This is a genomic window from Capnocytophaga leadbetteri (genome assembly GCF_003054025.1).
Classification (GTDB): Bacteria; Bacteroidota; Bacteroidia; order Flavobacteriales; family Flavobacteriaceae; genus Capnocytophaga; species Capnocytophaga leadbetteri.
This window is the reverse complement of the sequence record NZ_QBKG01000004.1, coordinates 57,672-115,061: the sequence shown is the minus strand read 5'-3', so window position 1 is coordinate 115,061 and position 57,390 is coordinate 57,672. Positions and strand designations below refer to the sequence as shown.

General features: G+C 37.8%; 60 protein-coding genes and 1 other RNA gene (2 of these 61 running past the window's edge). 15 read left to right on the top strand and 46 right to left on the bottom strand.

Annotation, left to right across the window (positions count from 1 at the left end):
- The 9 genes from thrS to C8P65_RS05405 all read right to left on the bottom strand — a co-directional run.
- Positions 1-786: the 5' end (the start) of a threonine--tRNA ligase gene (thrS, locus tag C8P65_RS05445; RefSeq protein ID WP_107781932.1), read on the bottom strand. 1,158 nt of this gene lie to the left of the window's left edge; only the first 786 of its 1,944 coding nucleotides appear in the window; the start codon lies at positions 784-786; its stop codon lies off the left edge, out of view.
- Positions 787-1,096: 310 nt separating this feature from the next.
- A complete protein-coding gene (locus tag C8P65_RS05440) occupies positions 1,097-1,342 on the bottom strand; it encodes a hypothetical protein (protein ID WP_107781931.1) in 246 nt (81 codons plus the stop codon).
- Between the two features lie 79 nt (positions 1,343-1,421).
- A complete protein-coding gene (locus tag C8P65_RS05435; protein ID WP_107781930.1) occupies positions 1,422-2,021 on the bottom strand; it encodes a hypothetical protein in 600 nt (199 codons plus the stop codon).
- 36 nt (positions 2,022-2,057) lie between these two features.
- Positions 2,058-2,933 carry a hypothetical protein gene (locus C8P65_RS05430; protein ID WP_107781929.1) on the bottom strand — a complete coding sequence of 292 codons (876 nt, stop codon included), beginning with the start codon at positions 2,931-2,933 and terminating at the stop codon, positions 2,058-2,060.
- Between the two features lie 263 nt (positions 2,934-3,196).
- On the bottom strand, positions 3,197-3,541 hold the full coding sequence (locus C8P65_RS05425) for a hypothetical protein (RefSeq protein ID WP_107781928.1): 345 nt from the start codon (positions 3,539-3,541) through the stop codon (positions 3,197-3,199).
- Between the two features lie 110 nt (positions 3,542-3,651).
- Positions 3,652-4,308 carry a hypothetical protein gene (locus tag C8P65_RS05420; RefSeq protein WP_107781927.1) on the bottom strand — a complete coding sequence of 219 codons (657 nt, stop codon included), beginning with the start codon at positions 4,306-4,308 and terminating at the stop codon, positions 3,652-3,654.
- Positions 4,309-4,424: 116 nt separating this feature from the next.
- Entirely contained in the window at positions 4,425-4,961 is a 537-nt protein-coding gene (locus C8P65_RS05415; RefSeq protein WP_107781926.1) for an imm11 family protein, read from the bottom strand.
- 37 nt (positions 4,962-4,998) lie between these two features.
- A complete protein-coding gene (locus C8P65_RS05410; RefSeq protein ID WP_107781925.1) occupies positions 4,999-5,544 on the bottom strand; it encodes a DUF4303 domain-containing protein in 546 nt (181 codons plus the stop codon).
- Positions 5,545-5,699: 155 nt separating this feature from the next.
- Positions 5,700-6,758, bottom strand: coding sequence for a PDDEXK nuclease domain-containing protein (locus tag C8P65_RS05405; RefSeq protein WP_245887333.1), 1,059 nt, complete (start codon positions 6,756-6,758; stop codon positions 5,700-5,702).
- Positions 6,759-7,132: 374 nt separating this feature from the next.
- Between C8P65_RS05405 and C8P65_RS05400 the strand changes: the two genes are divergently transcribed.
- Positions 7,133-8,062 carry a PfkB family carbohydrate kinase gene (locus C8P65_RS05400; protein ID WP_107781924.1) on the top strand — a complete coding sequence of 310 codons (930 nt, stop codon included), beginning with the start codon at positions 7,133-7,135 and terminating at the stop codon, positions 8,060-8,062.
- Positions 8,063-8,294: 232 nt separating this feature from the next.
- Positions 8,295-9,581, top strand: coding sequence for a glutamate-1-semialdehyde 2,1-aminomutase (hemL, locus tag C8P65_RS05395; RefSeq protein ID WP_107781923.1), 1,287 nt, complete (start codon positions 8,295-8,297; stop codon positions 9,579-9,581).
- Positions 9,582-9,647: 66 nt separating this feature from the next.
- Here the strand turns inward: hemL and ilvA are convergent, their stop codons facing one another.
- From ilvA to dinD, 5 genes are all read right to left on the bottom strand, one after another.
- Positions 9,648-10,844, bottom strand: a complete 1,197-nt coding sequence (gene ilvA / locus C8P65_RS05390) for a threonine ammonia-lyase (protein ID WP_107781922.1) — start codon at positions 10,842-10,844, stop codon at positions 9,648-9,650.
- 41 nt (positions 10,845-10,885) lie between these two features.
- Complete coding sequence (locus C8P65_RS05385) at positions 10,886-11,707, bottom strand: mechanosensitive ion channel family protein (protein ID WP_107781921.1); 822 nt, start codon at positions 11,705-11,707, stop codon at positions 10,886-10,888.
- Between the two features lie 13 nt (positions 11,708-11,720).
- The gene (locus C8P65_RS05380) at positions 11,721-13,895 is read right to left on the bottom strand and encodes a glutamine synthetase III family protein (protein WP_107781985.1); all 2,175 of its coding nucleotides are present in this window, start codon (positions 13,893-13,895) and stop codon (positions 11,721-11,723) included.
- A 177-nt stretch (positions 13,896-14,072) separates the two neighbouring features.
- Entirely contained in the window at positions 14,073-14,837 is a 765-nt protein-coding gene (locus tag C8P65_RS05375) for a hypothetical protein (protein WP_211305883.1), read from the bottom strand.
- Between the two features lie 49 nt (positions 14,838-14,886).
- Complete coding sequence (dinD, locus tag C8P65_RS05370; RefSeq protein ID WP_107781919.1) at positions 14,887-15,750, bottom strand: DNA damage-inducible protein D; 864 nt, start codon at positions 15,748-15,750, stop codon at positions 14,887-14,889.
- A gap of 322 nt (positions 15,751-16,072) precedes the next feature.
- On the opposite strand from dinD, the gene C8P65_RS05365 reads away from it, so the two are divergent.
- On the top strand, positions 16,073-16,699 hold the full coding sequence (locus C8P65_RS05365) for a hypothetical protein (protein ID WP_107781918.1): 627 nt from the start codon (positions 16,073-16,075) through the stop codon (positions 16,697-16,699).
- A gap of 60 nt (positions 16,700-16,759) precedes the next feature.
- On the opposite strand, the gene C8P65_RS05360 is transcribed toward C8P65_RS05365, so the two are convergent.
- Positions 16,760-17,548 (bottom strand): lipocalin family protein, encoded by a 789-nt coding sequence (locus C8P65_RS05360; RefSeq protein ID WP_107781917.1) that lies wholly within the window; start codon positions 17,546-17,548, stop codon positions 16,760-16,762.
- A gap of 134 nt (positions 17,549-17,682) precedes the next feature.
- On the opposite strand from C8P65_RS05360, the gene C8P65_RS05355 reads away from it, so the two are divergent.
- From C8P65_RS05355 to C8P65_RS12230, 7 genes are all read left to right on the top strand, one after another.
- On the top strand, positions 17,683-18,843 hold the full coding sequence (locus C8P65_RS05355; RefSeq protein WP_107781916.1) for an AraC family transcriptional regulator: 1,161 nt from the start codon (positions 17,683-17,685) through the stop codon (positions 18,841-18,843).
- Positions 18,844-18,936: 93 nt separating this feature from the next.
- Positions 18,937-19,137 carry a helix-turn-helix transcriptional regulator gene (locus tag C8P65_RS05350; protein ID WP_208058390.1) on the top strand — a complete coding sequence of 67 codons (201 nt, stop codon included), beginning with the start codon at positions 18,937-18,939 and terminating at the stop codon, positions 19,135-19,137.
- Positions 19,134-19,463 carry a HipA N-terminal domain-containing protein gene (locus tag C8P65_RS05345; protein ID WP_107781914.1) on the top strand — a complete coding sequence of 110 codons (330 nt, stop codon included), beginning with the start codon at positions 19,134-19,136 and terminating at the stop codon, positions 19,461-19,463. The genes C8P65_RS05350 and C8P65_RS05345 overlap by 4 nt, the downstream gene beginning before the upstream one ends.
- On the top strand, positions 19,456-20,385 hold the full coding sequence (locus C8P65_RS05340) for a type II toxin-antitoxin system HipA family toxin (RefSeq protein ID WP_107781913.1): 930 nt from the start codon (positions 19,456-19,458) through the stop codon (positions 20,383-20,385). The genes C8P65_RS05345 and C8P65_RS05340 overlap by 8 nt, the downstream gene beginning before the upstream one ends.
- A 90-nt stretch (positions 20,386-20,475) precedes the next feature.
- A complete protein-coding gene (locus C8P65_RS05335; protein ID WP_107781912.1) occupies positions 20,476-22,815 on the top strand; it encodes a TonB-dependent receptor in 2,340 nt (779 codons plus the stop codon).
- A gap of 25 nt (positions 22,816-22,840) precedes the next feature.
- Complete coding sequence (locus tag C8P65_RS05330; protein ID WP_107781911.1) at positions 22,841-23,665, top strand: CPBP family intramembrane glutamic endopeptidase; 825 nt, start codon at positions 22,841-22,843, stop codon at positions 23,663-23,665.
- A gap of 331 nt (positions 23,666-23,996) precedes the next feature.
- Entirely contained in the window at positions 23,997-24,215 is a 219-nt protein-coding gene (locus C8P65_RS12230; protein WP_245887332.1) for a hypothetical protein, read from the top strand.
- A gap of 109 nt (positions 24,216-24,324) precedes the next feature.
- On the opposite strand, the gene C8P65_RS05320 is transcribed toward C8P65_RS12230, so the two are convergent.
- The 13 genes from C8P65_RS05320 to C8P65_RS05260 all read right to left on the bottom strand — a co-directional run bounded on the left by C8P65_RS05320 (position 24,325) and on the right by C8P65_RS05260 (position 37,953).
- Positions 24,325-25,035 (bottom strand): hypothetical protein, encoded by a 711-nt coding sequence (locus C8P65_RS05320; protein ID WP_245887331.1) that lies wholly within the window; start codon positions 25,033-25,035, stop codon positions 24,325-24,327.
- 18 nt (positions 25,036-25,053) lie between these two features.
- Positions 25,054-25,557 (bottom strand): STM3941 family protein, encoded by a 504-nt coding sequence (locus C8P65_RS05315; protein ID WP_107781909.1) that lies wholly within the window; start codon positions 25,555-25,557, stop codon positions 25,054-25,056.
- Between the two features lie 15 nt (positions 25,558-25,572).
- Positions 25,573-26,259, bottom strand: coding sequence for a hypothetical protein (locus C8P65_RS05310; RefSeq protein WP_107781908.1), 687 nt, complete (start codon positions 26,257-26,259; stop codon positions 25,573-25,575).
- Positions 26,260-26,261: 2 nt separating this feature from the next.
- Positions 26,262-26,966 (bottom strand): hypothetical protein, encoded by a 705-nt coding sequence (locus C8P65_RS05305; RefSeq protein WP_107781907.1) that lies wholly within the window; start codon positions 26,964-26,966, stop codon positions 26,262-26,264.
- Positions 26,967-27,029: 63 nt separating this feature from the next.
- Complete coding sequence (locus tag C8P65_RS12395; protein ID WP_342747627.1) at positions 27,030-27,422, bottom strand: hypothetical protein; 393 nt, start codon at positions 27,420-27,422, stop codon at positions 27,030-27,032.
- Positions 27,423-27,736: 314 nt separating this feature from the next.
- On the bottom strand, positions 27,737-28,402 hold the full coding sequence (locus C8P65_RS05295; RefSeq protein WP_107781905.1) for a hypothetical protein: 666 nt from the start codon (positions 28,400-28,402) through the stop codon (positions 27,737-27,739).
- A 79-nt stretch (positions 28,403-28,481) separates the two neighbouring features.
- Positions 28,482-31,820: a leucine--tRNA ligase gene (locus C8P65_RS05290; protein ID WP_107781984.1), complete on the bottom strand. Its 3,339-nt coding sequence runs from the start codon at positions 31,818-31,820 to the stop codon at positions 28,482-28,484.
- Positions 31,821-31,983: 163 nt separating this feature from the next.
- Positions 31,984-32,937, bottom strand: a complete 954-nt coding sequence (locus C8P65_RS05285; protein ID WP_107781904.1) for a hypothetical protein — start codon at positions 32,935-32,937, stop codon at positions 31,984-31,986.
- A 12-nt stretch (positions 32,938-32,949) separates the two neighbouring features.
- Entirely contained in the window at positions 32,950-33,558 is a 609-nt protein-coding gene (locus C8P65_RS05280; protein WP_009413053.1) for a hypothetical protein, read from the bottom strand.
- A 175-nt stretch (positions 33,559-33,733) separates the two neighbouring features.
- Positions 33,734-35,272 carry a hypothetical protein gene (locus tag C8P65_RS05275; RefSeq protein WP_107781903.1) on the bottom strand — a complete coding sequence of 513 codons (1,539 nt, stop codon included), beginning with the start codon at positions 35,270-35,272 and terminating at the stop codon, positions 33,734-33,736.
- Between the two features lie 678 nt (positions 35,273-35,950).
- Positions 35,951-36,751 (bottom strand): hypothetical protein, encoded by an 801-nt coding sequence (locus tag C8P65_RS05270; RefSeq protein ID WP_107781902.1) that lies wholly within the window; start codon positions 36,749-36,751, stop codon positions 35,951-35,953.
- A gap of 36 nt (positions 36,752-36,787) precedes the next feature.
- Positions 36,788-37,105, bottom strand: a complete 318-nt coding sequence (locus tag C8P65_RS05265; RefSeq protein WP_107781901.1) for a hypothetical protein — start codon at positions 37,103-37,105, stop codon at positions 36,788-36,790.
- Positions 37,106-37,131: 26 nt separating this feature from the next.
- Complete coding sequence (locus C8P65_RS05260; protein WP_107781983.1) at positions 37,132-37,953, bottom strand: class I SAM-dependent methyltransferase; 822 nt, start codon at positions 37,951-37,953, stop codon at positions 37,132-37,134.
- A 410-nt stretch (positions 37,954-38,363) separates the two neighbouring features.
- Here C8P65_RS05260 and C8P65_RS05255 point away from each other — a divergent pair, with 410 nt between their 5' ends.
- Positions 38,364-38,879 carry an OmpH/Skp family outer membrane protein gene (locus C8P65_RS05255; RefSeq protein ID WP_107781900.1) on the top strand — a complete coding sequence of 172 codons (516 nt, stop codon included), beginning with the start codon at positions 38,364-38,366 and terminating at the stop codon, positions 38,877-38,879.
- A 61-nt stretch (positions 38,880-38,940) separates the two neighbouring features.
- Here C8P65_RS05255 and C8P65_RS05250 read toward each other — a convergent pair whose 3' ends face one another.
- The 5 genes from C8P65_RS05250 to C8P65_RS05230 form a co-directional block, all read right to left on the bottom strand.
- The gene (locus tag C8P65_RS05250; RefSeq protein ID WP_095913975.1) at positions 38,941-39,606 is read right to left on the bottom strand and encodes a LysE family translocator; all 666 of its coding nucleotides are present in this window, start codon (positions 39,604-39,606) and stop codon (positions 38,941-38,943) included.
- A 121-nt stretch (positions 39,607-39,727) separates the two neighbouring features.
- Complete coding sequence (gene rnr, locus C8P65_RS05245) at positions 39,728-41,806, bottom strand: ribonuclease R (RefSeq protein WP_107781899.1); 2,079 nt, start codon at positions 41,804-41,806, stop codon at positions 39,728-39,730.
- 504 nt (positions 41,807-42,310) lie between these two features.
- Positions 42,311-43,852: a leucine-rich repeat protein gene (locus C8P65_RS05240; RefSeq protein WP_146162918.1), complete on the bottom strand. Its 1,542-nt coding sequence runs from the start codon at positions 43,850-43,852 to the stop codon at positions 42,311-42,313.
- A gap of 207 nt (positions 43,853-44,059) precedes the next feature.
- Positions 44,060-44,254 (bottom strand): 30S ribosomal protein S21, encoded by a 195-nt coding sequence (gene rpsU / locus C8P65_RS05235; RefSeq protein ID WP_009389899.1) that lies wholly within the window; start codon positions 44,252-44,254, stop codon positions 44,060-44,062.
- A 101-nt stretch (positions 44,255-44,355) separates the two neighbouring features.
- Positions 44,356-44,988, bottom strand: a complete 633-nt coding sequence (locus C8P65_RS05230; RefSeq protein ID WP_107781982.1) for a TatD family hydrolase — start codon at positions 44,986-44,988, stop codon at positions 44,356-44,358.
- Between the two features lie 47 nt (positions 44,989-45,035).
- Between C8P65_RS05230 and ffs the strand changes: the two genes are divergently transcribed.
- An RNA gene (ffs, locus tag C8P65_RS05225) (signal recognition particle sRNA small type) lies at positions 45,036-45,134 on the top strand.
- A 24-nt stretch (positions 45,135-45,158) separates the two neighbouring features.
- Here the strand turns inward: ffs and C8P65_RS05220 are convergent.
- The 6 genes from C8P65_RS05220 to C8P65_RS05195 all read right to left on the bottom strand — a co-directional run bounded on the left by C8P65_RS05220 (position 45,159) and on the right by C8P65_RS05195 (position 50,650).
- Positions 45,159-45,845, bottom strand: a complete 687-nt coding sequence (locus C8P65_RS05220) for a molecular chaperone DjiA (RefSeq protein WP_245887338.1) — start codon at positions 45,843-45,845, stop codon at positions 45,159-45,161.
- A gap of 164 nt (positions 45,846-46,009) precedes the next feature.
- Entirely contained in the window at positions 46,010-46,480 is a 471-nt protein-coding gene (gene nrdG, locus C8P65_RS05215) for an anaerobic ribonucleoside-triphosphate reductase activating protein (protein WP_107781896.1), read from the bottom strand.
- Positions 46,461-48,251 carry an anaerobic ribonucleoside-triphosphate reductase gene (nrdD, locus tag C8P65_RS05210; RefSeq protein ID WP_107781895.1) on the bottom strand — a complete coding sequence of 597 codons (1,791 nt, stop codon included), beginning with the start codon at positions 48,249-48,251 and terminating at the stop codon, positions 46,461-46,463. Before nrdD ends, nrdG begins: the two co-directional genes overlap by 20 nt.
- Positions 48,252-48,528: 277 nt before the next feature.
- A complete protein-coding gene (locus C8P65_RS05205) occupies positions 48,529-49,062 on the bottom strand; it encodes a hypothetical protein (RefSeq protein ID WP_232748727.1) in 534 nt (177 codons plus the stop codon).
- Positions 49,062-49,730, bottom strand: coding sequence for a DUF3800 domain-containing protein (locus C8P65_RS05200; protein WP_107781894.1), 669 nt, complete (start codon positions 49,728-49,730; stop codon positions 49,062-49,064). The genes C8P65_RS05205 and C8P65_RS05200 overlap by 1 nt, the downstream gene beginning before the upstream one ends.
- A gap of 107 nt (positions 49,731-49,837) precedes the next feature.
- Complete coding sequence (locus C8P65_RS05195; RefSeq protein ID WP_107781893.1) at positions 49,838-50,650, bottom strand: type IV secretion protein Rhs; 813 nt, start codon at positions 50,648-50,650, stop codon at positions 49,838-49,840.
- A gap of 333 nt (positions 50,651-50,983) precedes the next feature.
- Here C8P65_RS05195 and C8P65_RS05190 point away from each other — a divergent pair, with 333 nt between their 5' ends.
- On the top strand, positions 50,984-51,589 hold the full coding sequence (locus tag C8P65_RS05190) for a nitroreductase family protein (RefSeq protein WP_107781892.1): 606 nt from the start codon (positions 50,984-50,986) through the stop codon (positions 51,587-51,589).
- A 67-nt stretch (positions 51,590-51,656) separates the two neighbouring features.
- Here C8P65_RS05190 and C8P65_RS05185 read toward each other — a convergent pair whose 3' ends face one another.
- The 7 genes from C8P65_RS05185 to C8P65_RS05155 all read right to left on the bottom strand — a co-directional run bounded on the left by C8P65_RS05185 (position 51,657) and on the right by C8P65_RS05155 (position 56,023).
- Entirely contained in the window at positions 51,657-51,914 is a 258-nt protein-coding gene (locus tag C8P65_RS05185) for a DUF6952 family protein (protein WP_095913989.1), read from the bottom strand.
- On the bottom strand, positions 51,895-52,206 hold the full coding sequence (locus C8P65_RS05180; RefSeq protein WP_107781891.1) for a thioredoxin family protein: 312 nt from the start codon (positions 52,204-52,206) through the stop codon (positions 51,895-51,897). Before C8P65_RS05180 ends, C8P65_RS05185 begins: the two co-directional genes overlap by 20 nt.
- A gap of 82 nt (positions 52,207-52,288) precedes the next feature.
- Entirely contained in the window at positions 52,289-52,924 is a 636-nt protein-coding gene (locus C8P65_RS05175) for a peroxiredoxin (RefSeq protein ID WP_107781890.1), read from the bottom strand.
- A gap of 385 nt (positions 52,925-53,309) precedes the next feature.
- Complete coding sequence (locus tag C8P65_RS05170) at positions 53,310-53,747, bottom strand: hypothetical protein (RefSeq protein ID WP_107781889.1); 438 nt, start codon at positions 53,745-53,747, stop codon at positions 53,310-53,312.
- A gap of 46 nt (positions 53,748-53,793) precedes the next feature.
- Entirely contained in the window at positions 53,794-54,549 is a 756-nt protein-coding gene (locus C8P65_RS05165; RefSeq protein ID WP_146162917.1) for a bacteriocin fulvocin C-related protein, read from the bottom strand.
- A 113-nt stretch (positions 54,550-54,662) separates the two neighbouring features.
- Complete coding sequence (locus tag C8P65_RS05160; protein ID WP_107781887.1) at positions 54,663-55,076, bottom strand: hypothetical protein; 414 nt, start codon at positions 55,074-55,076, stop codon at positions 54,663-54,665.
- A 281-nt stretch (positions 55,077-55,357) separates the two neighbouring features.
- Positions 55,358-56,023 carry a hypothetical protein gene (locus C8P65_RS05155; RefSeq protein ID WP_107781886.1) on the bottom strand — a complete coding sequence of 222 codons (666 nt, stop codon included), beginning with the start codon at positions 56,021-56,023 and terminating at the stop codon, positions 55,358-55,360.
- Between the two features lie 587 nt (positions 56,024-56,610).
- Between C8P65_RS05155 and rpiB the strand changes: the two genes are divergently transcribed.
- Together rpiB and C8P65_RS05145 are read left to right on the top strand one after the other, a co-directional pair.
- Complete coding sequence (gene rpiB / locus C8P65_RS05150) at positions 56,611-57,033, top strand: ribose 5-phosphate isomerase B (protein WP_107781885.1); 423 nt, start codon at positions 56,611-56,613, stop codon at positions 57,031-57,033.
- A 19-nt stretch (positions 57,034-57,052) separates the two neighbouring features.
- A protein-coding gene (locus tag C8P65_RS05145; RefSeq protein WP_107781981.1) for a tRNA threonylcarbamoyladenosine dehydratase crosses the window boundary here: on the top strand, positions 57,053-57,390 show its beginning. It continues 376 nt past the right edge of the window; only the first 338 of its 714 coding nucleotides appear in the window; it begins with the start codon at positions 57,053-57,055; its stop codon lies beyond the right edge, outside the window.

The following is a 57,390-nucleotide window of genomic DNA, read 5'->3' as shown; positions in this document are numbered from 1 at the left end:
CAACCCTTGACCTACTTTGTTAGAGAAAGTAAAGAGTTCGAGTTCTTTGCCCAGCTTACGGTGGTCGCGTTTTTTGGCCTCTTCTAAGAGGGTTAGATATTCGGTAAGGTCTTTCTGTTTCGGGAAAGAAATACCATACACGCGTGTTAGCTGAGGGTTGTGCTCATCACCACGCCAGTAAGCCCCTGCGGCGCTGAGTACTTTCACTGCCTTTACAAAACCTGTGTTAGGGATATGCCCCCCGCGACAAAGGTCGGTAAAGGTGCTATGGTCGCAGAAAGTGATAGTACCGTCTTCGAGCGCCTCAATAAGTTCAGTTTTATATTCGTTTTTGCCTGCGTAGTATGATAGCGCTTCAGCTTTGCTAACGGCGCGCATCTTGAAGAGGTGCTTACCGCGGGCTATCTCTAAGAATTTAGCTTCGATAGCAGGGAAATCTTTTTCGGAAATAGGTTTGCCATTGAAATCTACGTCGTAATAGAACCCATTGGCAATCGCAGGGCCTATGGTGAGCTTAATACCTGGGTATAGCTCTTCGAGGGCTTGTGCCAGAATGTGGGCAGATGAGTGCCAGAAAGCTTTTTTGCCTTCGGGGCTATCCCACGTATATAATACCAAGCTACCGTCAGTGGTCAGAGGGGTTACCGTTTCTATAGTTTTGCCGTTGAAAGCGGCAGATAACACATTGCGCGCCAAACCTTCACTAATGCTTAGCGCTACTTCAGCAGGGGTAATCCCACTGTTAAACTCTTTTACAGAGCCATCAGGTAGAGTAATTTTAATCATTTTTGCTATTTGATTTTTAGTGTAGTTGTAATTTGAAAGTGCAAAAGTACAAAATAATTAGTAAATGAGCAAATTTGAAAATTTATTAACACAAAAAAGTTTCTTGTAATTCATTGATTATTAATATTCCTCCTGCCAACTTCAAAGGGAGAGATGTAACGGTCAGTATACACGAAAAACTTTTTGCACAGCCTCTGTAATACTATTTTAGTACAATAGAACCCTCTTGCTTTACTTTTAGTTACATACACTTGTCCAGCTTTTCTTCTATTCTTCTGTCAGCTCATTAAAATTGATGTCATCATGAAGACTAAGTATACAATTTGTCTACCAGTTCCTCTGCCAATTTTCCTGATTCTGTCAGTTTATAATCTTTATCAAAGCCATATATATCAAGATAATCTAATGCTAAATCTCTTATTTTATCCATATCATCTTCAGATAACTCAATAATGACTATATGATTATCCTTATAAAAAACGTTAGTAATTATAGATTGTTTTATTAAATCTTGCAAAAAATAATATTGTTTTATCGTTAATTTCACTCTTTGCATAATCTTTTTGCTTTTTTAGTTGAAGTTGGATTAACAGATATATCCATTTTTATTTAGATAAATTGGTGTTTGTTGATTGTTACTTATTTCTAAAAATATTCCTATCTTCTAAGGAAAAAAGACGGGGTGTTTGTAGCGTTTTTACTAATTTCATTTGTGCATTAACTTCATCTCTGACAATACTCTTATCCATATTATCAAAAAGATACCCCCATTTATACGAGGCGATGATATACGAAATAACTTCCATAGGCGCATTGATAGCACGCTCTCCATACCTTTCTACCTTTTGTTTTATCCCTTTGTAAATTGCATCAAAGCGACCTATCAAGAGAAGAATACACAGTTCAGGCAATATTTCATCATCATAACTTTCGTATTTTTGCTGTAGAACATTCTTAGGATTTATAATTTCCCCTTGTTCATCTATTACAAAAGGATAGGTTTGTTCAAAAATAGACACTAACACTTCTCTTTTTTCATCTACTTGATATAACATTTCTGAACAAGAAAAATACATTTCACTAAATAGGGCGTATTCCTCTGGATACGCCTCTTTATAAGTGGCTAACACATCAAACGGATAGGATATATTCCACAAATTCCAAAACAGTATATTATCCTTAGTAATATACTGAAATTCACGTTGTATATATTCCTTATATTCTTTATATTCCATAAATTAACATTCCACTCATTTTTAGTTGACCCTATTTTATACCTCACATTGTGGAATATGTTCTTTTAAAGATGCTTTTAGCTCCTTTGATATACCTTTAGCATCTTCAATGTTTAAACTTTTTAGTACAGGCATTTCTAAAAAGGTCTCTACATTTTTCAGTTTTTTACAATTATACAACAAAAGTTCCTTTAGATAAGGAAAATCTAAAAACATAGCGCAATCTATTTCCTCTTTTATAGAAAACAATCTGACTATTTCTAAGGCTTTAAAGTAGGAAATTTTAGTATAATCAAAGCCCTTTTTAGGAGATTTGGCGCTGACTATTTTCAAGTTTAAATGTTTAAGATGTTCAAAAATATCTACATTCCCTACTTCATCAAGCACGACAGCCTCCAAGTCCTTAAATTCTTTAATAGTATGAATGGTATTAGGATTAAAGAGTTCTACCTCTATCCATTTTAAGTTAGAGACTACCTCTCGAGAAATACCCAACAAATCTCCGTTATCATCTCCTAGTATTCTAAGGCACTCCAAATTCTCCATTTTTACAAGGGGATTCCAAGAATAATGTTTGCCTGCCTGCTCTTCCTCTCTTGACAAGTTATCAAGGGTTAATGATATAAGATGGTTAGGTAGCTGTTCCTCCGATAAAGGCAGAAACTGAACGGGAATTTGTAAGGCTTTAAGAGATGAAAGCCTTGCTATCTCATTAGGAAAATGAGCTAATGACGGCTTCTCTAATATAAAAGATAGAAAAGCAACCTCATCTTCCTCAAAAGGAAAATCCCCCCAAGATTTTCTTATATTAAACAAATCTCCTCTGTTAGTACTGTCGTCTGTATTTAGCCAAGACCTTCCTATATCAAATAGATATTTATCTCGTTCTCTAATAATTAATTTTTTATACATAGAGTGTTTTTAAACTTTGTGTTTGCTAATACACTATGAGAAACGCAACTGTGTGCTTATTACCTATTATGGCAAAGTAGTATGCTCTAAAATAGTTATAAACTCGCTGAATGTATCGCATATAAAGTAAGTATTACAATCGCTATTGGAAGCCTAAAAACTCCTGAAAAGCAAGGGCTTTTGCTTCACTATCTTTATTTATTGCTTCTATTTTCATACTTGTAAAATACTTGTTTTATCAATCGGTAAAGCGTTGAAAACTTTTAGTCCTGAAAATCATCATACTCAAAGTAATGCTCAATAGCTCCTAAAAGGACGTCTGTATCCTCGGTAGTTAGCAATTCATTATGATCAAACTTATTGTCAATAATGTCTTGAAAAATTCCTACTCCTGAAAAGTAAGCTACTTCAAATTGGGCTAATGATTCGGGAACTTCTCCATACTTAGTTTCAACAGAATTTTGTTCTTTATCCTCATTACTTGATAAAACCCAAAATGCTGCCTCTTGATAATTGTCCTTTTTTTCTCCTTCGATATAAATTATACCAGGGTAAGGCAATTGCTTATAATCTTTGATAAGCTCTTTTATTGTTTTGTAATGTTGCATATTGATATATAAATTATTTCGCTAATTATTAAATTTAGAAATGATTTTTAATTTTTGAATTGAATCTGCCTGGCATAGAATATTTTTCTATCATTTTTTATAGTATAACTTTAATCTAAACAAGGAAAATTTTCAATTTTTCTAAAAACATTATTAACAGATTCTTTTTGCTTATTGGTGATTTTAAAATTTTTATATAGATATTTTAGTATAGAGTTTAAGAAATCTACTGAATAACCCTTTTTAATAGCTTTTTTAATCCAAAAAGAATATGAATAACACTTATGCAAATTATTTAACTTAAAAATTTCTGGAGCAGCATTCTCTATATTTAAAATATGTTTAACTTCATCATTCGTCAAGTCTTTTTTATCAAGAAAAACTGTATAATAATCTTTTAGAGGTTTATATGAAACTCCTTCAAATTCTTTTATAAGTTTATTTTCTCTAAGCTCAATGTATTCTATTGCCTTTTTCTTATTATCATCATCCCTACAAATATTTTGATGATTTCTAAGATGATTTCTTTCTTGATTCTCACTTTCTTCATCTTTCAAATTTTCTCTAATGTATCTTGTAAAATCAGGTATTGATTTTAAATCTACATTTACATTCTTTTCAGCACAATAATATCCAGAAGAAAATACTTCTCCTGTATTAGTATTTTTAACTACATACACTTTTTGTGAAGTTAGTTTCTTATTACAAAAATGGCATCGCTCAATTTCTATTGTAAAATCTTTCCTTAATAATTCATAATTAGTCATCTTCTGTTATTTTAGCTATTTTTTTCTTACTAAATACGAAAGTTAAATTATCTTACTGATTATAAACATACTCTTACTGGCATTCTCCAAAGGGAAAATGCGACATAAAAGCAACTTTAATCTCTATAAAAACCTACTTTTAAGTTTTCTTTCTCTATTAATTTCTTTAAAGTATTACTTACAACGAAATTAGACATATATTTGGCATCTCTAACTATTAAAAGATTAGGGTCGATATCTTCTTTTATAATGATAGGATCATCTATGATTGTGCCACCTCTTGCTAATTCTCTATGACCTGATTTTTCATAGTCTATTATAGGCATTATAGTATTAATTCTCACGGCGTAGAATAGATAGGAATCATTCTTTACCAGTACTTTACAAGGTACAAAATCCATTTCTCCATTCAAATGAGGTTGAATTACTTCTTTGAATCTTGCACTAAAAACAGGAATACCTCCCATTATTACATCTTCCAAATAATCTACTTCGAGAAGGATTTCTTTAGTCAGTCCTTCTTGAGCTATTGCTATTAGTTCTAAATTTTCAATAGGTTCTCGTTGATTAGAGAAAAATATATTCCTAACCCTATCATAAGAACCTTGTATCTCAATATATGAGTCACTATTTGAAATTAAAAAATACCACATAATTTATTCTAATCTTTGTGTTTTATAATAACTAGAATTATTCCTCTACTTTAGGATTATCTTTTAACCATTCTTGAATGTTCTTTGCTTCATTGAGTAAAAGGGCTCTATCTACATCGGAATTATCGTTAGGAATACACTCAACGTTGATATAGACTTGCTCTCTCGGCTGATTGATTGAGAAAATACCCTCTTGATCCATTTTTTGCATCGCTTGTACCATTGCCGAGACTCTTAGTTCAAACTCTCGCACTATTTCATCTTCATCTTCCATATCAAAAATACTAGGATATGTATTTAATAAACTTTGAACAGGCTTGAAATACTCTTCACCAAAAGCGTAATAAGGCGAATCGGCAAAGTTCCATTTGTATAACCAAATTTCTTCTTTAGGGTGTTTAGGTATCTCTCTGTCCAAGGCTTCATAAGACCAAGCCGATAGAATAGGTGCATACCCCTCGGCAGGAGCAAGTAATACACAATTGTAATAATGTTCCTTGTTCTTAAACAATTCCAAGAATGCTTCTTTAGCACACTTATAGATAAGCTGACTTAATGCTTCTGTTCGCGCTTCTTCTGTCATTTTAATTTGATTCTATTTGTTGAAAATATTTCTGAGGGTTTATTACCTATTATGGCAAAGTAGTATGTTTTAGTCCTGAAAAGTAAGCTGCGTCAATGATAAAACCCAAAATGCTGCCTCTTGATAATTGTCCTATTTTTCTCCTTCAATATAAATTATTTTGCTAATACTTTGCGTAACTCTTCTATATCGGGTAATACACGCCGAAGCTGTTCTGGCATTTCAGCAGTGGTGGTATAGCGTGCTACTCCCATTGGTTTATGATAATCTTGAATAACGTATTCTACAAAATCTTTATTAAAATCTTTGCAAAGAATAATGCCAATAGTAGGATTTTCATGTGGTTTCTTTACTGTATCGTCTAAAATTCGCAAATAGGTAGTTAGCTGTCCGAGATAAGAGGGTTTAAAATCCCCTTTTTTGAGTTCTACACATACTAAACAGTTAAGTTCGCGGTTGAAGAAAAGCAAATCAGGATATTGTTCTACCTCAAATACTTCTAAATGATATTGATTTCCTACAAAAGTAAAGTCTTTACCAAAAGTCATAATAAAGTTTTTAACATTATGGATAATTTGCTGTTCTACTACCCGTTCGTCTATATCAGCAAGGTCTCGCTCTCCTATTTCTTCTACATTGATAAAATCAAGTAAATACTCATCTTTGAACATCTCTACTGCTTTACGCGCTAAATACTTAGAGGGAAGCGTTTGAGCAAAGTTATTTGGGAGAGGTTGTGTGCTATAAATATTTGCAGAAAGCGCTCGTTTTAAAGAAATAACGGATGCTTTATTTTCAATCGCCCAATGAATATAATACAGACGTTGTTTGATATCTTTTACTTCTTTTAGAATTTCAAGATGATGAGTAAAAGGCAGTGATAAAAAAGAAGAGGCTGAAAAAGTATCAAAATGTGGCGTTAATACATTCTGCAATTTAGAAATTGTAATTTCCAAATCACCAATCTCTTTTTTTTCAACAACTTGCAATTCGGCAGTTACAACTGCCGAATTAGTATCCAGCTCCTTCCAAGCCTCATAAAAGGCACGCATATTTTTAATATTGCGTTCACTAAAGCCACGAAGCCCTGGTAGTTCTTTATGGAGCTGTTCGGAAATAGCTTTTATGGCTCCTGTGCCCCATACCCCTTTACGGGTATTCTGAGAGACATAGCGTCCTACACCGTAATACAAGGAGAGTTGTGCAGCATTCACTTGTTTAGCCGCAGTATACTGACTGCTAAGAATGGCTTCTTTTATCTACTGAGCAGCAGAGGTATAAGAGTTTTGTGGAGTGTTCATTTTCATAGGGGTAAGATTTTGATACCGCAAAGCTACAGAATAATTAGCAAATTAGCAAATCGTCAAATCAGAAAAATATTCCCCCATACCTCCCCTTTACTTCAGATATAGGAAGGATATAAGAACACTGGAGGAACACTATAGCATCACCAAAAGGACAACCATCTACCAACCCTCCCAAAACCAGAAAAATATTCTACTGCCACCCAAAATTTGCTAATTTGCTAATTTTCTCATTTGCTAATTTGCAAATTATACCCTACCTTTGCCCCGAAATTATAACACCAATGAGTAAATTACTAATCGTAGGGAGTATGGCTTTTGACCAGATTGAAACTCCTTTCGGAAAAAGCCATAAAACTATGGGCGGCTCGGCTAACTATATCAGTTTATCAGCCGCTATGTTTCACGCTCCCTCTGCCGTAGTATCGGTGGTAGGCGATGATTATCCTTCCGCTTTTATCGATGCGCTCTCTCAGAGGCATATCGATACCTCGGGCATAGAGGTAGTAGCTGGCGGTAAAACTTTCTTCTGGAGCGGTAAGTATCACAACGATATGAACTTACGCGATACACTCGATACCCAGCTTAATGTTTTGGCGGACTTCTGTCCTGTTGTGCCTACCCAATTCACCGATGCCGAAGTAGTGATGCTCGGCAACCTACACCCTTGCGTGCAAATGAAAGTACTCGACCAGATGAGTACCCCTCCGAAATTGGTGATAATGGACACGATGAACTACTGGATGACCCATACCCACAAAGAACTTTTGGAGGTTATTGCCCGCATAGATGTGCTGACTATCAACGATGAGGAAGCTCGCCAACTAACGGGTGAGTACGCTTTAGTAAAGGCTGCCGAACGCATTATGGCAATGGGTGTGAAGTACGTTATCATTAAGAAAGGCGAACACGGGGCGTTGCTTTTCCACGCCGATAAGGTGTTCTTTGCCCCTGCCCTACCTTTGGCTGAAGTGTTCGACCCTACAGGGGCTGGCGATGTGTTTGCCGGTGGTATAGCGGGGTATTTGGCCAAAACAGCCGATTATAGTTTCGAAAATCTTAAGAATGCCCTTATACACGGGTCTAATTTAGCCTCGTTTTGCATCGAAAAGTTCGGTACTGAGCGTATGCTAAGTCTTACGGAAGAAGAAATGCAGGAACGATTGCAGCAGTTTAAAGACTTAACACAGTTTGATATAGTTGTTAGTCGCTAGATGCTAGTCGCTAGATGCTAGTCGTTAGTGGTTAGTCGTTAGTCGCTAGAAAGAGACGCTGAAGCTAGTCGTTAGTGGTTAGTCGCTAGTCGCTAGAAAGAGACGCTTTTTTGATGCTAAAGACTAAAGACTAAGGACTAACGACTAAAACATACTAACGACTAAAACATACTAGCGACTAAAGACTAAGGACTAACAACTAAAACATACTAACAACTAAAGACTAAACGATATGATTTACAAAAGAAGTAGCGAGTTATTCGCAGCCGCACAACAAGTACTCCCTGGGGGGGTTAATTCGCCTGTACGCGCTTTTAACGCTGTAGGGGGCAATCCTATTTTCATCAAAGAAGCCAGCGGGGCTTATCTGACCGATGAAGATAACCGCAAATATATTGATTATATCGCCTCTTGGGGCCCTCTTATCTTAGGACACGCTTATCCGCCTGTGATTGAGGCTGTAACCGAGCGTGCTAAAAAAGGTACTTCATTTGGTATTCCTACCGAAGTAGAAGTACAAATAGCCGAGCTGGCTGTCTCTATGGTGCCTAATATCGACAAAATTCGCTTTGTAAATAGCGGTACTGAGGCTTGTATGAGTGCTATACGCTTAGCGCGTGGTTATACTGGTAGAGAGAAGATTATCAAGTTCGTAGGTTGTTATCACGGGCATTCTGATGCTTTTCTGATAGAAGCTGGTAGTGGTGGTGCTACTTTTGGTACGCCTAACAGCCCTGGGGTAACGCAAGGCACTGCCAAAGATACACTTTTGGCAAATTATAACGATTTGAGTTCAGTAAAAGCCCTTTTTGAAGCCAATCCGCAGCAGATAGCCTGCGTGATTATCGAGCCTGTAGCGGGTAATATGGGTTGCGTACCTCCTGCTGAAGGTTTTCTAGAAGGATTAAGACAGCTATGTACTGACAATGGGGCTTTATTGATATTCGATGAAGTGATGACGGGCTTCCGCTTAGCTAAAGGGGGAGCGCAAGAAGTGTTTGGTATTAAGGCTGATATTGTTACCTTTGGGAAGGTAATTGGTGGCGGACTACCGGTAGGGGCTTTTGCAGGTAGCAAAGAGGTGATGAGCTATTTAGCACCTGAAGGACCTGTATATCAGGCGGGTACTCTAAGCGGTAACCCTCTGGCAATGAGCGCCGGACTGGCAATGCTCACTGCTCTTAATGAGCAACCAGAGGTATTTGAAAGTCTTGCTAAGAAGACTGCCTACCTGCACGAAGGCTTCCATACGGTACTTGAGAAGTCGGGCATACCGCACCAAATCAACAGTTTTGGCTCGATGTTTACTCTCTTCTTTACTGAAGAGCCTGTAACCGATTTTGCTTCATCATCAAAGAGCGATACAGCGCGTTTTAGGAAGTATTTCCACGGAATGCTACGCGAGGGTATCTACCTACCGCCGAGCGCTTTCGAGAGCTATTTCCTTAATGATGCTATCACTTATGAAGATTTAGATAAGACCATCAAAGCACTCACAAGAGTAACAATGGAATTATAAGCACCTATAAAGCAAAAAAATAACGGCTATTTGCCGTTATTTTTTTGCTTTTATTTTATCTTATTTCTACTTGGCGGTTACTTCATAGCCTTTAGCTGCAAAGGCTTCGACAAGCGCTTGTATGTGGTCAGTGCCATTAGTCTCTACCGTGATGAGTACCTCTTTGTCGCGGAAGCGCGATAGGTTCTTAAATTGGTTGTGTGCCAACTTCACTATATTAGCCCCTACATCGGCAATGATATGGGTAATCTTAGCCAATTCACCAGGGCGGTCAGGTATGCTTACTGCAAAGTTAAAGATACGATCACGGCTTATTAAGCCCTTGCCTATCATCGATGATATCATCAGTACATCTATATTACCGCCACTCACTACAGGTACTACTTTCTTGCCGCGTTCAGTGAGCTTCTTAAGGGCTGCTAAAGGCAATATACCTGAGTTCTCGGCTATAATCTTGTGCTTTTCGGCCAAGAGTAGAAAGGCTTCAGTCAGTTCATAGTCATCTACGGTTACCACCTCATCTACGTACTGCTTGATACAGTTAAAAGTAAGGTCGCCAATGCGTTTTACGGCAGTACCATCGGCTATAGTATTAGCTTCGGGTAGGGTAACGACCTTGTTCTTCTTAAGGGCTTCAGTAGCTGATGCCGCTCCGCTAGGCTCTACCCCTATTATCTTAATATCAGGTTTAATCATCTTAGCCGCTGCGGCAATACCCGATATAAGTCCGCCGCCGCCTATAGGCACTACTATCACCTCAGTATCGGGCATTTCTTCAAGTATTTCGAGGGCGATAGTACCTTGTCCTTCTAATACATCAATATCGTCAAAAGGGTGAACAAATACATATCCTTCTTGCGCTTCAAGCTCTTTAGCTTTCTGGTAAGCATCGTCATACACATCGCCGTAAAGCACTACCTCAGCCCCATACTTCTTAGTCGATTGTACTTTTATCAAGGGTGTAGTTTTAGGCATTACTATCACTGCTTTGATGCCTAGCTCTCGGGCAGCATAGGCTACCCCTTGCGCATGATTGCCTGCTGACGAAGCTATCACTCCGCGCTTCTTCTCTTCTTCTGTAAGTTTATTAATCTTGTTATAAGCCCCACGTATCTTAAAGGCGCCTGTCTTCTGTAGGTTTTCAGGCTTTATATAAATCTGATTTCCTGATTCTTCACTAAAAATCGGACTGTAAATAAGATGCGTAGGTAAGAGCACTTTTTGCAAATGCTCGCGTGCGGTAGTAAAATCTTGCAATTTCATATTATTATAAAGTTAATGTGTCAATTTATTAATATATCGGCTTATTGATGCACTTGTACTTGTGGGAAAGGTATTTCTACCCCAGCAGCATCAAAACGCTCTTTAATGGTCTCTAACGTACGAAAATAGCACTCGTTATAGTTAGCGTTCATACACCAATAGCGCAATGATAGGTTTACCGAGCTATCAGCAAGGGCTTCTACATACACTACAGGCTCAGGGTCTTTAAGGGCTAAAGGCTCTTGGCTGGCTATCTCTAGTAGTATCTCGCGTGCTTTCTGTATGCTAGAGCTATAGCCTATACCTACTAACACATACACCCTTCTTTTCTCTTCTCGACTGTAGTTGATAATACTATTACCAAATAGCTGTGTATTAGGTATGATAGCCTCTTCGTTATCAGGTTTATTGAGCGTTGTAGCAAATAGCCCTATATTTTTAACCGTTCCTTTTTGTCCGTTAGCTTCTATGGTATCGCTCACGCGGAAAGGCTTGAATATCAATATCATTATACCGCTAGCAAAGTTAGAAAGAGAACCTTGCAATGCTAAGCCAATTGCTACGAAACCACTGGTAATGATAGCAATAAACTGGGTAGCGGGCAGTCCTATCACCTGTACTATGGTCAGGAAGAGCGCAATGTGTAGTACCCAGCGCACTACCTGCAATAAGAAGTTTTGTAGGGCAAGGTCTACCTGACGACGCTCCATTATGCGCTTTATCAATTTAGTTATAAAGCGAATGATATACTTACCAGCGTAATAAAGCGCAATAGTACCGAGCAAGGTAGGCACGTATTTAATAAGGTCTGTAGTCCAAGTCTTCAAAAGTATTTGAAGGTCTGAAGTAGTAATTTCTGTCATACTTAGTTAGCTATTAGTTAAATAAAAGTTCGCGATATTTAGTCAGAGTCCACAGCTCATCATCAATCATTAGTTCTAGTTTATCGCAGTGGTAACGTATATCGGCAAAGAATGGTTTTACCTCATTGCAATAAGCATCGGCTCTTTCTACGAAGGTAGCCAGATGGTTAGCGCGTTTTCTCGCTTCAATCATTGCCTCCACAGTGCTGTGTATTACCTTAATGTGCTCAGAAATATGCCTAATAAGCTCTATTTGCTCCGAAGCCACTTCCTGATAAGCATCACCGAAAATCTCTTTAAGCCCGCGCACGTTTTCTATCAGCGTATTTTGGTAGCGCACTGCCGTAGGTACCACGTGGTTACGCGCAATATCGCCCAATACACGCGACTCTATCTGCACTGTCTTTACGTACTCTTCAAGGGCAATTTCATAACGGGCAATAAGTTCTACTTTGCTCAGTACCCCCATTTCTTCAAAGAGAGCAATCGCTTTATCAGTGATGTTTTCTCTAAGCGCTTCAGGGGTAGTCTTATGATTAGAAAGCCCTCTACGCGCAGCCTCTTCTTCCCACGCCTTGCTGTAGCCATCGCCTTCAAAACGGATAGCCTTAGAGCTCTTCACATAAGCGCGCAATACCCTAAAGATAGCATCTTCTTTCTTCATTCCGCCCTCAATTAGGCCATCTACTTCTTTTTTGAAATCGATAAGCTGTTTGGCCACTATAGTGTTAAGCACCATCATAGGCTTGCCGCAATTGGCTTTAGAACCTACCGCGCGAAACTCAAATTTATTACCGGTGAAAGCAAAAGGCGACGTGCGATTGCGGTCAGTAGTATCAAGGAAAAGGTCTGGTATCTTGCCTACTACATTCAGCTTCAGTTCGGTCTTATCTTTACCCGAAACCTCCTCACCCGACATATTCTCCAGCGCATCGAGTACCTTGTTCAGCTGTTCGCCTATAAATACCGATACGATAGCAGGCGGAGCTTCATTTGCTCCCAGACGATAATCATTAGTTGCCGAGGCTACCGAAGCACGCAACAAAGGCTCATACTCGTGTACTGCCTTAATTGTGCATATAAAGAAAGTGAGGAATTGTAAGTTTTTCTGAGGAGTCTTGCTCGGGGCAAAGAGATTCACCCCAGTATCTGTCACCAGCGACCAGTTATTGTGCTTACCCGAACCGTTTACGCCTGCAAAAGGTTTTTCGTGAAATAGCACCACAAAGTCGTGACGTTCAGCCACCTTGCGCATCACGTCCATCAGTAGCGAATTTTGGTCTACTGCCAAGTTAGCTTCCCCAAAGATAGGCGCCAACTCAAACTGATTAGGCGCTACCTCATTATGACGCGTTTTTACCGGAATACCAAGCAACAAACACTCTTGTTCCAAATCGCGCATATAGGCAAGCACCCTGCTCGGGATAGCCCCCAAATAATGGTCGTCAAGCTGTTGCCCTTTAGCCGCTTCGTGTCCTAAGAGCGTTCTGCCGGTAATCATCAAATCCGGACGTGTAGTAGCAAGCGTTCTGTCAATCAGAAAATACTCTTGTTCACACCCTAACGTACAAGTCACCTTGCTAACGTTCTTATCAAAATAACGAGCCACCTCAGTAGCAGCTTGGTCTATGGCACTCAACGCTTTAAGTAGGGGCGTTTTGTTATCCAAGGCCTCACCCGTATAAGCGATGAAAATAGTAGGAATACAAAGCACCGTACCATATACGAAAGGTGGCGACGAAGGGTCCCAAGCCGTATAGCCTCGTGCTTCAAAAGTATTGCGAATACCCCCGTTAGGAAAGCTAGACGCATCGGACTCTTGTTGCACCAGCTGATTACCCGAAAAACGTTCTATAGCACTATCACGCGTTACGGGCTCAAAGAAAGCATCGTGTTTTTCGGCAGTACCACCCGTCAGAGGCTGGAACCAGTGCGTATAATGGGTAGCCCCTTTAGAGATAGCCCAGTCGCGCATAGCTGCGGCCACTTGGTCAGCCACACGCCGGTCTATTTTGGTGCCGTATTGAATAGCGTTCATCACCGCATCAAAAGCTTCACGTGTCATCAACTGACGCATTGCCACCTCGTTAAACACATTAATGGCAAACAATTCAGAGCGTTTGCCATTTTCAGCCACTTGTAAGGGCTTCTTATTTTGTACACTATTAAGGGCGTTAAATCGTAACATAAAGGTCAAGTGTTAAAAGGTTAATACTAACACACGGCAAAAGTAGAAAATAATCTCAAATTTTCTATCAATATATTAAAACTTTTTTTGCACTCTATTCTTATCCATAATGTTTTAGCTACAATCCCAAATAAAAAAATCCCCTCCTCAAACCTACAATTTCTCAAATCTCTAGTGTTACTCTCTGAACTTTTCCATTTCGGCTTCGGTACAATCAAAAAAGCCAACGACTTCTTTACCCTTTGCATCAATATAATTTTCTTGTGTTACATAGGTTATAGCCCCTGTGGTGAGATCTTTTACAGCGAATACCCAAACCGCTGCCCCTCTTAATTGGTTATAAACAAGTATTTTGAATTTTTTCAAGTGAAGTATATTGGTAGCATATTCCTCTATTTGTGCAGGTAATGGTGCTATACCCTTAGTCTTGACTTTCATTTTGTAATTTCGGTTATACACTAGATTGTCCTTTATACCGGTTACCAACAGATAGTTTTTAGCCTTTTCTACGTCTTCTTTTTCATTTCTTGAAGTGCTTTTTACCAAGAAGATTTTCTTATCTGAGACTTTGTATATGTAATAAACGGCGGTATCGTTATGCAACGTTTCGTTTTTCTTTTCGCAATCGCCATATTGCTCAAAAGTTAGGGCATTGAGGCGTACATACGAGGGGGCAATAAGCTCAAATGTTCCTGTTATAGAGGGGAAACAGTCGTTGCCACAAGGGGCAAAGTAAGATGATTTATATTGATTTTTGTTGTTCTTTTCAAATACCGTTGCAATACCTGATACTTCATCTTCGTCTTTTGTAAGTTCAAATAAGTTGCAGTCTTCTTCTTTGAAGTTACCCAACAGAGTGTTGGTTATCCATTCGCCTTTTAAGGGATTTTGTGCATACATTGAAGACGCACATAGTAACAAAGTTATTAAAATATGTTTCATAGCTATTTTTTTTAGGTGTTAGGTGCAATCCCAGTTATATGAATTTATATCATATTTTAGGTAATTTTTGAGAGTTTTCAGCAATTGTTTTCTCATCGTGTGCGACTTTGCGTTCTAATTTCTTAATATCTTCAGCGGGAGGCAATTCTTCTGGCTTGATACCACGCTGACCTAACATTTGTCGCACACTTTGATTATTCTGTACGTGTTCCTGCGTAATAGCAGATTCTCCGTGCAAATCATTACTTTCCACATTGTAATTGGTCATTTCAGTAGCGAGGTTTTTAGCAGCAATCGTAAGCGTTGGCAAGAAATCAGCCAAAGGTCTGTTAGCTTTTACTCCCAACCGCAGCTTCATATCCTCAGTAGTATGTCCGCCAAAAAGAGCGGTATCACCTTTAGAACGGATACGCGCAAAGCCTTTATCATCAACGCCACGCTCATAAATGTTTTGCGAAAGTTGCTTTTCAGCACTTCTGAGTTTATCGCGCGTTTCTAAACGAGAAAGCAAGTTAAGACGTTCTTCTATAAGTTCTGCCTTGCGGGTTTGCACAGCAAAATAACTCTGAGCAAAAGCAACTTCCTCCTTTTTAGGGTCGCCATTCTGAGCAATGAGATAGCAAGCATAACGAGTAAGCATAAAATCCATAATTTCACGCTTCGAACCACTACCTAATTCGACCATTTTCGTGACCTCACGAAAATGGTCATCTACATTGATTTGCTGCGACTTACACGAAGCCACTGCCCTATGTATCGCTACCAAAAAGTTCTCCCATCGGGCATAGCCTAATATGGTTTGCAATTCACGAGCAAACCAAACCTCTATTTGCTCTTTGGCATCTTCACCCTCTATATGACGAGTGATACCATCAAATTGGTTTTTATACTGCAAAATACTGTTTTTATCCATAATATGTTGGTTTAATAATTATCTTCCCAGTGAAAAAGCACATCGCCGAACTTATAATTCCTTATTATCACCCATTACTAACGGCAAAAATACTATATAATTAGCAAATAAGCAATAAGCAGAAAAAATTTCTAAAGCCATTTACCCTATACAAAGGATATACAAACGATACACAAAGAGCGAAGGATAAGCGTACAATTAGCGAAGTACGAACGTCTAATAACCTAACCAAAACCAGAAAAATATACTACATCAAAGATTTTTCCTTGCCATTTACTTATTGTTTTGTACTTTTGCCGCCGAAGATTAAAAAATAAAAACTATGAAAAAGAACATTTATTACTTTGTTATGGGCGTTTTTGCCCTATTGGCTACAGCCTCTTGCTCTAAATCAGAGAGCGAAGAAAGCGCAAAATATCAGAACCTACCTCAAGAGGTCAAAAGCATCATTTCTGATAAAATTCTAAGAAAATTAGAAGCGAGCGGTATGGTCATACATACCGGTACTACCCCTCCTAATATCGAAGGTACTTTCAATATAACTCCGTTTGAGTTAGCTTTTACTGATGTGCCCGATAATCAGTATGTTGTAGGTTATAAAATAACAGGTTATACCTATCGTTTCTACGACCAACAGGGCGTAAAAATAAAAACGGACTACGAAAACCTCGATTTCTTAAGTAATGATAAAGCGATAGGCAAAGGTACTATTATTTCGGGCAGTGAGAATAAATTCACTGCTTATATGGCTTTTGAAGGTGAAGATAACTCTATAAGTGCCAGCTACAAACAGTTAGCTGTCATTTCAGGAGAAATCACCGCACAAGGTATTAAGAACTTCAAGTATGCTTTTTATTTATTAGAAAAGAATGACCCTCTGAATACCCTAATGCCAGTAGGGGGTACCCGTATTTGGTTCGACAGCGATAATATGTCTGAAAGAGAATAAATCAACCTACAAGTTGCTAGTTAATGTATAAAAAAACGTGGGATATCCCACGTTTTTTTATTACCATTGTTTTTGAAATACCAAAATAGTATTTGTGTTGCCAAAGAAAAGAGTTTGTTTATCATCGCTAAAGCTAAACGGAATAGGTACTTTTTGTCCGTTAGAAACGTTGTAATACGTATTGCCTTCTCTTGCCCAAGCAAAGGTTTTTCTTTCTTCATCACCACATTTCACACCGTCATCTGATAACCTGTAGTATATGGTAAAACCAATTGTACTTGCTACAATATCACCTCTAAAGCAAGCAGGAATACCCGCCTTAAATTCTTTTATAGTCTTACCGCTCTTCAATTGTACTTTGGTAAGTCTCCAATAACCTACAAAGGGGTCTAAGTGACTATAATCTACGCCCCGCTTATGAAGAATCAATGTTTCATCATTACCTTTATCATTTAGGAAACGCAGTATGAGCTCTTTGTTTTTCATTTCATAATTGATAGTAGCTGTTTGTCCTTTGTAGCCTTTAGGAGAATCAGCCATTATAGTCAAATGAAAAGCACTGTTAGAAGCGGTGTAATCGTAATACTTAAAGTCTTCTTCACAAGTAGAATTATCTTCATATACCCGTTTGTGCTTCAGCTGGTTGTCAGAGATTTCAAATACAGTTCGTTTTGAACATTGATTGGGAGTATACCAATTGTATTCGTTTATACTTTGTTTTAGGTTGTACATAGTATGGATATACCAATCACCTTTAAGCGAAGTACTACTACCATTGTCATCATCTTTTCCGCAAGAGAAAAGACATAAAGCTGTGGCAACAAGTGCCGATAAGATACGTTTTTTCATATTTGTTTTTATTTTAAAAGTGAATATTGGGACAAAGATAATAAAAAATACGTTTATATCTTATATAATATTTTTTTATAATCAAAAAATATACTTATTTTTGCCTTGAAAATTGTAAATTTATATAGAGGGTTATGAGTAGTATTTTTGTTATTGGTATTTTTCTGTGTTGCTTTCTCTCGGTATTGCTCTTTAGCAAAGCCGCTAAAAGGCTGCCCGACAATATACTGGGGGTCTGGTTGTTATGCATTGCAGTCTACTTGCTCAACTACTACCTGCACTATTTAGGGTATTGGGAAAAATACCCGCATTTAGTAGGGGCTACTCATCCATTCCCTTTGCTGTTTGCGCCTTTTGTCTATCTTTATGTCATTACTAACCTACGCCAGCCACAGCGACTCTATTGGCGAGACAGTCTTCACTTTCTCCCTTTTGCAGTTACCTATGTGCTAATGTTCCCCTTTTTATTTGGTTATTCTGCTGCCGAAAAGGCAATGATAGACCAAGCCGATTACCACAGCCCCTACCAATGGCTATTTACTATTTCATTTATAGCTTTTGTAATCGTATGCGTAGCCTATTCAGTAGCAACCTATCATAAAATCAACCAATACGAACAAATTATAGGCGAGCAGTTTGCCTATAATGAGGGTATTAGCCTACAATGGCTACGACTCTTACTCATCGGGTTCGGAATCATTTTCTCAGTGATGATAGTCGGATATGTACTCCAGTTTCTGTTAGAAATAGAGTTGGCAGTCAATATAGAACTCATTTTCTTAGGTCTTTTTGTATTGCTTATAGCACTTATTGGTTTCTGGGGCATACGCTATCAAGGCATTTTTACTGCTGAAAAACCCAAAGTATTGTACTCTTCAGAAAAGCCAGCTGAGGCAGAAGAAACTGAAGAGCCGCTTAAAATGCCAGAGTACTGCAAATCAGGACTCAAGCCAGAAGAGGCGAAAAACCTACATCAGCAACTACTTACGCTAATGGCTACTGAAAAACCTTACCTCGAACCCAAACTCTCTTTGTCCCAATTAGCGGAGAGTTTAGGAGTTCTACCCAACCATTTGTCGCAAATCATCAACCAGTATGAGGGTAAGAATTTCTATGATTTTGTCAATAGCTATCGTGTAGACGAATTTATAGCTTTAGCCAAAAAAGATACTGATAAAAACTTCAATCTATTAGGACTTGCTTTCGAAGCGGGCTTCAACTCCAAATCATCATTCAACCAAGTTTTCAAGAAGATAAAAGGACAGACCCCAAGCCAATTCGTAAATGAGGGATAAAGAAATAAATTTTTATACCCGAAAAGGTATATATTTAATAAAAATACGTATCTTTGTACCCGAAAAGGTATACTCATTAGTAATTTTCCCATTATGAACATAGCTTCTTTTGTAAAAGAAAGACGTAAGCAGCTAAAACTCACACAGACCGAACTAGCAATGCGTGCAGGAGTAGGTTTGCGTTTTGTACGCGAATTAGAGCAAGGCAAAAGCACCTTGCGTTTAGATAAAGTAAATCAAGTATTAGCCCTCTTCGGTGCCGAAGTAGGGGTAATAACCCTTGTTGAGAAATGAAACAAGCTGTTATATATTACAAAAATCAATTAGCAGGACTCCTTACTGAAGATGAGGAGGGGTATCACTTTGCGTATGATGAGCACTATTTAGCACAGCCACAAGCCAAGCCTATCAGCCTTACCCTACCCTTACAGACAGCACCTTACCACAGCAGTATACTTTTCCCTTTTTTTGACGGACTCATACCCGAAGGCTGGCTGCTGCAAATTGCTACTGACAATTGGAAACTCGATCCTCGCGACCGATTTGCGCTACTTTTGGCTATGTGCAAAGATTGTATAGGATGCGTATCAGTAATACCAAAAACAGAAAATAATGTTTAAGTGTTTATATTGTTATAAAGAATTAAATGCCAATGAAACTGACTTTCATAAGGCTTGTAGCAGACAGTTTTTTGCAAGTGCTACCCCCCCACTATTGTCTTTAAACAAAGAACAATTAGAAACCCTTGCCAAAGAAATCATCTTAAAGAGTATAGCTGTTACGGGGGTACAACCAAAATTATCATTACAGTTAGAAAAAACAAGGAATGAAACCCCGCGCCTTACTTTAGTAGGTCTTTATGGCGATTATATACTGAAGCCTCCTTCAGAGCAATATCCTTGCCTACCCGAAAATGAAGACCTTACAATGCACTTAGCTGAAGTAGCAGGTATACGCACCGCAGCACATTCACTTATTCGTCTTTCTTCAGGTGAATTAGCCTATATTACACGCCGATTTGATAGACAGAACGGACAAAAAATAGCTGTTGAAGATTTCTGTCAGCTAACCGAAACGCTTACTGAGCACAAGTACAGAGGGTCAGTAGAGAAAATAGGCAAATTAGTGCGACAATTCACCACCAACAAAGGCTATGAACAGCAACGCCTTTTTGAGTTGATACTCTTTTGCTATCTCACAGGGAATACCGATATGCACCTTAAGAATTATGCACTTATTGAAAACGCCTTAGGGCAGTATGAACTCAGTCCTGCTTACGATTTGCTTAGCACTCTTTTAGTACTTTCTGATGAAGAAGAAAGTGCCCTTACTATCAATGGTAAGAAAAACCGCCTCAAACGTACTGATTTCGATAGTCTAGCAAAATCCTTACAAATAAACGAAAAAACAGTAGCTGCCATTTACCAGCGATTTGCCAAAATACTCCCCACTTGGCAACAGTGGATTGAACGTAGTTTTCTTCCTGCTGAAATGAAAAAACAATATTCCGATTTAATAATTGCCAAATTAGCTCATTTTTAAATCAAAAAAAGGCGTCCAAACCCTCACGCTTGGGCGATGCACTTCTTTTTGCACCGTACTTTTGCCCCAGAATTTTAAAAGTATTACGCAATGAAAACCTTTTTTCATATCTTCTTGCTTTTAGTGCTACCTCTTACCGCACAAGCACAAGATATTACCCAAACCCTCAGAGGTACTGTTTACGACCAAAGCACACACGAACCCCTAATATGGGCTACCGTAGTGGTGCAAAACTCCGACCCTGTTATAGGAACAACTACCGATGAAAACGGTCATTTCACCCTCCCAAATCTTCGTTTAGGAAGAGTCACTTTAGAGGTTTCTTATATAGGCTATGATAGCCGGACAATTCCCGAAATACTCCTTACCTCAGCCAAAGAAGTCGTGCTAAGCATTGCCCTCAGAGAAGCCTTTACCGAGCTCGAGGGAGTCGAGTTAGTAGCAGGAATACGTAAAGAAAAAGCCCTCAACGCAATGGCAACCGTCAGCGCGCGCACCTTTTCGGTAGAAGAGACGCAGCGTTACGCCGGCGGACTTAGCGACCCTGCCCGCTTGGCATCAGCCTTTGCTGGGGTCTCTACAGGCAACTTGCAAGACAACTCCATTATCGTGCGTGGCAATGCTCCACAAGGCGTACAATGGCGATTAGAAGGGGTGGAAATCCCCTCACCTCAGCACTTCTCTGGCGGCAATGTCATTGGCGGCGGACTGGTAACGCTCTTTAGCAATCAAGTGATTAGCAATTCCGATTTCCTTACAGGCGCTTTTCCTGCTGAATACGGCAATGCTATGGCAGCTGTTTTCGATGTAAAAATGCGCACCGGCAACACTTCTCGCTACGAACACACCGCTCAAGTAGGCGTCTTAGGACTCGATTTTGCTTCCGAAGGTCCTATTTCGCGCGCCAAAGGCTCTTCTTATCTTTTCAACTATCGCTATTCTACTTTGGGTTTGCTTAATGATTTGAAGCTCAACAATACAGGGCAACGCATCAAGTACCAAGACCTTTCCTTTAAATTGAATTTCCCTACCGAAAAAACAGGTACTTTCTCTCTTTGGGGCATTGCAGGCATCGATGATACCCATAAAGAAGCTATTAAAACCCCCAGCGATTGGAAGACTGACATCGACCGTGTAACTAACAGCTGGGATACCTACGTAGGTACGATAGGGTTACGCCACCAAATCACTGCGGGCGAAAAGAGTTTTGTAGAGTCGCACGCTGCTTTTTCAAGCACTGACGACCGCATTACTACCGATTACCTTTCAAATGACGCTTCAGTGTTCACCCCCGACAGTCGCCTGAAAAAGCAAAACGGAACCCTTACGCTGGCTACTTCGCTTACCCATAAACTTTCTTCCTCAGCTACTTTCAAAGCAGGGATTACCCACAAACAGCTTTTCTATAACTACGACCTCAGTGCAGCACAAGACTATGTGCCAAGCACCTATGCGCGTATTGTCAATTCAGCAGGCAATACCAATTTTACCGAAACCTACGGGCAGGTCAAATACCAGCTATCGCCTTCTCTTTTGGTTAATCTGGGCTTGTGCGCTCACCACTTTGGTCTGAGAAAAGAGATAATGTTAGAAAACAGAGCAGGCTTACTCTGGACGCTCAACAATCAACATAGTTTGAGTTTCGGCTATGGCAAGCATAGTCGCCCCGAAGACCTCAGCGTATATATGGTTGAATTGGGTGGAGTTGCCGTAAATAAAGATTTGAAAATCAGCGAGGCACATCATTTTGTATTAGGCTACGATTGGCAACTTACCGATAAATTGCGCTTCAAGGCAGAGGGGTATTTTCAGTATCTGTGGAATATTGCTGGCGAAGAAGGTACCAGCTATTCGCTTATCAACCTACGCCGTGCGTTGTACCTCAACAAAAAGCTTGTGAATAATACCGAGGGGCGCAATTATGGCATCGACCTTACTTTAGAGCGCTTTTTAGCCGATAATTATTACTATCTGATTACCGGTTCAGTACTCACCTCAAAATACAAAGCAGGCGACAATATATGGCGCAACACCCGTTATAACAAAGGTTTTGTGTTAAATGCCCTCTTTGGCAAGGAATTCTATTTTGCTAATAACCGCAAAGTCTTAGATGTAAATGCACGGGTAACTGTTACAGGTGGCGAGCGTTATAGTCCTATTTTACAGAGTCAGTCGCTGGCTGCCAAACGAGTGATATTTGATGAAAGTCGCGCTTTTAGCGAGCAATTGCGCCCCCTCACCTACGCTGACCTAACGGTAAATTATCGCATCAATCACCACAAGTGCTCGAGTGTATTCTCTTTTCAAATGAAAAACGTACTCGGTGCCCCTATCTACATCGACCATAATTACAATTACCAAACCGGTCAAATAGAGCTTAGCAAAGCCACTTTGGTCATTCCAAACATCAGTTATAAAATTGAATTTTAAGGCAGCCGTATAGGCAAAGTTAATTATGAAGAAATATCAACACCCCGTATTGTTTTTTACCCTTTCCCTTGTTATTCCTTGGGCATTGTGGTTTGTGGTGGCTTATTGGAGTCACCAGCCAAAAGCACCTAATGCTTTTTGGGCAGGTTTTTTTGAGTTAGCAGGTCTATTAGCACCTGTGGGGGTAGCAGCCTACTTATTTGCCCGCGATAAAGCCCTTTTATCCGACCTAAAAGCGCGTTTTATAGGCAAGAACCTACTTAGCAACCGCTATTTCTGGATTACCATCTTATTTCCGCCTATTTCCATTATTGTGGCACAACTCATTTCCCTCGATTTAGGACACAGTCTCGACCAGTTTTACATTTCAGGGCAACCCAGCTTTAGTTCAGCGCCTTTCAATACTTGGTTTGTACTTTGTTTAGCACCTGTAGTGGAAGAGTTAGCTTGGCACACCTATGGCACTGATGCCTTGCGCAGTAAGTGGAGTTTATTCACCTCATCGGTTATTTTCACGGTCTATTGGGGGTTGTGGCATTTACCTCTTTTCTTTGTAAAGGACTATTACCAAAGCAACATACACGCCGAAGGGCTGCTCTATACTATAAACTTTTTTGTAAGTTTGTTTGCTTTTGTATTTATCATCAACTGGTTGTATTACAAATCAGGGCGCAATGTACTAATAGCTATATTATTTCATTTGGTAGCCAATGTTTCCAACGAAATCTTTGCCACCCACCCCGATAGCAAGGTAATACAAACAGGCTTATTCGCCCTACTAATGGGCTATATACTCATAAAAGAGAGAAAACTGTTTTTTAGTACCAGCCACACTCAGATGAAAGCCTAATATGTAACCCATAATTTGCTTATTAACAAATTAATAGCTACTTTTGTGGTGCAAAACACTTTATCAATCATATGAACGCAAAACCAAATCCTGAAAAACTAGGTATAGTAGTATTTTTTGTTATATTTGCTATAATGCTAATTGCCTCCCTAATGTTTATTTTTGAATGATGTGATGAAGAGTTGTTACTTTGACTCGCGTAATAACAAATACCTTACTTGAGCTATTGATGGTGATACTGTACCAAAACCTATAACTTTTTTAAAAGAATCAGCAGAGTGGAGTGACAGTGAAAGTGAAGCTTTTTTTGAAGAAATGAAACAAACAACAGATGCTTTTTTTATTGATAATGAAGGCTATATATACCGGAAAGAACCAGAAAATAAGTGATTATAGAGAAAGGGAAACGAACCTACATTTGCCTACTACTTATTTCAGTACTCCTACAGAAACTATGGAGGTTTTTGCTCACCTGAAACTCTATAGTAACAAAAATTTGCACTATAAACTGTTTAATGATAGAGGTAGAACTTACATCATTAAGAATTAATAGCAAAAACAATGTTCTTTTGATACATTAGCTAACTTACTTTATATTTGGGGTAGTTGAATTAAATGATATAACTTGCCATTGAGCATTTCTATATGTGTATCTTACCTTAAGGTTCTATATCAGCTTTTGGGTTATATTTTCTAATAGAGGTTTGTAAATGACCATATACCATTTGTGGAAGTCCAATAACTGACCACCCAGAATGTTTTATAAAAACAGTTCTATTACCGCCTTTAGAGCGCCACCAACGCACTTTGACTATTCTCTTAGGGTCAAGTTCTCGAATAGTAAAGAAAGTGAAGAAATACAGTTTTTCTTTGCTTACTATAAAAAAAGGAAAGTATTTCCTTAGTAAGGGCAAATCCTTCTGTACTTCCAGTAAATGCTGAAAATCACTCTTTTCCATCTCTTCCAAAAGCAGGCGTTGGGCTTTAGCATTTTTCCGCACTACATAGCTAAATATGTAATACAACAAAAAAGTGAAAACAACAGGTATCGATATGAGTGCCAACAACCTTTGTGGCATTATCTCAGGTGCACTCCCTTGTTTAGAGTTTATGGCAAAGAGAAGAAGGCTAACAGAGAGAATGAGTGAAAATGAGAAGAATACCTTCAGTCCTATACAAATATATCGTTTGTACTTTTCTACTTTCTCTATATATTGCCTTCGTTCGCTATCTAAAGAATGGTAGGGTATGTAGTGCGCTACACGTTCTTCAAAATTATTTTTTCTCACTACTATAAAGTAGAAGAGACCTCCCATCATAACAAAAGGAAGAAGAAAACTTATCAAAAGAAAAATATCTATGTTCATCATAGGGTTATTCCTATTTTGTTATGCCTTTTTACCATATTTGAGGAAATAATCAATAATTAATTTTTCTAATTCCTCAAAACTGATTTCCAGTTCGCTATCGTTTAGATAAATACCCGTGAAGTCTATGCACATACCCTTGAGCCGATTTAGATATTTTTCAGGATGTTTGAGTTTAATATAGATATGTTGTCCATAATAATTTGCTCTCCCTATAGAAGCTATTTCACTCCAAGCGATTTCTCCTACCCTTTTACCCAGAGGAGTTACATTGCTTTTGAGGTACTCAGAAGTGAGTATTACGCCTTCGTTCTTCTTCGAGCCCCATAATTCTTGTATGTGCTTATAAAAAAGATACGCTCCTGCTATAAAAAGGACTACAAATAGCACGAGATAGAATATTTTTATTCTATCAGCTGATAGAATAAAGACAATAATGGCAGCAATACCAAGCATTATAAGGATATATAAGCCTGTGAGTTTAAGCATTTTCTTTTTGCTAAATGGGATAATTGTGTGATTCATTTTTTTTGTATTTAGTTAATAATAAAATTTTTGATTTGTATATTTTTCAATGACTTGCAAGAAATGAGGGAGTACTTTTTTAGGTAGGGTAAATATTATTTTTTTAGGAGCTTTGAATTCTACATAAATACCATTTCTACGATAGCTCCAATCTAGATCGGTTATTTGGGTGGGGTCAATTTCTTTAATAACAAAGAAAATAAAAATGTACAACTTATCGTTGCAAAGCACAAACGGCGGATTATATTTGGTTGTGAACAACAAACTATCTTTTACTTTAAGGAGGAGCTCAAAGTCGGCATCGCTCATTTGTTCTAAAAGCATATGCTGGGCTTTTTCATTGCGCTTTATTACGTAGAAAAGAAGATAATTCAGTAACAAAATAGGCACATAGACAAATATATCATCATCATAGATTGATAATATATTGAGTATTCCTATTCCCTCATATTCTTCTTTGAGCAATATTGCTATAAAAACACATAGAGGGAGGTAGAAAATAACTAAGAGTATGATTTTTGTGTACTTGCTGTATTTGCATACTTGCTGCCTATAGGCTTCCCGCTTTTGTGAGAGGTGGCGAGTAGGGCTAAAGAGAGCTAAGCGCTCTTCAAAGGCATTTTTGCGCACTACTGTAAAGTACAAAAAGACAATGGTAGGAAGAAAAAAAAGTGCAAAACAAATAATATAAAATGAGTCCATAGTTATTTATTTTTTTGGTCTGTTAATAAATTGAGTTTTGTATATTGTTCTACAATTTGCAAAAAGATATCCAATGCACTTTTAGATATACTAAGGACGGTAACTTTAGCTTTAGAGTCTTTAATACGTACTATAAACCCATGTCTATTACTATACCATTTTACTGAGGTGATTTGAGTAGGGTCAATTTCTTTAATTGTATGAAAAAGAAAAATATATAAGTGATTGTTACACAACACAAATGGTGGGTCATATTTGTAAGGAAAAGATAAATTGTCTCTTAATTTGAGGAGCAGTTCAAAATCGATATCGCTCATTTTCTCTAAAAGCATGCGTTTGGCTTTTTTACTGCGCTGCTGTATATAAAAAATGATATAATAGCACACGAAAAGGGGCAGGAAAATAGCTAACATTAACATCAAGTTCTCATCAGAAAATGGGGTATTAGCTTCGCTTATTTCTTGATAGTTTTCTTTGAACAATACATAGACTAAAATGAAGAAAGGCAGTAAAAACAGGGCGAACATTATATGGTTATATTTACCAACCTTTTGCATATAGGCTTCACGTTTTTGTGGTAGCTGGCGGTAAGGGTAAAAATTAGTGAGGTGTTTTTCAAACTCATTTTTGCGCATTACTGCAAAGTAGAAAAGTGCAAAGAGAAAAAGAAATAAGGGTAAGAACCAGATCATGTAAATTATGTCCATAGTTACTAAAAATTGAGATATTGTTTTTTTAAAATAGTTAAGAGAAAATAATTTCTTCGTTATCTATTTGTAATAAAATTTGAGTTCTGTGTATTGTTCAATGATTTGCAAGAAATAACAAAATCCTCCTTGAGGTAGGATAACGGATATTCTTTTAGGAGTTTTCAGTAGCACAAAAATACTATGTTTACCATAGCTCCAATTTACTTCGGTTACTTTGGAGGGGTCAATTTCGTTGATGGAAAAAAAAGAAAAAACATACAACTGATGATTGCACAACACAAAGGGAGGGTTATATTTGTTCGTGAACGACAAACTGTCTTTTACTTTGAGGAGCAGCTCAAAATCATTATCGCTCATTTGTTCTAAAAACATACGCAGGGCTTTTGCTTTGCGTTTTTTTAGGTAAATGATGAGGTAATGCGCCAAGAAAAGAACTAGTAAGATCATCATCATATTATTAGAGATTGGTATAACTAGTTTGCCTGTTTCCTCATATCTTTCTTTGATTATCAAGGTTATAAAAAAACACAGAGGGAGGTAGAATATTATTAAGAGTATACTATTGAAATACTTGCAATACTTGTATACCTTCTGCATATAGGCTTGGCGCTCCTGTGAGAGTTGGCGAGTAGGGTTAAAGAGAGCTAAGCGCTTTTCAAAGGCATTTTTGCGTACTATTGCTAAATAGAGAAAGAATAGTTCGAAAAACAATAAAGGTAGAAAATATGTAAAGGGAAGTGAATCCATAGTTTATTAACAATATTGTTCTATCTTTCTATTTGAGCATCAGGACTATATCTCTTGATAATTTCCACCAAAATAGGATATACATTCTTATACAAGGAAATTGTTGTAGATGTTGCAGATTTGATATGTACAAGTATATTTCCTCCTCTAGCATAACTAAAGCTTACTTTTTTTATACTTGCAGGATCAATTTCTTTTAATTTAAAACTAAAAAAATACAATCTATCTTTACAAAGTATAAAAGGAGGAAAATATTTAAAGAGATATGTATTTTTTTGTATATCTAACAATAGCTCAAAGTCACTATCACTCATCTGTTCTAAGAGTAGTCGCTGTTTTTTTATATTTTTCATTAAAAAACGATACATTAGATAGGTGCACAAGCATTCTATTAGTATTATGAAAATTATAAAAAGAAAGATAATAAGACTATTGCTCACATCTTGAGATAATAGAGAGACAAACATAATCATCAATGGGAAACTCACAAATAAACCTATAATTATGCTTGCTTTTTTGGTATATCTTTCTGCCCCATTAATATATTCTTGTCGTTGGCTAGAAAGTAATCGAGGAGTATGGTAGGTTAAATGTTTTTCGAAATTACCTTTTCGATTTATAAAGATGTATAATACAAAAATAACTATAAGTATAGGTACTATAAGTAAAATCATCGAGGTATTCATAGTTGTAATTCATTTAAATTTTCTGACATATAATTAGGGGTTAATTCTTATTCTAAGAACTAACCCCTAAAATTCATTATTAACTCACTATATTGATAATTCTATTAGGCACAACAATGACCTTTTTAGGGGTGTTACCTTGTAGCTGTTCTGCTGTTTGAGGGTCGGCAAGGATGGCTTGCTCTATCTCGGCAGGGGTCATACTGGTTGCAAAAGCACGTTTGAAGCGTACTTTGCCATTGAACGATACAGGATATTCCTTGCTGTCCTCTTGCAAATACTTATCCTCGTGTACAGGATAAGGTGCATAAGTTACGCTTTCGGTATTTCCGAGCCTTTTCCAGAGCTCTTCAGCAATATGTGGAGCAAAGGGTGCTACCAGTACCGAAAGAGGCGCTAAAATGTCTCTATGGTGGCATTTTAGCGATGATAGCTCATTCACACATATCATAAACTGACTCACCGAGGTATTGAATGAGAAATTCTCGATATCTTCATTTACCTTTTTGATGGTTTTATGCAGTGCTTTGAGCATCTCGGGTGTAGGGGCTTCGTCGGTTACTTGCCAGCCATTGTCATTGAAATACAAACGCCATAGCTTACGCAAGAAGTTATATACCCCCGAAATACCTGCTGTGTTCCAAGGTTTGGCTTGTTCCAAAGGACCTAAGAACATTTCGTAGAGGCGTAATGTATCAGCTCCGTACTGCTCGCAAATATCATCAGGATTTACCACATTGTATTTAGATTTCGACATTTTTTCGACTTCGCGACCTGTGAGGAAATCCTCCCCCTGTCCCCCTCCCAAGGAGGGGGTGTAGAGTGCACCATTTTCTAAAATAAACTCGGCATTGGCAAATTCTTTACGCCACGCTTTGAATTTCTGAATGTCTAACTCATCAGAAGTATCTTTGAGGAGAGAAACATCTACGTGAATAGGTTGTACCGATTGCCCTTTTATTTGGTTCTTAGATACAAAAGTGTTCGTACCTTCTAAGCGATACGCAAAGGCACTCATTCCCAGTATCATACCCTGATTAATCAGTTTTTTGAAAGGTTCTTCAGTAGGGGCAAAACCGCGGTCTTTGAGGAATTTGTTCCAGAAACGTGAGTACAAGAGGTGTCCTGTGGCGTGTTCGCTACCCCCTACGTAAAGGTCTACGTTTTGCCAGTAATCTACTACGGGTTTGGTAGGGAAGGTTCCACGTGCGTCTTTTTCCATCATATACTCTAACCAATACCAAGAAGAGCCCGCCCAACCTGGCATAGTATTCAATTCTAACGGGAATATCGTTTGATTATCAATGAGTTCGTTGCTTACTACCTTGTGATTTGTGGTATCCCACGCCCAAGTGGTAGCATTGCCCAACGGTGGATTTCCCTCTTCGGTAGGAAGGTATTTTTCTACTTCGGGTAGGTGAATAGGTAGGTGCTCCTCGCCTATCATCTGTGGCAAGCCGTTTTTATAATATACTGGGAAAGGTTCGCCCCAATAACGCTGACGTGAGAAAACAGCATCGCGGAGGCGGTAATTCACCTTGGCTTTGCCTGCACCCTTGGCTTCTAAGGCTGCCAACACTTTAGCAACTGCCTCGCTAAAATTATTGCAACCATTGAGAATATCAGAGTTTTGGTAAGTCATTCCCTCTTTGTCAGTAAAGGCGTTTTCTGAAATATCTTTATCGAAAATGTTGATAGGTTCAGGCATTCCTTTGGCGCCCTTGAAGTGTTTAGCAAAGGCATAATCGCGGTCGTCGCCAGCAGGCACTGCCATAACAGCCCCCGTACCATAGCTTGCCAATACATAATCGCCTATCCAGATAGGAAGCTGCTTGCCGGTAAGTGGGTGCACGGCATACGCCCCTGTAAAAGCCCCCGATACGGTTTTGGTATCCGCCATACGGTCGCGCTCTGAACGCTTGGCAGTAGCTGCGATATAAGCCTCTACCTCAGCACGTTGCTCCTCAGTAGTGATAAGAGGCACTAAGGCGTGCTCAGGAGCCAAAGTAAGGTAAGTAACCCCGAAAAGGGTGTCGGGGCGAGTAGTGAATATCCTCACCCCCTGCCCCTCTCCCAAGGAGAGGGGAGAATCCGCAAAAGAGAGTTCATTATTCTCAAAAGCCTTATTTTGTTTTGAGAAATTAGGGGTATTAACAAGTATATCTTTTATTTTTGTTAAAACAGCTTCTGTATTACCAAGAACTTCTTCATTAGTAAAGCGGATTACTTTAAATCCTTTTTCATTGAGATACAACGTACGCTGCTGATCGTATTCTTTTTGAGTAGGGTCATTATGATAACCTCCATCTACTTCAATAACTAAATTCTTAGAAAGGCAAACAAAATCAACAATAAAATCATCAATCAAATGTTGTCTTCTAAACTTATCTCCTAATTTTTTATCACGCAAAAGTTCCCACAATGCTGCTTCTGCATCAGTAGGTTCTTTTCGCATACGTTTGGCTTCTTCTATAAGTCTGTATGCATTATTTCCTCCTGTCATAAAGAAAGGTGTCCTCACCCCCTGCCCCTCTACTTGGGCTAGAGGAAAAACAACTTCAGCTCCTACTGATTTTCCTATCCAGTTGCGTTGGCTTTCTTTGATGCTCTCACTCCAATCGATGGTGTCTAAGCCTTGCAAAAGGCGTTCAGCATAAGCCGTGATGCGCATACTCCATTGAGTCATCTTCTTTCTGATAACAGGGTGACCCCCACGCTCAGATACGCCATTGACGATTTCATCGTTGGCGAGTACAGTACCTAAAGCAGGACACCAGTTTACTTCAGTTTCTGCCAAATAGGTAAGTCGGTATTTGAGGAGGATTTGTTGCTGCTCTTCTGATGAAAAAGCGCGCCACTCTTCCGCAGTGAAGGTAGGGGTATCGTCGTCGCAAGGAGCATTTACCTTGCTATTGCCTTGTTTTTCAAAGAGCGCTATAAGGGTTTCGATAGGCTCTGCTTTGTCAGTTTCGTTGTTATACCACGAGTTAAACAACTGTATGAATATCCACTGGGTATGGCGATAGTAGTCGGGGTCAGAGGTTTTCACCTCGCGACTCCAATCGAATGAAAAGCCTATTTTATCGAGCTGCTCGCGGTAGCGGGCGATGTTCTGCGCCGTAGTAACCGCTGGGTGCTGACCTGTTTGGATAGCGTATTGCTCGGCAGGCAAACCGAAACTGTCGTATCCCTGAGGGTGCAATACGTTAAAGCCTTTGTGACGCTTGTAGCGCGCCACGATGTCGCTGGCAATATAGCCCAGCGGATGCCCTACGTGTAAGCCCGCTCCTGAGGGATAAGGGAACATATCGAGGACATAGTACTTAGGTTTAGTGCTGTTATTTTGGGCTTTGAAAGTTTGATGTTTTGCCCAATATTCTTGCCAAAAGGCTTCTATTTCTTTGTGATTATAAAGCATAATTCTTAATTTGTCGATTTGTCGATTTGCCAATTATGGGGCAAAGATAGTGTATAATTGATAGATATGCAAATTTGGGGCATTTTAAGATAAGAGAGAGGTAAGAGATAAGAAAATAGGCTTTGTCGAAGTTTTGGGACTTTGACAAAGCTTATTACAAACCTTACTTAATTCTGCAATTGGTGGCTTCTGCTGCCTCGCAGATGAAATTGTAGAGTGTTTGGCTAAATTCAGTATCTTCTGGACGATTAAATGAAACGTCATTGGGATGAGCCACTCTGTAAGGGGCTGTAATATGTGGAGCGTAGAATAATTTTACCCATTTTATTAATTTCTCTTTTAAGGGACTTTCACTACTTTGAATTTGGGTTAGTAAACATTCATAAAATTCATCGGTTACCTTAAAAACACAATTCCTTTCAGAAGGTTTCACTTTATCTAAATAGCAATAAGCCCAGAAATTACACTGTATCATTTCTGCTTGAGAGAAATCTATATTTTCCATTCGGTTATCTACTTTTTCAGGTAAAATAGGTTCTTTTTGCGAAGTAAAGTCTCTTACTCCCCAGAAAGAAGTATCATAAAGTACACCTTCAAAGGTACAATTTTTTAAGGACGAATACCAAAATTTAGTTTTGTAAATATCACCAATGAATAAGCAATCTTCTATCAGCTTACAGTTAAAATCTAAGCGTACATTCTTTTTGATATCAGAAAAGAGGCAGTCTTTAATGACTGCTTGGAGGAAGCCAACACCTTTGTATTTGCAATTGATAAAACAACACGATAGGAATGTAGCCCCTCGTCCACAAAGGGGAGTATATTCACTCTGCTGAAAAGAGCTTTCATCAAAAATTACGCGGTTTATTAGAGGAGTAAAAGTTTCGGTTTCTGCAATTTGAAAATTTTGCCATAGCGAACCTGAGAAATCAGAATTACTAAGAGAAACGTTGATACATTCACCTTTACCAATGAGTTTGATACCGCGAAAATCTTGTAAGTCATCGTCTATTGTAGTACCAAAAGGAGACACACTAAGGTTTTGAGTTGCTGTAAGCACCTCTTGCAAAGTGGGATAAACATCCCAACGTTTTTTGAGTTTTATAGATATTGCCATAGGATTAATTTGCTAATTTTTCTTATCTTTCCAAACATCGGGATTGAAGTAGTAAGTAAGTCCTACTTGGTAGACTACATTTTTAGGTTCGTAGCGGAAAGGGTATTCACGCGTATAATCATCTTTTGTAACACTCCATCGTCCACCTTTGATACGTGCTTCAAGAGAAAGTTGTGGATTGAGGTATATTTCAAGTCCCATAAATCCAGCGATGTCCATCATACGTTGGTCGGGGATTTGAGCATCCTTGCTTAGAGCAAAATCAAGAGATCCTCCGCAATCTAAGCGCATTCCTTTAAAGAATCTAAAACTCATTACATACCCCACTGATAGATAAGGGATAGAGTAGGAAGTGTTGATACCTTTTTCGGAGTATTTGTATTTACTACCTTGACCTGAGTAGGTGAGCTCAAATTTACCTGCAAGAAATTCGTATACATAGTCGGTATAGACAAATCCGAAGTAAGGTTTTTGAACGGGATCGTAATCACCATCACCTCTGAAAGAAAGGTTAGCAAAGTTTATCCCACCTTTAGCACTCAAAGTACTATAGCGCAACCAATCATTTTGTGCTTGTGTGGTAAGGCTTAAGAGCAAAAACAAAGAAGTGATATATTTCATAGTTGATTTACTAATTAGCTAATTATAGGGCAAAAGTAGAGTATAATTCGCAAATGAGCAAATTTGGTGCGAGCTACAAGCTCTATTTATAGTAGGCACGAGCTACAAGCACAAGCGCGGGGGAGTAATAATGGAAGTGGTGAAAACTATGGAAGTTGTATATCAAGGTCTGTTTTTAATTGTTGGGTTGCCTAACTCTGAGTTTCCACATTGCTTCTTCATCAAAGGTTTTAGGGTCGTAGTTTTCCTTGGTTATTTTCTGAACCTTTCTACTATAAGAATACACACTGTTTTTATCTTTAAAATAGCTCTTGTAACCATATTCATAAGTGTAAATAGCTCCTACAAAAGTAAGCGTATCAAAATCAGCTATATTATCTATGATGATATTGTCAATAATGAGTTTATCTCTTGTAGCATAACACATTTTTAGGTCTTTGACTTCTGATGTAAGGGGTATTTCTCTTACAATCTCAATGGGGAGCGTATGGTGTGTTTCTAAATAGTTTTTACTAAATAGGGAGGTAATTTTATATATTACCAATTGGTTGTCTACTACAGCTATTTGTGTGGTGCTTAAGTCATCTCCTAACGTTTTTTCATAGTGATAATACTTTTGTTTAGAGGTGAAGGCTTCCCAAACGTGCTTTTCTATCTGCAGAGGATATAATTTTTTAGATAGACAAATATATTGTTGCTCTCCATCAGTATACAAATCATAGCTCTGATTTAAGTAATGAAAAGCATACTTTACCCTGTTTAATTTATTGATATTTCGCACAGCACTCATATCAATAGGTTGATCATCATATCGCAATGAAATATAATATCCTTCGCTTGTTTTTACCATTTCAAGAGCTTTTACATAAGTAGCATTCTTAACAGGTAGTACAAATCTATAGTTAGCATATTTATCACAACTCCACAAATTACCATCTTTAAAATCCAACAAATACTGTTCATAAAGTTCCCCCTCACTTCGGTATCTGATAAAAGTAGCCTCAGTAAATTTTCTGTTACAGCCTTTTGCTCTCAGATCTTTAGTGATTTCCATAAGATCAGTCCCATTGTAATCCATTACATAAAAAGCATTATCGTCATATAACAGATTTTTGTAATAACTATTGGTTTTTTGAAATTGTACGGTTTTAGCATTAAGTCCCTCTATCTTTTTTAAAGTATATGTTCGGTTATCATACTCATACACAAAGTTTTTATCTTTTAACAAAGTAGTATGTTCCAATTCAGCGATAACAGTAGGGTGCTTGGGAAAATCAGGCATTGGAGTAAGCTCACCATCTTCCATAGCTACCCTCACCCACTTACCATTTACATAAAAGCAATTATTCCTGAAAGTTTGAGTAACACTATTAGTAGGAAACATTTTGACAGCTCTTACACACTGTTTCATATTTTTTGTATAATCTCTAAAATACTCCACAAAATAGTAATTATTGGCATTAGCAATGATTAATTCATTTTCATCCTCCTCACCTGTCATAACAATATGAGCCTCTTTACTATCAAAAGGCAATAAGTATTTTTCATAAGAAGTAATTGCAATTTTATTGCCATTACTATAGTATTTTTTTACTAAATACACTTTTTTACCTTCTATTTTCAAACTGAAGTCTTCATAGAAAGTAATTATAGGACCTGCATAGCTTTTAGCAAGAGACCCTAACAAGACTAATAAAAAAAAGATTCTTTTCATTTTTGAACAGGTATTTTAATAATACGTAATACTCCTTGTATTGTGCCGTACGCAATGGGAAGATGAAAGCATCATTCTTAATTTGTCGATTAGCAAATTTGCCAATTATGGGGCAAAGGTAGTAAATAATTTTGAATTTTGAATTCTGATTTTTTGTTTATTGTTCGGTCATCGTTCGCTTATCCTTCGCTTATCCTTCGCTTATCCTTCGCTTATCCTTCGCTTATCCTTCGCTTATCCTTCGCTTATCCTTCGCTTATCCTTCGCTCATCGTTTAGTGTAAATAGCTTGTTTGTAAATAGGTTTTACCTCCTCTTGCTTTGATATGAGTAATTAACCTATCTAAGTAGATAATCTTATAAAGACAATATGAGTGCCATTTCAGAATATTGTATTCTGATTTAGAAATCTGTATACTTCCTTCTTCGTCTAAGTCTATATCTTCAAATTCGGTATCAAAGGGGGTAGCATCATAACTATCAAATTTATCAGTATATATTTCTAAAAGAAAATCTAAACAAGTACAGTACTCCTCTCCTACTCTATCAGTTCTTTTTATTACATAATTAATAATAGCTCCTTGCCTTACAAAATAGTCAAATAACTGTATATCAGCTTTTGAAGCTACTAATGAAAGTAATGATGGATAGTTAATGGTAATTTTAGAGTTTTCATATTTTAGTAATTAATTTCTCGCTCTACGTAGCCTACTATATTGCCTTTTAGAAAGATAGTGCGGGTAAGCCAGTTGCCTTGTTTATCGAAGGTATGTTCAAATTTTTGGTCGTTGATACCTGTATTATTGCCTTTTTTATCGTAGGTATAGCGCAAGATTTGTGGAGGAGTGTAACCCTCGCGAATACTGCGCTCCACTACCCTACCCTCGCGGTCGTAACGCAAAGCTACGTATATTTGAATAGGTGAGTCGGCTTTAGTGAGCATCTTTAGCAACGTGCGGCGGTTTTGCTTATCAAACTCTTGATACACTAAGGCTTCGGAATGAGGCGTAGTGAGCGTGCCCTCTATGGCGTTACCATTAGCGTCCCACTTAGTGAAAGTATAAACCTGCGTAGGGGTAGCCGTAGCGGTGTTATTTTGCTGAGGTATAGAGGTATAGCTAAGCATACGTCCTTTATCATCATACTTATAAGTACCTATGGTAACCTCTACATAGTGATGGGTTTCTTTGGTAAGTATGACCTGTTGAAGCTTATCATCGGCGTAAGTATATTGGTAATACAGACGAATATTGCCGTATTTTTGTTCTAACGAAACAGCATTACCTGCGGGGTTGAACACGTAGGTATTCTCGGTAGCAAGGCGTTTCTGGGTAAGATTGCCGCGATAGACATCGTAAGTGCGCTCGGTAAGCGTGCTAACATTATCGGTTACTTCTTTTTCTGTGCGTGTAGCGGGCAGATTCATAATCTGGGCTGACCCTATAAGAGGGAGCAGGGCAAATAAAAGTATTCTTTTCATCGTATAGTGGTATTAAAAATGTTCCACGTGGAACATTTATCTTATAAAGGCGAAGCACTTTCTATGCTTCAGGTAATCGAGGTTATGGTCGTTATCGTAGGCTTCTTTTTCAAAAATAATATGGCGGTAAGCAAGGTATTTATCTTTATACTTTAGGTATTTCAGCAGAAAATCGGCTATATACCAAAGGTAGAAAAACACTACTAACAGTTCGCGTTGCTGGGCTAAATGAATGCGTTCGTGATTTTTAAACCTACTATCTTTCAGATACTTAGCATCATTTGTAAATACAAAAGGATATAAAGTAATACCTGAAAAACCTTTAGGTACAAAGAATTTATTGACTACAAACATTTTATTTTTATATTAAAAAATTGATGCTAATTGGCTAGTCGGAGTAGGTAAATATGCGATGAATATTCGCCTTTGCGGTAGCCATAATAGTTAGAACGGAGACCGTTATAGATACCTTTTAGAAAGCTTTTCTTACCGGTTTTGTACTGTTCTGAAAGCATACTTACATAAAAAGCATCAAAAAGCATAGGATAAGTAGCTATAAGCTCGAAGCCTTCGGCAGCAAATAGCTGTTTGATACTGTCCTTAGAAAAGTGCCAAAGGTGTCGCGGTACATCGAAAGCTGCCCAATATTGCTGGTAATGCTTAGCATCAAAAGAGCGATAATTAGGAACTGCTATTACTAATAATCCATTGTCTTTCAGTAGGTTCTTAAGAATTTTAATCTCTTGAACTGTGTCGGGTATATGCTCTAAGACGTGCCATAGAGTTATCACATCAAAGGAATGTAGGGTAAGTGCCTCGTAGTTAGGATAGAGTGTAAGTTGCTTATCGCTAGCTTTAATACGTGCTTTATCGTTAGGCTCTACTCCTACTGCTTGCCAATGAGCATACTGCTGGCAGGCTTTTATAAAGTCGCCTGTGCCTGCTCCTATATCTAACAGATTGATATTATCTTTTTTATATTGACTAATGAGTTTTATTTTATGTTTTAGATTATAGTGCTTTACCCACTGGTATAGTTTCTCGAATAAGGTTTTACGTCCGTCAGTATGCGATATATAATTTTCACTCTCGTAGTATCTACCAAGTTGAGAGGGTACGGGTGTAGTGCGATAGAGTTGCAGCTGCGGGTCGTAGCACAGCTTAAAAGTTTCTTGCGATACACTATAGTCTCTGGTGGTAATATCAGTATACATAATAAGGTTTTATTTTCAGCTGCAAAGATAATAATTAATTGGTAATTATCAAGGGAGAAGTATAAATTGTTCCACGTGGAACTTTTTTTGATTATTTTTAGCCTTAAAATAGTAAAAAATTAAAATAAGGCTCATTTAGAGCGTTTCAGTAAGTGAGTGGTATACTTATATCACTTTTAAAAAATAATGCTTTAAAATGGCTGTATTGAAGTAGTTTTTAATAAAGTATTTTTATAGTGATAATAATAATGATAGAAATAGTTTATAGTTATAAAATAGTAATGAAGAAGAGAAAAATAAAAAGTTTCACGTGGAACAAATATTAATCATCATTTGTTGTTTGTCATTCATAATTATTTTATTACTTTTGCAGTCTAATCAAAATAAAATCTATAGAGATGAAAAAAATATTAATAGCAGGAGTTGCCCTCCTAAGCCTTACCGCTTGTCAAGACAAAATTGCCTTTGTTGACAACGCTAAACTTTTAGACAACTATCAAGAAAAAAAAGACATCAAAGCTAAACTAGATAAGCAAGTAGAGTCTTACCAGAAAAAACGCGATAGTATATCGCAAGCTTTCCAAGCTGAAGCTATGGCTTTTGATAAACAGGCTAAAGAATTGCCTGCTAACGTGGCTCAAAAAAAATATAACGAACTGATGCAGAAAAGCCAAATACTACAGCAGCACCTTATGCAACAGGAACAAACTCTACAAGCTGAAAGTCAAAAAGAACTCGATTCGCTTATCAATAAAGTGAAGAAAAATATAAGAGAATACGGCAAACAAAAAGGATATACTTTTATACTTGGAGCTAACGACGGCGGTAGCGTATTATACGGTGCTGAGAAAAAAGATATTACTAAAGAAGTAACTGAATATCTAAACCAACAATACAAAGGAACTACAAAATAATAAATAAAAAAATAAGGCTGCCCAGCATAACTGAGCAGCCTTATTTTTTTATATTATTATATTAACTAATCGACTTTAGCATATTAGGAAAGAAGGCTTGCAATATGAGAAATACCCCAAAAACAAGCAATATAATACTAATGCTGCGCTTAATCTTATAAATGTGAAAAGCTGTAAGTCGGTTCTTTAACTTCTTTGCTATCAGTATCTTAATAACATCAATAGCAAAATAAACTAGAATAATAGAAGTAAAAAATATGAGTATTCTATTGGCATTCATATCGAGCTTAGGTCCGAAAACAATGATGATGCCTAACCAGAAACCTAATACGCCTATATTGATAAAATTCAGTAGAAACCCTTTGATAAACAGGGCTATATAATTTACTTTCTCAGGTACTACTAAATGAGCATTCTCCTTATTGTCAATTGTTTTCTTGAAATCTTTCTTCAACTTTATAAAGGAAATAATACCATACGCCATCATTATTAGTCCGCCTACAAAGAATAGTTTAGGGTCGTCCTTAATTTCGCGCAGCAAACTGCTAGTAGTGAAATAAACTATTAGAATAAAAGTAGCATCGGCTAATAGCACCCCTGCATCAAAAGCTACTGCTGCCCTAAAACCTTTAGTAATAGCTGTTTCGAGCAATACAAAAAATACTGGACCTATAGTAAAAGCCAGTAAAGTGCCCAAAGGTAATGCTAATAATACATCTGCAAACATCGTTGTACTCTAATAGTTATAATATTTTACAAAAGTAATGAAAAACTAATAATTTCACAAAAAATAAAGGGAGAAGTTTTTAAACCTCTCCCCTACTCTATTGATTTTCAGTTGTTAGCAATTAATTAGACTCTACGAGCTCAAAATCTAACTGCTTCTTTAACAGATCGGTATTCTTAACACGTATCATCACTTCATCGCCAAGTTGGTAAGTCCTACCAGTAGCCTCCCCTACCAAGGCGTATTGCTGCTCGTCAAAAGTATAGTAATCGTCCTTAATGTCGCGTGCGCGCACTAAGCCCTCACACTTATTTACATTTAACTCTACATAAATACCCCACTCGGTTACCCCTGATATAACTCCCGCAAATATCTGATTCTTATTACCTTCCATATATTTCACCTGCATATATTTGATAGAATCGCGTTCTGCTGAAGCTGCTAAACTCTCCATCTGTGATGAGTGTTTGCATTTGGTTTCGTACTCAGCTTCACTCTGAGAAGGAGCATTATCTAAATACAATTGCAACAAACGGTGCACCATCACGTCAGGATAACGGCGTATAGGCGATGTAAAATGGGTATAATAATCAAACGCTAAACCGTAATGCCCTATGTTCTTAGTAGAATAAGAGGCTTTTGCCATAGAACGTATGGCTAAAGTATCGACTAAATTCTGTTCTTTCTTACCTTTTACCTCTTCTAACAGGTTATTGAGCGAATCGGTAATCGTTTTCTTGTTGTTCAAATTCAAACTATAACCAAAACGCGCTATTACACCGTTAAACTGCTGGAGTTTGTCAGCATCAGGTTCATCGTGAATGCGATACACGAAAGTTTTCTTCATCTTAGCTACATATTCAGCTACCTTGCGGTTAGCCAATAGCATAAATTCTTCTATTAGCTTATTAGCTTCCTTACTTTCTTTGAAATAAACACCTGTAGGATTGCCATTATCATCGAGGTCGAACTTCACCTCTACTTTATCAAAAGTAATAGCCCCTAAACGCATACGCTTACTTCTCAAACGTTGTGCTAAAGTATTGAGTGTCAGTATAGCCTCTACTACATTTGCAGGAATAGAACGCTCAGCATCAGTAATAGAAATATCAGCAGGAATGGTGTGCCCCTCTCCTACTTTGGCTTCTTCTATCACTGATTGTGCCTCTTCGTAAGCAAACCTAAAAGACGAATGTGTAGCAGTTCTGCCCAACCATACATTTAGTACTTCTGCTCTCTGATTCATCTCAAACACTGCTGAAAAGGTGTATTTATCTTCATCAGGACGCAATGAGCAGGCAAAATTGCACAATACTTCGGGCAACATAGGCACTACCCTATCTACTAAATAAACAGAGGTAGCACGGTTATAAGCCTCTTCATCTAAAATAGTACCCTCTTTCACGTAGTGCGATACATCGGCAATATGTACCCCTATTTCGTAATTACCATTATCTAACTGCTTGAAAGACAGAGCATCATCGAAGTCTTTGGCATCACGAGGGTCGATAGTGAAGGTAAGTGTATCGCGCATATCGCGGCGGTGGCTTATCTCTTCTTCTTTAATACTGAGATCTAAGGCTTTAGCAAAAGCCTCAACCTCTTCGGGATAGGTATAAGGCAAACCATATTCTGCTAAGATAGAGTGCATTTCGGTAGTTTGGTGCCCTGGTATGCCGAGCACTTGCTCTACTACCCCTATAGGCGAATCGTGGTGATCTTTCCAATCATCGATACGGACTATTACGCGGTCGCCGTCTTGCGCTCCGCCAAGTTTATCTTTTTGAACAAAGAAATCGGTGTACATACGAGGGTCGGTAGGGACTACAAAAGCAAAATTCTTATGTAGCTGCACTGTACCTACAAAGCGTTGTTTCTTTCGCTCTATTATTTTCGTCACTTCGCCCTCCATCTTGTTGCGATTGCGGAAGCGAGGAAATACATATACCTCTACCCTATCGCCGTGTAGGGCTTTATTTAAGAAATTAGAAGCTACAAAAATGTCTTGCTCAAGCCCTTCTACGACCACATAGCCATTGCCACGCGAATTGACATCAAGCGTACCTATATAGTAATGTGCAGCAGATGTTTCTTGGTGTTTACCTTTGTGCTGCTCTTGTCGGTTGCGTTTGGCTAAACTTCTATTTTTCTTAGATTTTCCCGGTTTTCCTTGTTTCTGATTTTTAGTTGTCTTTTTCATAATTGCAAAATTACATTTTTTTGAGTTATCAACAATCTTTTAATTATAAATTGAAAAACTTTTTTTTAAAAAAAAAGAGGGTTATTATTATTAGGCTGTGAATAAGTAGGATAACTTTTACCTTGAAAATTTGCTTTTTTGACTTATGGTAGTTTATTAACAATGGGGTATTTGTTAAGCTGCTGATTTTAAGACTTACTATAGCTTGTTGTTAATAACTTTTTAGGCTTCTCCCCTACTTTTTGTTGATATTTTTTTAGATGGTTGATAGTTGATAACTGTATTATAGCAGTGGATATTTAATAAGAAATAAATTTGCATAGCTGCTTTTAGTTTTTGTATATACGCGGGCTTGAGAATAGCAAATTTTTTAATTGAAATAAATCAGTGAGTTATTCACTAATTATGAACAAAGGATAAATACAAAAGATGAAATACGAGAGAGAATAAAAAAGACGAGAAACAAATTTTGCCCCTCGTCTTTCTCATTTTGTATTTAAATTATTATAACTTACTAAAATCTACTTTATCAAAGTTAGCTATATCTACGATAGCTTGGTGAGTATCTCCTGAATACCAATCTACTGGTTGAGCACCTTTTAAATATCTGAATTTGCTATCGGTATTTAAGGCTGTTTGATAAGCGGCTGTACTACTAATAGGAATGAATAATCTTACTCTATTACCGCCGTCAGTATCAAAAGCAGCACCTGCATTTCCACTTACATTTCCATTATTGTTTATTCCAACAGGAGGAGTTGTACCTCTGAAAGCTACTGCTTTTAATTGGTTACATCTTAAAAATGCAGATTGGCCTAAGAATTTAAGGGTTGCTGGAAAATCTATTGACTTTAAATTAGTAGCCTGAGCAAAAGCATTATAACCTATTTTTTCTACTTTGCGTAGAATTACTTTATTAAGGCTACCTACTTCTTGTACAAAGCCATTTCTATCTGTAGTATATAGAGGTCCTTCTATTTCAGTTACGTTATAGAAATCTATTTTTTGTACTTGTGTTTGTCCTTCAAATACTCCTCTTGCTACTTTTTTAGCGTTGCTTGGTAGTACTACTTCAGCAGGTAGTCTTACGCCTGATTTTATGGTTAGCACTCCATCAGCATCTACGTTGAAATAGTTATTAGCTACGTAAGCTGTTACAGTAAATTTGATTTCTAGTGACTGTCCGTCGCCATTAGTAAGTTGTATTACTGCTTCTCCTGCTTGTTTAGCAGTAATTTTGATAGCTGTAGTTATTTCGCCTGTTTTTTGTCCAACATTGTTTTTTACATCGTTAGTTACAAGGGTAGCTTCTGCTTTGCCATTGTTAGTAGTGATAGTTACTCTGTCGTAACGACTATTTTCAAGAGTAGTAGAGTAAACCCCTGTAAGGTTAAATGTTTGCACATCATTAGCAGCCATAGAAGCAGGTACATTTGTAGCGGTAAAAGGAGCTATCACATATACGGGTACTCTAACCTCTTCGCCTTTATCTATATCTTTGAAAATGATTTCGCCATTAGTGCCTTCTGCTAAACCTATAGCATACAATCTTCCGTTTTTCTTACCAGCCTCTTTTACTACTGAGGTGTTAGGAGTAGAAACGGTATAATTGCCTGAACCTTTCTTTACCCAGCCAGTTACATCAGTTTCTTCATTTTTCTTAAGGAAGATGATATCGCTCTTCACTTCAAAGCCTTTTGGTGTAACTGTAGAAGTTTTTTTGTTTACAGTTACTTTTATAGTGGCAGAGTTACCTCTATGATCAGTTACAATTATATCATCACTACCTTCTTCTTTACCTTTAATTATAATTTCTACAGGTTTATTGCTTTGTAACCTAGTTTGTACTTTATCATTAGAAGGAATGGCACTTTTTATACCTGTAGCCGCTGCCGCTTTAACAATCTTTTCTTCACCTGTTGTTATTGTTATTGCACTTTGACTAAGCGTTATAGACGCTTGATCACCGCTGTCATCTTTTTTGCCACAGCTAAAGAGAGTAGCAGCTACCACAGCAGTTGTTAGGATAAGGGTTGCAGTTTTCATTGTTACTAATTTTTTTTTTACATTATATATTATTTCCAATTCGCTACAAAGGTAATACAAATTTTTGAGATATACAAAAATGGGAGTAAATAAGTGTAGAATAAATTGTTTTTTTTATAACAAGAGTTTGTAAGTAGTTGGTAGTCAGATAACAAAAAAAGGGATTCCTAAAAAATCCCTTTTTTGTTTTTTACTAAAGAATACTCCTTATATTTCTTCTTGATCTCTCAAATGTTGAATATATTGAGCTTTCTGAATTTGTGCACGGCGGCGCACAGAGGCTTTAGTGAAATGTTGTCTATCACGTAGCTCGCGTACTACTCCTGTACGGTCGAATTTGCGTTTGTAGCGCTTTAAAGCCTTATCAATGCTTTCTCCGTCTTTAATAGGTATTATTAACATAGCTGATACACCTCCTTTTATTTTTTAGGGTGCAAAAGTAGGAAATAATTATTAATTGGCAAAGTATTAGAATAGAAATTTTAGTAAATTAGTGTATTTTTCTATTTTTGGGTAGCTTTAAGATGCTCAGCAAATTGGTAAAGGGTCTTTACGTTCAGTTCGGCATCATCAGTTTCAAAGAAGAAATAATCGCAGTAATGGGGGTAGAGGGTTTGAAAGACTTGTTGCAGTTTTGGGTCGTGCAGCAGGGCGGCTCCGAAAGATAGGGCAATACCGTGAGAGAGGAGAGCTTGCGCGGTAGGAAGGTTTTTGCGAAAGCCGTGTAGCACCCATAACTGGCGTGCGTGCGTGCGTTGGCGTAAGGCTATGATCTCGCTATAGGCTTTCACGCAGTGAATGATAAGGGGTTTTTGGACTGTTTCGGCTATGGCTATTTGTTTGGTAAAAATCTGTTGTTGCAAGGGTAGGGGAGTAGAGGTGTTTTTGTCGATGCCGCATTCGCCTATAGCCCAGCAGTTGGGGTGCGAAGCTAAGGTGGCTACAGCGTCTAATTGTGCTTGCCAATTGTCTAAAAACCAAGGATGTATACCTACCGAAAAGGGTAGGGTAGGGTCTGCCGTTAGGGGGTATTGGTTGCGGATAACCAAGGTATCGGCAGAGGCGTACTGGGTATGCGAATGCAGGTCTAAATAGAGGGGGGTAGGAGAGGGGGTATTGCTATTTTTTTTTAACATTTCTCTCAAAAAATTTGGTATGTAATAAAAAAGTTGTACATTTGCAGCGGCAAGTCCTACACGACCAGCTCCTGAAAAATCCTCCAGGGTGGGAACACAGCAAAGGTATTCGGTTGTAGCGGTGCGATGTAGGTAGCTTGCCACTTTTTTTTGCCCTTAACTCAGGGCTATCAGTTCATACCGCGCTCATTGGCTATTTGTTTGTAGGCTTGTTGCACTTGTTTGAACTTTTCTTCAGCGCCTTTCTTTATCGCTTCATCATCAGTAATCACCTTATCAGGGTGATATTTTTTTGCCATATTTCTATAGGCTTGTTTTACTTCGGCATTGGTAGCACTTCTGCTGATACCCAATATATTATAAGCATCAGGAGCATTGCGCTGAGTGTTTTGCTGCTGGTAGCGGCTGCCACTGGCAGTGGTAAACATAGCTTTGATGCTTTCGTAATCGCTTCTTTCTAAACGGAGATAATAGGCTATCTGTTCTATCTGATTGACTTCATCGCTGCTTACATAACCATCGGCTTGGGCAATGCCAAAGAGGAAGTATAATATCTGTAGGCGGGTTTCGTAGGTGGTGCGCATACGCACGTAAGTGGCCACGCGTTCGGCAGATATTTGGCGTCCTTTCAGTTCGTTAAAAGTGCGAAATACAGCATTAGCGCGCTCTTTTCCGTAGAGAGAGACGAACTGGTGGCGCACGAAATCGAGTTCGGCTTGCGTTACCTGTCCGTTGGCTCTGATTACTAAAGTACAGAGGGATAATAGATTAAGTTCGAAGCTGGCGGGTGAAATATCTTCCTGACGAGAGTTGGAGAAAGACGAGAAGCCTCCGTTTTCATTTTTTGAACTGAACATTCGAGAAGCTAAACCGAGTAAGAAACCTATAATAGCGCCAGGTATTCTGAAGAAGATATAACCGAGAACGGTAAAAATCCATACGGTATTCATTGTTTTAGTGTTTTGAGTATTAAAAAGTTAGAAACAAATACCCCGCAAAACTTGTACCAATTTTTAATATGTCATTTCCAAAACAACTTATTTAACATCTCTCCTGTTTGCAAATTCAAAAACTCTTGGTTAGTGATTGGGCTGTCCAACCCTCCGAGGTGGGGCAGCCATTTGCCAGTCTTGATGTAGTCTAAGCAGGCGAGTAGTTCGGGGTACTGACGCTGTACTTGCTTCATATTCAGCCCTGTGTAGAGAGCCGTCTTTAGCTGTTTGTACTTGACAGTAAGGATAAGCGAGAGCAAGCTATCCGCCTGCCACTCGCCCCCCATAAAGAGTACACAGCTGATAGTATCTTCATAACGATCTAAGAGTTTTTCTAATAGTTCATTGCTGAGCACACAACCTTTGCTACCGTCCCACGTATATTCGGAATGGCAACCCTCGCAAGCCAACGGACACCCTGTGATGGTGAAACACAGGGATATCTCGTTGGGTACTTCTTGCAAGACAATGTCGTAACTACTATACCGTAGTATGCCCATAGTAACGTATTTTAGCTTCTTTTTGTCGGTCTTTAGAGAAATTGCTGATGCGCTTCAGATAGCCTATCACACGGGTAGCGTAATCTACATCGTGCGAATGGCAGTGCGTGCAGTGGTCGATGGTGTGTTTGTTGATATATCCACAATCGTTGCAAACGGTTACGCGGATATTGAAACAGAAATAATTACAACCTGTCTTAGCCGCTACATTCAGCAGTTTGTAGAATCCTTCTTGGGTAGGATACTCCTCGAGGTTGCAATGGTAGGCCGACCCACCATCTAAGTACTGTATATAGTCGTTGCCGTGTAGGTAGAACTTATCAATAAGGTTCTGCGAGTCGTCTTCTACTATGTAAAAATACGAGTTGTAGCAGTCGCGGGGCACTTGCAAGCCATCGGCTTTGTCCCACGCCGCATTCTTCACCCCTAAATTCTCGGCTGGCACGAACTCAGTGTTGAACATAAAGCCATATTTAGCTTTAGCTTCCTTGTTCTTGTCGTAAATTACCTTTAGATTTTTGTTGATAAACGCCTTATAGTCGGGGTTGTCAGATATTTTGATGCCTATATACTCGGCAGCTTCTACCATTCCGTTGATACCAATGGTTAGGAATTGTTTATCAAGCGATATAAAGCCCGCATCATATACCGGTAGCATACCCGCATCTTTGTACTCTTGCACTATTGCGCGGTAGGCCACTTGGTACTTCTGTATCTTATCTACTGTTTCTTCTAACGAAAGGCCTTTTTGGTAAAGGCGGTTCATATTGATAGTTATCACATTGATACTTCCGGTCGAAACCCCTCCTGCGCCAAGTGAATAGCTAAAAGTATTATCAGAAATCTCATTACGCAGACGGCAGCAGCTGGCTAAGGAGTCGGCGTTGTCAGATTGGTATACAAAGAACGCATTCCCTTCGCTGAGTTCTTTAGCACAAAATTGAGCAAAATGCTCGTCATACACACGCTTGTCTTTGGTGAGCATTGCAGCGGTTACTACAGGGAAAGTGAGTATTGCCTTAGTGCGCTCGATGTTAAACCAATGCATAAAAAATTGTTGTAGCCTGTCGAGGCTCTCGTATAGAGGTTTGCTGCCATCAGGGAAAACAAAGGTGCCGAACATCGAATCGAAATAAGGGCGGTCGTAGAGCGATATATTCCAGAACACCGACTGATAGCCACGTGCAGCAGCTGGCTGATTGATAGCATATACCACGTGTTGGAGTTCGTTCTCTATTACCTCGCGGTGAGTGCTGAGGTAATTATCGCCAAAGTCTTTGCGGGCAAAATAGTCGAAATACATCAAAAACTCTACTGTAGCGACTGCTCCTGCAAATTGCGAAGATACCGAGAATAGGAAATTGACGAATGAACCGCAATAGCTTGCCAAATGTTTAGGGGCTTTGCTTTCGCCTCCGAGCTTTAACAGCCCGTCTAATAGCAGTGGGTACATCGATACGCTCACGCAGTAAGGTTTGAGGCTTGTTTCATCGTGTACATAGATTTCGTGACTCTCAATTTGGCGTATGTATTCCTCGGCAAGTGCTTTGCCAAAGAGTTGCTCAATCTTATGAGAGACTAAAGAGCGGTTCACCTGAATATTGATGTCTTTATTGAGTTCAGCCTCCATAGTAGCGATGTTTTTATGAGCTACGTTGGCATTGGCATCAAAGAGAGAACCTGTAGCGGCGTTGTGCGAAGTGAGGTAATTTTCTATAAAGTTGCGTTTGGTATGCAACTGTTCCTCAGTGAGTTTTGTAAACTTAGACATAGTTTTTTGTTTTATTATTATTTCTTCATTTCTGCCGCAAAGTTAGCCAATAAAGAGATAGCTTCTCCGTTCTTTTAAAATACTTATCAACACAGTTTTCAACAGTTAGCAGAACGAATTGTAAATTAGCCTATTAGCTGATGAGTAAAAAAATAATAGTAGAAATTTCTTTTATATCTAAGAATTTATGATTACTTTTGCACCGCTCATCGTACCAAGAAGGACGAAGGAGTTTCGGGGCTCGGTAAACCAAGAAGTTTATCGAGCCCTGCGGTTTTTATTGAATATCAGGTAGTTTGTTTTTAAGTTTTTTAAGAAGTTGCTTTTCTCCATACCCTTTGTTTAGATGGTAGGCCGTTAGTAGGTAATAATCACGTCTACTTCTATGAGGGTCGAGCACTATTACATATTTCTGCTCTTTATCATAGATATACGTCCTAATGATGTCTTGTCGTTTCTTCTGGTCGCGTGTTTTTACACTAAATATTTCTATGTTATCCTTTTTGTGTTCTTCTAAATGATATCGTATCCAATGCAGCCGTTGCGAGCGTTCTTTTTCAAAAACTCTTTTGCAATAGGTACTGCCTTGTTCGCTTACTTCAATTTCTTCTGTTGTTAAGTGCCTAAAGAGCAGTTGCATTTCGGGCTCTTCACCTTTTATTGGGCGTATTTTTTTACTTCTGAAGTTCAAATCAGGGTTTTCTTCTATATCTCTTTTGAAAATCATCTGTAGTGATAGTGTTCTCTCTTTTTCTGACAATGAGAGAATATCTAATAATTCTGGGTATTTTTTAGTTTGGTTGAGTGGCATTATTTTAAGTCTACAAAAAATAGGTTAAACTTCTGTTCGCTTCTTGCTGTAGATTGGTTGAGTACTTGTCCTGCGTGTTGTGCTATCCTCTTTACTATTTTGTTTTTAGCAATTACTTTGTTTTCTTTTCGCAAATAATAAGACAAAGCACCAGTAATAATGTCGGTAAGTTGCATTAGTTCGCTTTCGTGCGAACGTATATTTTGCAAATGGCGTACTGAAACAAAATGGCTATTTAGGTATTCTTTTAGTCCGTTTACCTTTTGGGCACTGCGTGTATCTTTAATATCTAAGTAGATATTGTAATTATATTCAGGCGAAAGTTTCTTGTGAATAAGCTGGTAGTACATTTTGTAGTAAAAATCATCGTGTGTTTGCCTAAATTGTGTGTGCTTTAGCTTACTTTTGTCTATCACAATGGCTCTGTACTGTAGGTCAGTAGCAAAAAAATAGTCTATAAGGTCTTTGTAGAGCTCCATTGCCGATTTTGAAAGGTGATTCCATTTCAATTCGTATGGTATATGATATTCCTTTTTTAGTTGCTTAATTTTTTCAGTGTGTAGTTTTACTTGGTTGTAAGCACTACTTACATAGCCAATGAGCATAAATGGCAAGTGGTCATTCTCTAAATGGCAACTTTCATCGCAATAGAAATTGAATGTTTTCATAAAACAATGGTTTTTGTAGGGCAAAAGTAATAAATATTAGTCGATTATAAAAAATAATAGCGCGATTTAATTTCTAAATCGCGCTATTGCTTTTTTATTTGCTTTTCTTAAAAGTATTTTATTTTTTGTACCATTATCATAGTAGGTTTGCCGTCTATGATAGTAGTTTTCTTTGTCCAGTTCTTTTTCTTGTCGTATACGAAAGTGTAGTTTTCTTTCTTAGCTATAGTGCCATCGGCATCGTAATAACTTACTTCTACAGCGTTGTTATGAGCGTCGAACTCACTTACTATTCTTTGTTTAAGATTTCCTTCGCCATCATATACTTTTTTCTCTACAGCATTGCCTTGAGCATCGTAGGTGAATACAGTTTTGCTCTTTAGTACATCGCCTTTGCCAAGTTTTCTTTCTTCTGAAACCTTGTCGTTATTGTCATATACATATACGGTTTTGTTATCGCACAATCCTGCTAAACACTCGCTTACCTCTATTAGGCGGTCGTGACCATCGTAAGCACTTACGCGACTCATAAACACGCTGCCATCAGGGGTAATCACATCTTGGCGTACACGGTTGCCGTGCTCATCATATTCGTATGTATTTTTAGACATAGAAGTGTTGCTGGCATCTCTTGAGTCTGACTCTATAAGGTTTCCTTTTTCATCGCGTTTATCTACGTAGTTGATAACCGTTCCGCCGTTTTTAGCCTGCATTTTGGTATTCATACCTTTTTTGTCAAATTCAGCATAAAATTCAGAGTTCATCAACTGTTCTTTACCATTTTCATCGAACTCATAGCCTATCATACGATAGCTTTTCACTTTCCCTTGTAAGCCTGCTTTTTGCAAGTCAGTTTTTTTGTTTTGCTGACCGAAAGCTACGGTACTAGCGAGAAATAATGCAAATACAATTTTTTTCATAATACAAATTAATAAGATAAATTTTATTTTAAGGGTGCAAAGATAATAATTTATGCCGAATTAGCAATCTAAAACTATGCCAAAAACGACGGTAAAGCAGGTTATACTTGCTAAATCAGAGGTGTTTTGTTATATTTGTAACTTTAATTAACCAATTTGTCGATTTATTGTTTAGTAAATTTTTCTGGTTTTTGTAGGATGATTAGACGTTTATCCTTCGCTTATCTTTCGCCCATCCTTCGCTCTGTCTATATCGTTTGTATATCCAAAGTAAAGGGTAAGTATAAAAGAAAAAAATTCTTATCTTTGCCGAAAATTAAAAAAGCAATTACTATGAATTTTTTAGAATTAGCAAAAAACCGCTATACTACTAAGTATTACAGTACCAAACGCATTAGCGATGAGGATATTGCACAACTCAAAGAGATTTTGCGCCTTGCCCCCTCGTCTATCAATTCGCAGCCTTGGCAATTCGTTTTTATAGACGATGCTGCTACCAAAGAAGCATTTGCCAAAGTGTCGCTTAATAACGAAGACCGAGTGCGCAATGCCAGTCATTTAGTAGTGTTTATGGCCAATAGGTCGCTGACTTCTTTTGAAGAAAAGCTGGTGAAAGCCACTACCGAAATGGCACGTGTTGGCTTTTATCAGAAAGTACAGAAACCTAAAGGAGATGTAGCCCTTTATACGTGGATAAACAATCAGGTATATATATCGTTAGGCTTTTTCCTCAGTGCTTGTGCTTCTATGGGTATCGATAGCACTCCTATGGAAGGCATTCTCGGTGCTGAATACGACAATCTCCTTGGCGATGCTGATTATACCACTCTTTTTGCGGTGGCTATAGGTTATCGCGACCCTGAGGATAGCAATCAGTTGCATTTGCGTCCTAAATCTCGCTTACCTTTAGCAGAGGTAGTAAAGGAGTTTAAAATGTAATTAAAAAAGCCACAGCTTTAGGCTATGGCTTTTTCGTTCTTAGTTAGTGAAAGAAATAATAATAATTTTACTTGTCAATCGACCCTACTACGCGCTTCATAAAGCTGTTTAGGGCTTCTTTCTGCGGAGTGCCGGCTTTTATCATATTATCCACCTCAATGGCTCCGTAGAAATTAGAGAGCAATTCACCTATTACGTCAAGCTCCTCGTCTTTGAGTTGCTCACATTCTATGAGATTTTCGAGAGTCTCTACCGTCTCATTCACATAATCCTGATCGTTGGTTTCTATAAACTGAACGATGTGTTTAATTACCGGTAATCTCATCTATAAATTGCTTTAAAATTTCGGCTTTATTAGTTTGCACTTGGTTTACCAAAGCACCGTTTTTGAAAGCCGCAAAAGTAGGTAGGTTATCCACTTTAGCCAGTTTGCGCGATTCTGTAAACGCTTCAGCATCTACATATACGAAAGTAGCGTTAGGAGTTTCGCTAGCGTACTTCTTAAATTTCGGTTTCATTATTTTGCAATTGCCGCACCATCCTGCGCCGAATTGTACGAATACAAGCGGATTAGCAGCTACTACTTCTTGCAAGTTATCTTGGGTTAGTTCTGTCATAGTGATAAATTTTAAGTGAGTGAGTCTTTTAGTCAGTGCAAATAGATAGGTTTACAATGATTAAGTTATTATGAATAAATAATTAGTGCGATGCTAAATAGCTAGCAACTCCTTTGCGGTCAGCATTCATTGCATCTTTACCTTCTTCCCAGTTAGCAGGGCATACTTCACCGTGTTGTTGTACGTGGGTGTAAGCATCTACTAATCTAAGGTATTCTTTTACGTTACGTCCTAGAGGCATATCGTTGATGCTTTCGTGAAAAACTTTACCAGTTTCGTCTATAAGGTAAGTAGCGCGGAAAGTAACATCATCACCTTCTAAAAGGTAAGCGTCAGCTACTTCGTCATATACCTCGTTAGAGTCAAGGATACCAAGTGTACGAGCAAGGTTGCGGTTGCTATCAGCTAAGATAGGGTAAGTAACACCCTCAATACCACCATTGTTTTTAGGGGTATTTAGCCAAGCGAAGTGTACTTCAGCAGTATCGCAAGAAGCGCCTATAACCTTCACGTTGCGTTTTTCAAATTCAGCCAAAGCCTCTTGGAAAGCGTGTAGCTCAGTAGGGCATACGAAAGTAAAGTCTTTAGGATACCAGAAAAGGAGTACTTTCTTTTTGTTGTTTACGGCTTCGTTAAGCACGTTTATTTTGAATGTGTCCCCAAGGTCGCTCATAGCGTTAACCTCAATGTTAGGGAATTTTTTTCCTACGAATGACATATTTATGATGTTTTATGGTTTATTTTTCTGGCGGCAAAATTACTATCATTTTTTATTGAAGAAATAGTTTTCTAATTGAAAGAATTTATAAAGCAATAAGTTTTGCTGATTTTATAACAAAACTTATCGCTTTTAGTAATGAACTTGGAGTAAAAGGGAATAATCCAATTATTTATTGTATCTTTGCCCAAAGTTCCTGAATTTTGGTGTTCTTTTTTTTCAAACACAAAATTACTAATTTTCGGGAACTTTTATTTTATTATAAGAAAAAGTTTAAACAGCTTCATAGTTCAACAATAAAGCACAAAAATATTTTATAAGTAACAAAGCATAAAAAAGGTTGCCCAGACTTCTGAGCAACCTCTTTCTATATTCTATTAGATGATTAACTTCCTAAGGTATACCAATGTACGCCTATCAAATATTGAAACTCCGCTGAAAACGACAACCGTACGGCAACTACCAGCAGAAAAGTCAATACCGATAAGCCTATCTTCTGGTACGTCTTGCTCACGGTGGCAATGAGCATTCCTAATAAAAAAGCTGCCCCTGTGCTCACAATATAAATCAGAGCTAAACTGAAATGTGCATCAGGCAGACTCCCTGCAATAAGCATTAACCCCGTAAACGGAAGAACAATGCGTAAGGCACTTTGTAGGCATTCTTGGGGTCTCTCTCTTACAAAGAGATAACTCATAATCACTACCCCTGTTAAGTATAGGGGTAGGGTTACCAAATGATCTCCATAGGCTATTGAATTTATAAACAAGTAAAGTGCAATAGCTGAGATAAGTTCTAAAAAGATTTGTACTGATTTTTTCATAATAAAAATGATTAATTATGGGAGTATTAGTTCTTCTCCTTCTTCTCTACTCTACTATTTGAAGACTGTCTAATGGTATAGATGGAACAGGTTCAAGTGGAGATGGAGCTATTTGGCAGAATAAACATTTGTCACAAGATTGCATCCCTAGGAATCCACATCCATCTCTGGTTTCTGTACAGTCACTTTTTAATAGACTTCTATCTGTAAAGAGACACCACCTACAAGAACAAGGTTGCCTTGCTGTTATCGAGTTATTCTTAAATTCTAACTTTTCTTTCAGTTGAACTGTGAATTCTGGTAAGTATTCTTTACCTTTAAATGCTCCCTTATAGTTATAGTCTTCTAGCGTGGCAAACATTTTAGCAAGGTCCTCTTTTGGTATTAACTTGCTTAGCTCAATACTTGCTTCTTTAAATTTGTCAAAGAGAATACGGTCTTCCATGTTTTTTAGAAAGTCTTTTATTGCAATTATATCCTTTTTGATTTTTGGAGAAAAATTCTGCTTCTCTAATTGCTCCATCTTACTTATCCATAGCTTTTGTTTTTCAGATGTAGGAAGATTTACGAAAGAGGTTCTAATCTCTTCGGTATTTTTATTAGCTAAAAAAGCCTTTCGTAAATCTTGCTGCTGATCAGTATTTGGCTGATCAACACTCTGTTGATAAAACTCTTGTTCTCCTTGTTTTTCAACAATATTCTCATTTTCTTTGCCTTTGTGGCACCCTATAACTACTAATAAGGACGCCATTAAAATTGAAAAAAGTGTTCTAATGATTAAATATTTTAGAATTTGCGACAAAGTTATAAGATATTCTCTTCTCTGTCAAGTAAGTTAATAAAGTTTAAGATTATTTTAACTTTTAATTGTGGACTTTGTATTGTTTTTAACAATGAAGCTGTTTAAACTTTTCCTTACAATAAAATAAAAGTTCCTTTTTCCTTATCATATTGAAGACGAAATGTATCCTTAGCACTTCCAAAAGGTTCCATATTTACATAATACGAAAGTATTGTATCTTTTTGAATTATTTTTGAAACATACCATTCACTAGGTTCCATAACATTCCAACCATCAATGAGCATTGAATCTGTAAATATAATTTTTTGCATTTCAAAATCATCTTCAAATTGAGGATATTTTTTTAATATTAGCGTTCCTGTTTTATCTTTTTCTAAGTAATAAAACTTTTTACCTGCAAGAGGATTATTTAGTCTCTCTACTATTGTGTCATTTATTGTATCATTGACATTGCCCTCTTTATTATTGTTATTATTGCAAGAAAACAACAATAAACACGCTGAAATAAAATAATAAATCTTTACCATCTGAATATTTTAAAATTAATTTCTCTTTTTTCTTCTTTTCTCTTTTTGAAGCTGTTTAAACTTTTTCCTATAATAAGTAAAAGTTCCCGAAAATTAGTAATTTTGTGTTTGAAAAAAAAAGAACACCAAAATTCAGGAACTTTGTGCAAAGATACAATAAATAATTGGATTATTCCCTTTTTAAGTGTAGGAAAGTAAAAAAGAAAACTATATATGTCTTGCGTTCAAGTTCCTCAAAAAAGTTTAAACACGTTTGATATTTATGCAATATAAAATAGAATTTACCTTTGTGTTATTATTTTTATTCCATTAACTTGATGATCAAAAAATTTAAAAAATATGGTATGTTTGTCTTTCCAAAAATATTCTTTTATTTCTTTTTTTGTGGTAATTTTTGCTATTAGTTCTATATTCTTGTTTACAAGATAAAGATATACATTAGGAAGTGAGTCATTCTCAGCAAAGGGAGTATGAACATAGGTAAATAAAAGTTGCCCTTTGGTAGAGATATGAGGAATATTATCTATTTCTTTTTGTACTCCAGTTTCTTTACTATAGAGAAAAAAACTATGATCTTCATAAGCATCAGACTCTACAATAAAAGAATTAATATTTTTTGAATAACCCTTGTAAGTATAATGAACTCTATCTTCATCATAAGGTTCTCCTATATTATCTTTTAAAATTGTTTTTGTATTATTATCAAATCTTAGCAATATACTTAGAGAGTCTATCTCTACATAATTACTAAACATTTTATCCTCATTATGATCTTTAGTAATATCTTGCCATTCTATTTTTTCATTTCGGGAATTAATAGTTTTTATTTTAATTTTTTCAGTTTTGTAATTATCTACCTTTATAATATTAGTATCTTCTTTATCTAATGTTATACAACTGCGTAATAGAGTAATTGAGCAACAAAAAAATATGATAAGTTTGTTCATTTTGTTATAATATTTGGTTTATATCCTTGAAGCTGTTTAAACTTATTTCTATAATAAAGTAAAAGTTCCCGAAAATTAGTAATTTTGTGTTTGAAAAAAAAAGAACACTAAAATTCAGGAACTTTGGGCAAAGATACAATAAATAATTGGATTATTCCCTTTTTAAGTGTAGGAAAGTAAAAAAGAAAACTATATATGTCTTGCGTTCAAGTTCCTCAAAAAAGTTTAAACACGTTTTATAAGAAAAATTTTCCCCCTATGCTTTCCCTTTACTTTGGATATAGCTTCCCTTTAGGATCACCGAACAAATTTCGAAAGACCGCCAAAGTATAAACATCTAATTCCCCACTAAACCCCAGAAAAATATCCTACCGCAACCCCAGCCCTCCCAGCCTTCCCACTCGTCTCACCCGTCCCACCTGTCTCACAATCGCCCCCACATACCCAGCTCCATGCATTCGCTGGCTTTGGCTCGCACTCCCACATCTCTGCCCGTGCGGCTCGCACTTAATAATTTCATACTTTTCTCCTCTTAATTACCAATTATTTATTAGTTTTGCAAAAATATTTAAAACACCATACAAAAAATGAATATTGCTATAGGTAATGACCACGCCGGAGTAGCCTACAAACAGGCCATCATAACAGCCCTCCAAGCACAAGGGCATCAAGTACTTAATTGCGGAACCGACACTCCCGAGAGTGTAGATTACCCCGACTTTGGGCACGCGGTTGCTCGCGCTATCGAAGAAGGCAAAGCACAAGTGGGCATTGTCATTTGCGGCAGCGGCAACGGTATTGCTATGACCGTCAATAAGCACCCCCAAATGCGCTGCGCCCTCTGCTGGACAAAGGAAATCGCAGCCCTCGCTCGCGCCCATAACGACGCTAATGTAGTGAGTATCCCAGCCCGCTTCACCGCTATAGAGCAGGCAGTAGCCATTGTCGAGACTTTCCTCGCGACCCCTTTTGAAGGAGGGCGACACCAAAAAAGAGTATGCAAAATCTAAGCCCCTTAAAAGAGAAAAAGTGAACTGGTTAGAACGAACAGAACTCCTCATTAAAGAAGAAGGGATACAAAAATTGCAAAATGCCCGTGTGCTAATAGTAGGTTTAGGCGGAGTAGGGGGGTCTGCGGCAGAGTTTATCACTCGTGCAGGCATAGGCAACCTCACTATAGTAGATGGCGATGTAGTATCAATCACTAATATCAACCGACAGCTGCCCGCTTTGCATAGCACCATAGGCAAACCCAAAACAGAGGTGGTAGCAGAGCGCCTTTTAGACATCAACCCCGCTCTTAATCTCACGGTCATAAACGAGTTTTTATCGCCTGAGCGCGCGTGGGATATTGTCACCCCCGACTA

Excerpts from the sequence above, each read along its gene's own strand:
- C8P65_RS05440 (WP_107781931.1), bottom strand. The coding sequence starts at position 1,342 with ATGCAAAGAGTGAAATTAACGATAAAACAATATTATTTTTTGCAAGAT.
- C8P65_RS05435 (WP_107781930.1), bottom strand. The coding sequence starts at position 2,021 with ATGGAATATAAAGAATATAAGGAATATATACAACGTGAATTTCAGTAT.
- C8P65_RS05430 (WP_107781929.1), bottom strand. The coding sequence starts at position 2,933 with ATGTATAAAAAATTAATTATTAGAGAACGAGATAAATATCTATTTGAT.
- C8P65_RS05425 (WP_107781928.1), bottom strand. The coding sequence starts at position 3,541 with ATGCAACATTACAAAACAATAAAAGAGCTTATCAAAGATTATAAGCAA.
- C8P65_RS05420 (WP_107781927.1), bottom strand. The coding sequence starts at position 4,308 with ATGACTAATTATGAATTATTAAGGAAAGATTTTACAATAGAAATTGAG.
- C8P65_RS05415 (WP_107781926.1), bottom strand. The coding sequence starts at position 4,961 with ATGTGGTATTTTTTAATTTCAAATAGTGACTCATATATTGAGATACAA.
- C8P65_RS05410 (WP_107781925.1), bottom strand. The coding sequence starts at position 5,544 with ATGACAGAAGAAGCGCGAACAGAAGCATTAAGTCAGCTTATCTATAAG.
- C8P65_RS05400 (WP_107781924.1), top strand. The coding sequence starts at position 7,133 with ATGAGTAAATTACTAATCGTAGGGAGTATGGCTTTTGACCAGATTGAA.
- hemL (WP_107781923.1), top strand. The coding sequence starts at position 8,295 with ATGATTTACAAAAGAAGTAGCGAGTTATTCGCAGCCGCACAACAAGTA.
- ilvA (WP_107781922.1), bottom strand. The coding sequence starts at position 10,844 with ATGAAATTGCAAGATTTTACTACCGCACGCGAGCATTTGCAAAAAGTG.
- C8P65_RS05385 (WP_107781921.1), bottom strand. The coding sequence starts at position 11,707 with ATGACAGAAATTACTACTTCAGACCTTCAAATACTTTTGAAGACTTGG.
- C8P65_RS05380 (WP_107781985.1), bottom strand. The coding sequence starts at position 13,895 with ATGTTACGATTTAACGCCCTTAATAGTGTACAAAATAAGAAGCCCTTA.
- C8P65_RS05375 (WP_211305883.1), bottom strand. The coding sequence starts at position 14,837 with ATGAAACATATTTTAATAACTTTGTTACTATGTGCGTCTTCAATGTAT.
- dinD (WP_107781919.1), bottom strand. The coding sequence starts at position 15,750 with ATGGATAAAAACAGTATTTTGCAGTATAAAAACCAATTTGATGGTATC.
- C8P65_RS05365 (WP_107781918.1), top strand. The coding sequence starts at position 16,073 with ATGAAAAAGAACATTTATTACTTTGTTATGGGCGTTTTTGCCCTATTG.
- C8P65_RS05360 (WP_107781917.1), bottom strand. The coding sequence starts at position 17,548 with ATGAAAAAACGTATCTTATCGGCACTTGTTGCCACAGCTTTATGTCTT.
- C8P65_RS05355 (WP_107781916.1), top strand. The coding sequence starts at position 17,683 with ATGAGTAGTATTTTTGTTATTGGTATTTTTCTGTGTTGCTTTCTCTCG.
- C8P65_RS05350 (WP_208058390.1), top strand. The coding sequence starts at position 18,937 with ATGAACATAGCTTCTTTTGTAAAAGAAAGACGTAAGCAGCTAAAACTC.
- C8P65_RS05345 (WP_107781914.1), top strand. The coding sequence starts at position 19,134 with ATGAAACAAGCTGTTATATATTACAAAAATCAATTAGCAGGACTCCTT.
- C8P65_RS05340 (WP_107781913.1), top strand. The coding sequence starts at position 19,456 with ATGTTTAAGTGTTTATATTGTTATAAAGAATTAAATGCCAATGAAACT.
- C8P65_RS05335 (WP_107781912.1), top strand. The coding sequence starts at position 20,476 with ATGAAAACCTTTTTTCATATCTTCTTGCTTTTAGTGCTACCTCTTACC.
- C8P65_RS05330 (WP_107781911.1), top strand. The coding sequence starts at position 22,841 with ATGAAGAAATATCAACACCCCGTATTGTTTTTTACCCTTTCCCTTGTT.
- C8P65_RS12230 (WP_245887332.1), top strand. The coding sequence starts at position 23,997 with ATGCTTTTTTTATTGATAATGAAGGCTATATATACCGGAAAGAACCAG.
- C8P65_RS05320 (WP_245887331.1), bottom strand. The coding sequence starts at position 25,035 with ATGATGAACATAGATATTTTTCTTTTGATAAGTTTTCTTCTTCCTTTT.
- C8P65_RS05315 (WP_107781909.1), bottom strand. The coding sequence starts at position 25,557 with ATGAATCACACAATTATCCCATTTAGCAAAAAGAAAATGCTTAAACTC.
- C8P65_RS05310 (WP_107781908.1), bottom strand. The coding sequence starts at position 26,259 with ATGGACTCATTTTATATTATTTGTTTTGCACTTTTTTTTCTTCCTACC.
- C8P65_RS05305 (WP_107781907.1), bottom strand. The coding sequence starts at position 26,966 with ATGGACATAATTTACATGATCTGGTTCTTACCCTTATTTCTTTTTCTC.
- C8P65_RS12395 (WP_342747627.1), bottom strand. The coding sequence starts at position 27,422 with ATGATGATGATCTTACTAGTTCTTTTCTTGGCGCATTACCTCATCATT.
- C8P65_RS05295 (WP_107781905.1), bottom strand. The coding sequence starts at position 28,402 with ATGAATACCTCGATGATTTTACTTATAGTACCTATACTTATAGTTATT.
- C8P65_RS05290 (WP_107781984.1), bottom strand. The coding sequence starts at position 31,820 with ATGCTTTATAATCACAAAGAAATAGAAGCCTTTTGGCAAGAATATTGG.
- C8P65_RS05285 (WP_107781904.1), bottom strand. The coding sequence starts at position 32,937 with ATGGCAATATCTATAAAACTCAAAAAACGTTGGGATGTTTATCCCACT.
- C8P65_RS05280 (WP_009413053.1), bottom strand. The coding sequence starts at position 33,558 with ATGAAATATATCACTTCTTTGTTTTTGCTCTTAAGCCTTACCACACAA.
- C8P65_RS05275 (WP_107781903.1), bottom strand. The coding sequence starts at position 35,272 with ATGAAAAGAATCTTTTTTTTATTAGTCTTGTTAGGGTCTCTTGCTAAA.
- C8P65_RS05270 (WP_107781902.1), bottom strand. The coding sequence starts at position 36,751 with ATGAAAAGAATACTTTTATTTGCCCTGCTCCCTCTTATAGGGTCAGCC.
- C8P65_RS05265 (WP_107781901.1), bottom strand. The coding sequence starts at position 37,105 with ATGTTTGTAGTCAATAAATTCTTTGTACCTAAAGGTTTTTCAGGTATT.
- C8P65_RS05255 (WP_107781900.1), top strand. The coding sequence starts at position 38,364 with ATGAAAAAAATATTAATAGCAGGAGTTGCCCTCCTAAGCCTTACCGCT.
- C8P65_RS05250 (WP_095913975.1), bottom strand. The coding sequence starts at position 39,606 with ATGTTTGCAGATGTATTATTAGCATTACCTTTGGGCACTTTACTGGCT.
- rnr (WP_107781899.1), bottom strand. The coding sequence starts at position 41,806 with ATGAAAAAGACAACTAAAAATCAGAAACAAGGAAAACCGGGAAAATCT.
- C8P65_RS05240 (WP_146162918.1), bottom strand. The coding sequence starts at position 43,852 with ATGAAAACTGCAACCCTTATCCTAACAACTGCTGTGGTAGCTGCTACT.
- rpsU (WP_009389899.1), bottom strand. The coding sequence starts at position 44,254 with ATGTTAATAATACCTATTAAAGACGGAGAAAGCATTGATAAGGCTTTA.
- C8P65_RS05230 (WP_107781982.1), bottom strand. The coding sequence starts at position 44,988 with ATGTTAAAAAAAAATAGCAATACCCCCTCTCCTACCCCCCTCTATTTA.
- C8P65_RS05220 (WP_245887338.1), bottom strand. The coding sequence starts at position 45,845 with ATGTTCAGTTCAAAAAATGAAAACGGAGGCTTCTCGTCTTTCTCCAAC.
- nrdG (WP_107781896.1), bottom strand. The coding sequence starts at position 46,480 with ATGGGCATACTACGGTATAGTAGTTACGACATTGTCTTGCAAGAAGTA.
- nrdD (WP_107781895.1), bottom strand. The coding sequence starts at position 48,251 with ATGTCTAAGTTTACAAAACTCACTGAGGAACAGTTGCATACCAAACGC.
- C8P65_RS05205 (WP_232748727.1), bottom strand. The coding sequence starts at position 49,062 with ATGCCACTCAACCAAACTAAAAAATACCCAGAATTATTAGATATTCTC.
- C8P65_RS05200 (WP_107781894.1), bottom strand. The coding sequence starts at position 49,730 with ATGAAAACATTCAATTTCTATTGCGATGAAAGTTGCCATTTAGAGAAT.
- C8P65_RS05195 (WP_107781893.1), bottom strand. The coding sequence starts at position 50,650 with ATGAAAAAAATTGTATTTGCATTATTTCTCGCTAGTACCGTAGCTTTC.
- C8P65_RS05190 (WP_107781892.1), top strand. The coding sequence starts at position 50,984 with ATGAATTTTTTAGAATTAGCAAAAAACCGCTATACTACTAAGTATTAC.
- C8P65_RS05185 (WP_095913989.1), bottom strand. The coding sequence starts at position 51,914 with ATGAGATTACCGGTAATTAAACACATCGTTCAGTTTATAGAAACCAAC.
- C8P65_RS05180 (WP_107781891.1), bottom strand. The coding sequence starts at position 52,206 with ATGACAGAACTAACCCAAGATAACTTGCAAGAAGTAGTAGCTGCTAAT.
- C8P65_RS05175 (WP_107781890.1), bottom strand. The coding sequence starts at position 52,924 with ATGTCATTCGTAGGAAAAAAATTCCCTAACATTGAGGTTAACGCTATG.
- C8P65_RS05170 (WP_107781889.1), bottom strand. The coding sequence starts at position 53,747 with ATGAAAAAATCAGTACAAATCTTTTTAGAACTTATCTCAGCTATTGCA.
- C8P65_RS05160 (WP_107781887.1), bottom strand. The coding sequence starts at position 55,076 with ATGGTAAAGATTTATTATTTTATTTCAGCGTGTTTATTGTTGTTTTCT.
- C8P65_RS05155 (WP_107781886.1), bottom strand. The coding sequence starts at position 56,023 with ATGAACAAACTTATCATATTTTTTTGTTGCTCAATTACTCTATTACGC.
- rpiB (WP_107781885.1), top strand. The coding sequence starts at position 56,611 with ATGAATATTGCTATAGGTAATGACCACGCCGGAGTAGCCTACAAACAG.